Origin of the sequence: Pandoraea sp. LA3 (assembly GCF_022696215.1) — a bacterium.
In the GTDB taxonomy this organism is placed as follows: Bacteria; Pseudomonadota; Gammaproteobacteria; order Burkholderiales; family Burkholderiaceae; genus Pandoraea; species Pandoraea capi.
Genome location: NZ_PTPY01000020.1, coordinates 56,754 through 112,396, shown reverse-complemented (window position 1 = coordinate 112,396; position 55,643 = coordinate 56,754). Strand labels below are relative to the sequence as shown.

At 62.3% G+C, this 55,643-nt stretch carries 58 protein-coding genes and 1 pseudogene (2 of these 59 cut by a window edge); 44 read left to right on the top strand and 15 right to left on the bottom strand.

Features of this window, described 5'->3' with window-relative positions; all coding sequences use genetic code 11:
• The 12 genes and pseudogenes from C5N93_RS03955 to C5N93_RS03900 all read left to right on the top strand — a co-directional run.
• Positions 1-380: the final stretch of a phosphoadenosine phosphosulfate reductase family protein gene (locus tag C5N93_RS03955; protein ID WP_242558347.1), read on the top strand. Its footprint begins 463 nt before the window's first position; 380 of the gene's 843 nt are visible here — the last part of the coding sequence; its start codon lies beyond the left edge, outside the window; it ends in the stop codon at positions 378-380.
• 31 nt (positions 381-411) lie between these two features.
• Positions 412-892 (top strand): annotated as a pseudogene (locus tag C5N93_RS03950) (XF1762 family protein).
• Positions 893-1,156: 264 nt separating this feature from the next.
• On the top strand, positions 1,157-2,059 hold the full coding sequence (locus C5N93_RS03945; RefSeq protein ID WP_242558346.1) for a DUF3577 domain-containing protein: 903 nt from the start codon (positions 1,157-1,159) through the stop codon (positions 2,057-2,059).
• A gap of 57 nt (positions 2,060-2,116) precedes the next feature.
• A complete protein-coding gene (locus tag C5N93_RS03940; RefSeq protein WP_242558345.1) occupies positions 2,117-2,806 on the top strand; it encodes a DUF3275 family protein in 690 nt (229 codons plus the stop codon).
• 93 nt (positions 2,807-2,899) lie between these two features.
• Positions 2,900-3,223: a hypothetical protein gene (locus tag C5N93_RS03935; protein WP_020207160.1), complete on the top strand. Its 324-nt coding sequence runs from the start codon at positions 2,900-2,902 to the stop codon at positions 3,221-3,223.
• 101 nt (positions 3,224-3,324) lie between these two features.
• Complete coding sequence (locus C5N93_RS03930; protein ID WP_242558344.1) at positions 3,325-3,732, top strand: hypothetical protein; 408 nt, start codon at positions 3,325-3,327, stop codon at positions 3,730-3,732.
• Between the two features lie 16 nt (positions 3,733-3,748).
• A complete protein-coding gene (locus tag C5N93_RS03925; RefSeq protein WP_020207200.1) occupies positions 3,749-4,009 on the top strand; it encodes a hypothetical protein in 261 nt (86 codons plus the stop codon).
• A gap of 76 nt (positions 4,010-4,085) precedes the next feature.
• On the top strand, positions 4,086-4,733 hold the full coding sequence (locus C5N93_RS03920; protein WP_242558343.1) for a hypothetical protein: 648 nt from the start codon (positions 4,086-4,088) through the stop codon (positions 4,731-4,733).
• A gap of 40 nt (positions 4,734-4,773) precedes the next feature.
• Complete coding sequence (locus C5N93_RS03915) at positions 4,774-5,907, top strand: DUF6094 domain-containing protein (protein WP_301232051.1); 1,134 nt, start codon at positions 4,774-4,776, stop codon at positions 5,905-5,907.
• A gap of 103 nt (positions 5,908-6,010) precedes the next feature.
• Positions 6,011-6,322, top strand: a complete 312-nt coding sequence (locus C5N93_RS03910; RefSeq protein WP_020207194.1) for a hypothetical protein — start codon at positions 6,011-6,013, stop codon at positions 6,320-6,322.
• A gap of 104 nt (positions 6,323-6,426) precedes the next feature.
• Positions 6,427-8,706, top strand: a complete 2,280-nt coding sequence (locus C5N93_RS03905) for a helicase-related protein (protein ID WP_242558341.1) — start codon at positions 6,427-6,429, stop codon at positions 8,704-8,706.
• A 138-nt stretch (positions 8,707-8,844) separates the two neighbouring features.
• Positions 8,845-9,624: a competence protein CoiA family protein gene (locus C5N93_RS03900; protein WP_231401734.1), complete on the top strand. Its 780-nt coding sequence runs from the start codon at positions 8,845-8,847 to the stop codon at positions 9,622-9,624.
• A gap of 48 nt (positions 9,625-9,672) precedes the next feature.
• On the opposite strand, the gene C5N93_RS03895 is transcribed toward C5N93_RS03900, so the two are convergent.
• On the bottom strand, positions 9,673-11,487 hold the full coding sequence (locus C5N93_RS03895) for an ATP-dependent helicase (RefSeq protein WP_081651628.1): 1,815 nt from the start codon (positions 11,485-11,487) through the stop codon (positions 9,673-9,675).
• Positions 11,474-13,258: an AAA family ATPase gene (locus tag C5N93_RS03890; protein WP_029044443.1), complete on the bottom strand. Its 1,785-nt coding sequence runs from the start codon at positions 13,256-13,258 to the stop codon at positions 11,474-11,476. The genes C5N93_RS03895 and C5N93_RS03890 overlap by 14 nt, the downstream gene beginning before the upstream one ends.
• A gap of 222 nt (positions 13,259-13,480) precedes the next feature.
• Between C5N93_RS03890 and C5N93_RS03885 the strand changes: the two genes are divergently transcribed.
• From C5N93_RS03885 to C5N93_RS03855, 7 genes are read left to right on the top strand one after another with little or no spacing between them, the layout of a single operon-like run.
• Positions 13,481-14,080: a PilL N-terminal domain-containing protein gene (locus C5N93_RS03885; RefSeq protein WP_242558396.1), complete on the top strand. Its 600-nt coding sequence runs from the start codon at positions 13,481-13,483 to the stop codon at positions 14,078-14,080.
• The gene (locus C5N93_RS03880) at positions 14,077-14,730 is read left to right on the top strand and encodes a hypothetical protein (protein WP_242558340.1); all 654 of its coding nucleotides are present in this window, start codon (positions 14,077-14,079) and stop codon (positions 14,728-14,730) included. Before C5N93_RS03885 ends, C5N93_RS03880 begins: the two co-directional genes overlap by 4 nt.
• A gap of 14 nt (positions 14,731-14,744) precedes the next feature.
• A complete protein-coding gene (locus tag C5N93_RS03875) occupies positions 14,745-15,470 on the top strand; it encodes a TIGR03759 family integrating conjugative element protein (protein WP_242558339.1) in 726 nt (241 codons plus the stop codon).
• Positions 15,452-16,042 (top strand): transglycosylase SLT domain-containing protein, encoded by a 591-nt coding sequence (locus C5N93_RS03870; RefSeq protein WP_242558338.1) that lies wholly within the window; start codon positions 15,452-15,454, stop codon positions 16,040-16,042. Before C5N93_RS03875 ends, C5N93_RS03870 begins: the two co-directional genes overlap by 19 nt.
• Positions 16,039-16,587, top strand: a complete 549-nt coding sequence (locus C5N93_RS03865; RefSeq protein WP_242558337.1) for an integrating conjugative element protein — start codon at positions 16,039-16,041, stop codon at positions 16,585-16,587. The genes C5N93_RS03870 and C5N93_RS03865 overlap by 4 nt, the downstream gene beginning before the upstream one ends.
• 4 nt (positions 16,588-16,591) lie before the next feature.
• Positions 16,592-18,778, top strand: coding sequence for a type IV conjugative transfer system coupling protein TraD (gene traD, locus C5N93_RS03860; RefSeq protein ID WP_242558336.1), 2,187 nt, complete (start codon positions 16,592-16,594; stop codon positions 18,776-18,778).
• Positions 18,775-19,524, top strand: a complete 750-nt coding sequence (locus C5N93_RS03855) for a TIGR03747 family integrating conjugative element membrane protein (RefSeq protein WP_242558335.1) — start codon at positions 18,775-18,777, stop codon at positions 19,522-19,524. The genes traD and C5N93_RS03855 overlap by 4 nt, the downstream gene beginning before the upstream one ends.
• Here the strand turns inward: C5N93_RS03855 and C5N93_RS03850 are convergent, their stop codons facing one another.
• On the bottom strand, positions 19,525-20,895 hold the full coding sequence (locus tag C5N93_RS03850) for a hypothetical protein (protein ID WP_043367971.1): 1,371 nt from the start codon (positions 20,893-20,895) through the stop codon (positions 19,525-19,527).
• Between the two features lie 161 nt (positions 20,896-21,056).
• On the opposite strand from C5N93_RS03850, the gene C5N93_RS03845 reads away from it, so the two are divergent.
• From C5N93_RS03845 to C5N93_RS03770, 16 genes are all read left to right on the top strand, one after another.
• A complete protein-coding gene (locus C5N93_RS03845; RefSeq protein WP_020207137.1) occupies positions 21,057-21,443 on the top strand; it encodes an RAQPRD family integrative conjugative element protein in 387 nt (128 codons plus the stop codon).
• The gene (locus C5N93_RS03840; protein WP_003050225.1) at positions 21,440-21,673 is read left to right on the top strand and encodes a TIGR03758 family integrating conjugative element protein; all 234 of its coding nucleotides are present in this window, start codon (positions 21,440-21,442) and stop codon (positions 21,671-21,673) included. Before C5N93_RS03845 ends, C5N93_RS03840 begins: the two co-directional genes overlap by 4 nt.
• A gap of 16 nt (positions 21,674-21,689) precedes the next feature.
• Complete coding sequence (locus tag C5N93_RS03835) at positions 21,690-22,049, top strand: TIGR03745 family integrating conjugative element membrane protein (RefSeq protein ID WP_027015295.1); 360 nt, start codon at positions 21,690-21,692, stop codon at positions 22,047-22,049.
• A gap of 12 nt (positions 22,050-22,061) precedes the next feature.
• Positions 22,062-22,472 (top strand): TIGR03750 family conjugal transfer protein, encoded by a 411-nt coding sequence (locus tag C5N93_RS03830; protein WP_242558334.1) that lies wholly within the window; start codon positions 22,062-22,064, stop codon positions 22,470-22,472.
• The gene (locus tag C5N93_RS03825) at positions 22,469-23,161 is read left to right on the top strand and encodes a PFL_4703 family integrating conjugative element protein (RefSeq protein ID WP_242558333.1); all 693 of its coding nucleotides are present in this window, start codon (positions 22,469-22,471) and stop codon (positions 23,159-23,161) included. Before C5N93_RS03830 ends, C5N93_RS03825 begins: the two co-directional genes overlap by 4 nt.
• Entirely contained in the window at positions 23,158-24,087 is a 930-nt protein-coding gene (locus C5N93_RS03820; protein WP_242558332.1) for a TIGR03749 family integrating conjugative element protein, read from the top strand. The genes C5N93_RS03825 and C5N93_RS03820 overlap by 4 nt, the downstream gene beginning before the upstream one ends.
• The gene (locus tag C5N93_RS03815) at positions 24,077-25,495 is read left to right on the top strand and encodes a TIGR03752 family integrating conjugative element protein (protein WP_242558331.1); all 1,419 of its coding nucleotides are present in this window, start codon (positions 24,077-24,079) and stop codon (positions 25,493-25,495) included. The genes C5N93_RS03820 and C5N93_RS03815 overlap by 11 nt, the downstream gene beginning before the upstream one ends.
• Positions 25,476-25,916, top strand: a complete 441-nt coding sequence (locus C5N93_RS03810; RefSeq protein WP_029044450.1) for a TIGR03751 family conjugal transfer lipoprotein — start codon at positions 25,476-25,478, stop codon at positions 25,914-25,916. Before C5N93_RS03815 ends, C5N93_RS03810 begins: the two co-directional genes overlap by 20 nt.
• Positions 25,916-28,798 carry a conjugative transfer ATPase gene (locus tag C5N93_RS03805; protein WP_242558330.1) on the top strand — a complete coding sequence of 961 codons (2,883 nt, stop codon included), beginning with the start codon at positions 25,916-25,918 and terminating at the stop codon, positions 28,796-28,798. Before C5N93_RS03810 ends, C5N93_RS03805 begins: the two co-directional genes overlap by 1 nt.
• Before the next feature lie 13 nt (positions 28,799-28,811).
• The gene (locus C5N93_RS03800) at positions 28,812-29,576 is read left to right on the top strand and encodes a DsbA family protein (RefSeq protein ID WP_242558329.1); all 765 of its coding nucleotides are present in this window, start codon (positions 28,812-28,814) and stop codon (positions 29,574-29,576) included.
• A gap of 183 nt (positions 29,577-29,759) precedes the next feature.
• Positions 29,760-30,254: a DNA repair protein RadC gene (gene radC, locus C5N93_RS03795; protein ID WP_242558328.1), complete on the top strand. Its 495-nt coding sequence runs from the start codon at positions 29,760-29,762 to the stop codon at positions 30,252-30,254.
• Positions 30,255-30,413: 159 nt separating this feature from the next.
• Positions 30,414-30,860 carry a TIGR03757 family integrating conjugative element protein gene (locus tag C5N93_RS03790; protein WP_020207177.1) on the top strand — a complete coding sequence of 149 codons (447 nt, stop codon included), beginning with the start codon at positions 30,414-30,416 and terminating at the stop codon, positions 30,858-30,860.
• Positions 30,857-31,807, top strand: coding sequence for a TIGR03756 family integrating conjugative element protein (locus C5N93_RS03785; RefSeq protein WP_242558327.1), 951 nt, complete (start codon positions 30,857-30,859; stop codon positions 31,805-31,807). Before C5N93_RS03790 ends, C5N93_RS03785 begins: the two co-directional genes overlap by 4 nt.
• A 9-nt stretch (positions 31,808-31,816) precedes the next feature.
• Positions 31,817-33,214 (top strand): integrating conjugative element protein, encoded by a 1,398-nt coding sequence (locus C5N93_RS03780; RefSeq protein ID WP_242558326.1) that lies wholly within the window; start codon positions 31,817-31,819, stop codon positions 33,212-33,214.
• A complete protein-coding gene (locus tag C5N93_RS03775; RefSeq protein WP_029044457.1) occupies positions 33,211-33,567 on the top strand; it encodes a hypothetical protein in 357 nt (118 codons plus the stop codon). The genes C5N93_RS03780 and C5N93_RS03775 overlap by 4 nt, the downstream gene beginning before the upstream one ends.
• Before the next feature lie 15 nt (positions 33,568-33,582).
• Positions 33,583-35,103 carry a conjugal transfer protein TraG N-terminal domain-containing protein gene (locus C5N93_RS03770; RefSeq protein WP_242558325.1) on the top strand — a complete coding sequence of 507 codons (1,521 nt, stop codon included), beginning with the start codon at positions 33,583-33,585 and terminating at the stop codon, positions 35,101-35,103.
• A gap of 11 nt (positions 35,104-35,114) precedes the next feature.
• On the opposite strand, the gene C5N93_RS03765 is transcribed toward C5N93_RS03770, so the two are convergent.
• The 3 genes from C5N93_RS03765 to C5N93_RS03755 all read right to left on the bottom strand — a co-directional run bounded on the left by C5N93_RS03765 (position 35,115) and on the right by C5N93_RS03755 (position 36,836).
• Positions 35,115-35,480 carry a DUF3742 family protein gene (locus tag C5N93_RS03765; RefSeq protein WP_029044456.1) on the bottom strand — a complete coding sequence of 122 codons (366 nt, stop codon included), beginning with the start codon at positions 35,478-35,480 and terminating at the stop codon, positions 35,115-35,117.
• Between the two features lie 84 nt (positions 35,481-35,564).
• Positions 35,565-36,197, bottom strand: a complete 633-nt coding sequence (locus C5N93_RS03760) for an RES family NAD+ phosphorylase (protein ID WP_242558324.1) — start codon at positions 36,195-36,197, stop codon at positions 35,565-35,567.
• 12 nt (positions 36,198-36,209) lie between these two features.
• Entirely contained in the window at positions 36,210-36,836 is a 627-nt protein-coding gene (locus tag C5N93_RS03755; RefSeq protein ID WP_242558323.1) for an integrase, read from the bottom strand.
• Positions 36,837-37,151: 315 nt separating this feature from the next.
• On the opposite strand from C5N93_RS03755, the gene mobH reads away from it, so the two are divergent.
• Positions 37,152-38,960, top strand: coding sequence for a MobH family relaxase (gene mobH, locus C5N93_RS03750; RefSeq protein WP_242558322.1), 1,809 nt, complete (start codon positions 37,152-37,154; stop codon positions 38,958-38,960).
• 234 nt (positions 38,961-39,194) lie between these two features.
• Positions 39,195-40,118: an AraC family transcriptional regulator gene (locus tag C5N93_RS03745; RefSeq protein WP_242558321.1), complete on the top strand. Its 924-nt coding sequence runs from the start codon at positions 39,195-39,197 to the stop codon at positions 40,116-40,118.
• 119 nt (positions 40,119-40,237) lie between these two features.
• On the opposite strand, the gene C5N93_RS03740 is transcribed toward C5N93_RS03745, so the two are convergent.
• Positions 40,238-41,137 carry a LysR family transcriptional regulator gene (locus C5N93_RS03740; RefSeq protein WP_242558320.1) on the bottom strand — a complete coding sequence of 300 codons (900 nt, stop codon included), beginning with the start codon at positions 41,135-41,137 and terminating at the stop codon, positions 40,238-40,240.
• A gap of 134 nt (positions 41,138-41,271) precedes the next feature.
• Between C5N93_RS03740 and C5N93_RS03735 the strand changes: the two genes are divergently transcribed.
• The 5 genes from C5N93_RS03735 (at position 41,272) to C5N93_RS03715 (ending at position 44,986) form a co-directional block, all read left to right on the top strand.
• Positions 41,272-42,009 carry an SDR family oxidoreductase gene (locus C5N93_RS03735; protein ID WP_242558319.1) on the top strand — a complete coding sequence of 246 codons (738 nt, stop codon included), beginning with the start codon at positions 41,272-41,274 and terminating at the stop codon, positions 42,007-42,009.
• Positions 42,010-42,063: 54 nt separating this feature from the next.
• A complete protein-coding gene (locus tag C5N93_RS03730; RefSeq protein WP_242558318.1) occupies positions 42,064-42,960 on the top strand; it encodes an SDR family oxidoreductase in 897 nt (298 codons plus the stop codon).
• A gap of 97 nt (positions 42,961-43,057) precedes the next feature.
• Positions 43,058-43,549: a DUF1097 domain-containing protein gene (locus C5N93_RS03725; protein ID WP_242558317.1), complete on the top strand. Its 492-nt coding sequence runs from the start codon at positions 43,058-43,060 to the stop codon at positions 43,547-43,549.
• A 255-nt stretch (positions 43,550-43,804) separates the two neighbouring features.
• Positions 43,805-44,434 (top strand): LysE family translocator, encoded by a 630-nt coding sequence (locus C5N93_RS03720; RefSeq protein ID WP_242558316.1) that lies wholly within the window; start codon positions 43,805-43,807, stop codon positions 44,432-44,434.
• Between the two features lie 114 nt (positions 44,435-44,548).
• Positions 44,549-44,986 (top strand): hypothetical protein, encoded by a 438-nt coding sequence (locus C5N93_RS03715; protein WP_242558315.1) that lies wholly within the window; start codon positions 44,549-44,551, stop codon positions 44,984-44,986.
• Positions 44,987-45,066: 80 nt separating this feature from the next.
• On the opposite strand, the gene C5N93_RS03710 is transcribed toward C5N93_RS03715, so the two are convergent.
• The 5 genes from C5N93_RS03710 to C5N93_RS03690 form a co-directional block, all read right to left on the bottom strand.
• Positions 45,067-46,047, bottom strand: a complete 981-nt coding sequence (locus C5N93_RS03710; protein ID WP_242558314.1) for an aldo/keto reductase — start codon at positions 46,045-46,047, stop codon at positions 45,067-45,069.
• Positions 46,048-46,314: 267 nt separating this feature from the next.
• Positions 46,315-47,448 (bottom strand): NADH:flavin oxidoreductase/NADH oxidase, encoded by a 1,134-nt coding sequence (locus C5N93_RS03705; RefSeq protein ID WP_242558313.1) that lies wholly within the window; start codon positions 47,446-47,448, stop codon positions 46,315-46,317.
• 39 nt (positions 47,449-47,487) lie between these two features.
• Entirely contained in the window at positions 47,488-47,835 is a 348-nt protein-coding gene (locus tag C5N93_RS03700; protein ID WP_242558312.1) for a putative quinol monooxygenase, read from the bottom strand.
• A gap of 121 nt (positions 47,836-47,956) precedes the next feature.
• A complete protein-coding gene (locus C5N93_RS03695) occupies positions 47,957-48,421 on the bottom strand; it encodes a putative quinol monooxygenase (protein ID WP_242558311.1) in 465 nt (154 codons plus the stop codon).
• Positions 48,422-48,522: 101 nt separating this feature from the next.
• Entirely contained in the window at positions 48,523-49,314 is a 792-nt protein-coding gene (locus tag C5N93_RS03690) for a glucose 1-dehydrogenase (protein ID WP_242558310.1), read from the bottom strand.
• A 123-nt stretch (positions 49,315-49,437) separates the two neighbouring features.
• On the opposite strand from C5N93_RS03690, the gene C5N93_RS03685 reads away from it, so the two are divergent.
• Both C5N93_RS03685 and C5N93_RS03680 read left to right on the top strand, forming a co-directional pair.
• Positions 49,438-50,319, top strand: coding sequence for a LysR family transcriptional regulator (locus C5N93_RS03685; protein ID WP_242558309.1), 882 nt, complete (start codon positions 49,438-49,440; stop codon positions 50,317-50,319).
• A 114-nt stretch (positions 50,320-50,433) separates the two neighbouring features.
• On the top strand, positions 50,434-51,354 hold the full coding sequence (locus C5N93_RS03680) for a LysR family transcriptional regulator (protein ID WP_242558308.1): 921 nt from the start codon (positions 50,434-50,436) through the stop codon (positions 51,352-51,354).
• 163 nt (positions 51,355-51,517) lie between these two features.
• On the opposite strand, the gene C5N93_RS03675 is transcribed toward C5N93_RS03680, so the two are convergent.
• The 3 genes from C5N93_RS03675 to C5N93_RS03665 form a co-directional block, all read right to left on the bottom strand.
• Complete coding sequence (locus tag C5N93_RS03675; protein WP_242558307.1) at positions 51,518-52,495, bottom strand: nitronate monooxygenase; 978 nt, start codon at positions 52,493-52,495, stop codon at positions 51,518-51,520.
• Positions 52,496-53,135: 640 nt separating this feature from the next.
• Positions 53,136-54,635 carry an aldehyde dehydrogenase family protein gene (locus C5N93_RS03670; RefSeq protein WP_242558306.1) on the bottom strand — a complete coding sequence of 500 codons (1,500 nt, stop codon included), beginning with the start codon at positions 54,633-54,635 and terminating at the stop codon, positions 53,136-53,138.
• A 228-nt stretch (positions 54,636-54,863) separates the two neighbouring features.
• Positions 54,864-55,643 carry the 3' portion of an SDR family NAD(P)-dependent oxidoreductase gene (locus tag C5N93_RS03665; protein WP_242558305.1) on the bottom strand. 69 nt of this gene lie beyond the right edge of the window, so the window shows 780 of its 849 coding nt (coding positions 70-849); its start codon lies off the right edge, out of view — the gene reads right to left on this strand; the stop codon is at positions 54,864-54,866.

Here is a 55,643-nt window from a genome sequence, read left to right as displayed (position 1 = left end):
GCCACTCCACCGAATCGACCCACGAAACCATGTGCATGCCGCTGGCGGATGCCGGCGTCACCGTGCGCGACGTGGGCACCTTCTGGCAGGCGCAACCGTTCGACCTCGACCTGCTGACGGTGAATGGCCGCACGCTCGAAGGCAACTGCGATCTGTGTTTCCTGAAGCCGCGCGGGCAGCGCCTGGCCCTCATCAAGGCCCGGCCCGAAGCGGCTGTGTGGTGGATTCGCATGGAATCCCTGAACCTGGCGAGCAAGCCCAGCGGGGCTCGGTTTCGCGCCGATGGTCCCAGCTACGCCGACCTGGCGCGCTTCGCTGCCGACCAGGGCGACCTGTTCGATGCCGCCGAGGAACCGCTCGCCTGCTTCTGCGGCGATTGATGCTGTGCGCACGGCATTGGCCTCGCCACGGCTGCAACTGGTGCTCGTGTCGCTGCGCACCGCCAATGCCTTCGTGCAGGAGCACCATCGGCACCACCGTCCGGTTCAAGGGGCGAAGTTCGCCCTGGCGGTCACGCTGTCCGGCAGCGACGGCATCTGCGGCGTGGCCATCGTCGGTCGCCCGGTCGCGCGTCACCTGGACGACGGCTGGACCCTCGAAGTCACCAGGCTCTGCACCGATGGCGCACCGAACGCCTGCAGCAAGCTCTACGGAGCCGCCTGGAAGGCGGCCAAGGCCCTGGGCTACACGCGGCTGATCACCTAACCGTGCCCGAGGAAGGCGGTGCCAGCCTGCGCGCTGCCGGCTGGCGGCTGGTCGGTACGCGCGGCGGCGGCACCTGGAGCCGCCCCAGCCGTCCGCGCGCCGACACCCCGCCCACCTGCGCGGCCCCAAGTGCCTGTGGCGCGCGCCCGGCGGCGCGGACAAAGGGAAACGCCCGGATGCCGATTGATTGCTGCCGCGCGCGCGAGGCCCGGCCATGCTGGCCCCATGCCTGCTGACGTTGTCAGCGACATGCCAGGCAACCATAGGTCTTCGAGGTTGCGGCGCAGTTCCCACTGCGTGACCGACCCAGCTCGCACCGCATCCATCCGCGAGCGGCCACCAGTCTCTGGTGGCGGATGCTTTCGCCTTATCAACCCACCGCGGGGTTACGCACCTTTCCCCGCATGCGTGGGGCTGGTGTGTCTCCGCTTCTTCCCTATGGAGATTCACCATGAACACCACGTCCAACGAGAAATCGTATTTCGACCTCCACACCTCGGGCATCGGCTACATCCAGCGTGTCCGTGAAGTGCCTGTCCGGGGCGGCCGCCGTGCGCAGCCGTTCCTGGCATGCACCGTTGCCGCGCTGGTCGGCCCCGCCAGGGACCCCAGCTACCGCTACTTCGATGTCAAGGTCTCGGGTGCCGAGGCCAAGAACCTCGTCCAGCGCTACATTGGCGTTGACGATCCCAAACAGCGCCCGCTGGTGCGCTTCCGCCTCGGCGACCTCTGGGGCGATGCGTACATCCGCGACAAGGGCGAGCGCAAGGGCGAAGCCGCCGCGTCCCTCAAGGCGCGACTGCTCAAGGCCGAGCCGCTTGACCGGGCCGAACTGGCTTCAATCAGGCAGCACGAACTGATCACCCGCGGCATCGGCTACCTCAGCCGTCCGAAGGACGTCACCCCCAAGGATGGCGATCCGTTCCTGTCGTGCTGCATCGCGGCTCTGGCCGGGCCTGTCGGTGAACCGGACTATCGGTACTTCGACACCATCGTCGCCACCCCTGAAGCCGAGCACCTGGTTCGCCGGTGCGTTCAGGCCATCGAAGGGGACCGCAAGGTCCTGATCGCCTTTAAGTTGAACGACATGAAGATCGATCCGTACATCCGTACCAAGGGTGAGCGCACCGGGGAGCCGGGAGCGAGCCTGGAATCGACGCTGATCCACATCGGTCTGATCAAGATCGACGGCACCCAGGTCTATCCGACGAGCCAGGCGCAAGCCGAGGCGCCGCAGGCCGAGGACGCACCCGCGCCCGAAGCCGAGGACGCCGCCGACACCGCTGCCGACCAGCCTGTCGAGCCCGCAGGTGAAGTCGAAGAGCAGGAGCCGGCATTGGCTGCTTCGTTCTGATCCGGCATGGCCCCCCAGGGGGCCTTGCCTTTTTCCTATTCCTCAAGGAGAAGCATCATGGCAGTCACATCGGCACCCGAGAAATCGGCCTCGCCCATCATCGTCCCGGGCCAGCTCGCGCTGCGCACCATTCACGGCCGCAATGGAAAGTTCAACGTTGGCAAGCTCGAATGCCAACTCGGCAAGTTCACGATAAAAGACGCCGAGTTGGAGCAATACCCCGAGGGCAAGTACCAAGGGGAATTCGTCCTCCGCTACATCTTCCTCAAAGGTTATCCGATCAGCGACGGCAGCATGCGTTTCGAGATGCGCGCCAACCTGGACGGCATGACACTTTTCGGCATCGACAAGCTGAGCAAGGCCGAAGCACATAGCTTCGCCCCACAGGAAGTCGATCCTCTCGATGAAGAGTTGGGGACGCAGCCTGCGGCAACGCCGGCCAAGCCCGCCAAGGCATCCAGGTCAGCCAAACCTGCACCCGTGCAAACGTCCGCGGACCCGCTGGTCGATACCACGCCCTTCGGCGTGGACGCGCCGCCTGCTGCGGCTGCTGCCCCCGGCAGCACCGAGGATGGCGACGCCGCGCTGTTCGGCCTGTTGTGGCCGCTGGGCGAATCCGTGAAGCTGGATTCGACCATCGACCGCCGCGCCCTGCGCGCACAGATCGCCCGCCTGGGCGATCTGGGTTACGCGCTGGACTTCAAGACGCAGGAGTGGAGCCGCCAGGCCGAACTGCAACCTGCGTGATCGCAGACGCCGCATCCGCGGCGTGCTTCATCCGCCCGCCGGGGTTCCCTCCCCAAGCGGGGAGGCCCTGGCTTTTCTCTGGAGGTCTCCATCATGTCCACCATCGCCTGCGATACCCCCCGTTCCGCGCTGGATGAATCCGCGTGGCGGGCTCTTTGCAAGGCGGCTGCCGAACGCGCCCAGCGCGGTTGCGGCCTGTCTTACGACCACTACGTGACGCTCTTCAGCTCGGAGATCGACACGCAAGCCAATCGATTGCCGGATGACCAGCGCGTTCAGGCGCTGGAAATCGCGACCCGGGAATGGGACTACGCAACGCCTGCCGAGCGGCAGGAAACCCAGGACTGGCTCGCCGACAACGGCTGCTGTTCGCATGGGATCACGCTGGGTTGCTGCCCGGCCGGTTGCGGTTCCTAGTCCGCACTGAGTTCCACCGCCGCACATGCGGCATTCCATCACCCGCTGGGGGTTCTTCCCCACGGGGAGGCCTCCGGCTCTACTTCTTCAGGAGGCCTCTCATGGGCTGGTATTTCTCTCCCCAATCGCGGTCTGAACTGATCGCGGAACTGATCGCACCGCAAGAGACCGAGCGCGCCAGCGTCAAGGTCATCGCCCACGCGCTGCGCGGCAATGTCCTGTGGTCCGTCGCGGAAGTGACGGCCAAGGTCGAAGGCGTGCATCGTGATCTCGAACCGGGCCAATCCCTGCGCTACATCCGCTGCGATCTGCTGGAACGCAGCGGCAACCAGTGGGGCTACAAGCCGCTGGACGAGTCCATGCACCCGTACTACTACTCGTGCCCGCTGTCCTATCTGGACCTTGCACCGGAGCAGTCCGCCGAATGGCGTGCAGGCGTTCGCGCCTACCACGCACGGCGGCGCACACCCACGGCTGTCACGGCACCCGCCGCGACGCTGATGGTCTGAGCCAGGAGGAACCGACATGGACCCGATCCTGGCTGCGCTCCCCGCCTCGCTGCTGAAGCTCGTTGAAGGCAGTTTGTCCAACGACGAAGTTTCCTCCGACGAGGAAATGCTGGGGTACTTCATCGACAACGGCCTCACCGAGGAGCAGGCACGGCAGGCACTGACCTACCGCGACCAGTACCTCAACAACATCTACCTGGACGGCTTCACGCCGATCACCGCGGTGGACGAGGTACTTCACTTCAATCCGCACACCCGGCAGTTCGAGCCGGACTGAGCGATTTTCTTCCACCCCCTGGGGCAGTACTTGCCCCAGCGGGCGGTGCTGTTCCCGCTTATCCGAGGACACCACCATGCCCGCAAACACTTCTTCCACGCTGTACCGCATCGACGAATGCCCGGATGTGATGGCCGACGCCTGCGTCGGCGATGACCAGGGCAACCTGATCTTCTTGTCGATCTGGGCGCGGGACACCGCCGTCCAGCAGTTCCTCGCTCGCCTGACCCTCGGGCGCGACGAGCAGGGACTGGACCAGTTTCACGTCATCACCGACCAGGGCGGCAGCGTCCCGGTGTTCATCGGCAACGTCGATCGCCTGGAGAAGCGCATCACCCGCGCCTACCGGCGAACGCTGTTCGGTTCGCTGTCCAACGTGTGGCTGTTCGACCGGCGCTGCGTCAAGCCCGACAAGGCCAACGCCAGCGCGCTGGCATTGCTGCCACGCGACAGCGCCCACCGGCTCGACCGCCTGTGGACGCTGGTGCGGGACACGTGCCCGTTGCCGCTACTCGACCACTGGCGCGAGACCGTGCTGGAACTGCTGCAAACCCGCGAGATGCTGGCCCGCCTTCCGTTCGCTCTCGGGCCGCTGGAAGGCCATCGGCTCGCCATCGACGTGCCGGCGCTGACTCTGGCGCTGGGCTCCCTGATCCGCAGTGACGTACTCACCGCCTATCCCTATCCGGCCAAGATTTGGACGCCGAAAGCGGTAGCGGCTTGACCCACGCTCGGAGGCACGCCTCGGCGTGCTTCCGCCATTTATCCCCGCCAACCAGGAGACTTCCATGGCTCTCATGTTCCCGCGGCTTGCCCGCAATTTCGTGAAGAACGGGTACTTCCCGACCGACGAACCCACGCTCGAAAGAGCCCTCAACGCACTGATGCCCAGCGACGGGCCGATGTGCATCCTCGATCCCTGCGCCGGCGAAGGCGTGGCGATCGCCGAAGCCGCCCACGCCCTCGGGCGCGAGCAGGCCAAGGCGTTCGCCGTCGAGTTCGACGCGGAGCGGGCACGCCATGCCCGCGGCCTGGTCGATCATTGCCTGCACGCGGACCTGATGGACACGATGATCTCCAAGCAGTCCTTCGGGCTGCTCTGGCTGAATCCCCCGTATGGCGACCTGGCGAAGGACGTCAACGGCAACATCGGCTATCAGGGCCAAGGCCGCGCCCGCCTCGAAAAGCTGTTCTACCAGCGCAGCCTGTCGCTGTTGCAGTACGGCGGCGTGCTGGTCTTCATCGTGCCCGGCTACGTGCTCGACGCGGAGTTGGTCGGCTGGCTAACGCGCCACTACACCGATCTGCGCATCTACCGAGCGGTGGAAACGCAGTTCAAGCAGGTGGTGATCTTCGGCCGGCGGGTGCGCCAGCGAGAGCTGGCCCCCGATGGCCTCAAGGGCGTGCGCAATCTGCTGCTGCAGGTTGGGCAAGGCGATGCCGAAGCCGAGGAGCTGCCGTGTGAATGGCCGTTCCTGCCGTATGTCATCCCCGCCAGTCCGGCCGAGCCGGAGCACTTCTTCCGCGTGACGATGGAGCCTGAGCAGTTCGCCGACGAAGTTGGCCGGTTGCATGGCCTCTGGCCGTCGCTGGACACGCACCTGGGGGCCGCGCAGCAGTCGCTGCGTCCTCCGGCGCGGGCTTTGTCCCACTGGCATCTCGCCCTGGCTCTGGCCGCGGGCGCGATTTCCGGCGTTGTGCGCTCCAAGACCGGGCGCCTGCTCGTCGTCAAAGGTGACACCCACAAGGACAAGACGCTCCAGCGGGAATTCACCGAACGCGAAGACGGCTCGATCGCCGAGACCCGCATCCTCACCGACAAGTTCGTGCCTGTCATCCGCGCGTGGGACATGACGCCGGGCTCCGCCACGCGGGGCGAGGTGTTGACCATCCGCTGATCGTTTCTCCACCGCCGACGGTTCGCCGTCGATTTCTTCCACCCACCGGGGTCCAGTCGCCCCGACGGGGTGCCGTGGCCCCTCCATCCTCAAGGAGCCTTCCATGGCAGCCCAAGCACTTCCCATCAGCCAGACACCGAGCCGGCGCTTCGCTCTCGGCCAGGTGGTCATGACCATCGGCGTCGATGACCTGGTCCAACAGGGCCGGCTCAACCCGATTCCGTATCTGCACCGCCATCTCAACGGCGACTGGGGCGATCTCGACGACTACGACAGGCGGCAAAACGATGCCGCGCTGGAGTCCGGTGAGGACCGCCTCTTTTCCTCATACCAGGTCGCACCCAGCCTGCAGCTCTGGATCATTACCGAATGGGATCGCAGTGTGACCACGCTGCTGCTGCCCAGCGAGTACTGATCTTCCTCAACGCGACGGCCGCGCGCCGTCCTTTCCTCCCACCACGGGGCATGCCATCGCCCCGCTGGGGGTGGTGCATGCCCCATTTTCTTTGGAGCATCACCATGTCTCTCGATCTCGATACCACCACCAACGATGCAACGCCCGTACAGGGCGAACTGCTCGATGCGGAATCTTCCCCTCTGACCCTGAGCCTTCAGGATTTCGTCGGTGAGTTTGGCGACGAACTGCTCGACTCGCTCAACCGCGCCAACCCGCCGGTCTATACCGGCCAGCCGCAGGCGCATCGCCAACTCGTCGTCGCCAGCCTCAAGCGCAAGTTGTTCCAGGCCCAGGCGGAAGTCGTCCATGCCGCTGCCGAGCTGCTGGTCGATCGTGGCGAACGCGCCGCGATCGTCAATGGCGAAATGGGCTGCGGCAAGACGACCGTCGGCATCGCCACGGCCGCCGTCCTCAACGCCGAAGGCTACCGCCGCACCCTGGTTCTTTCTCCACCGCACCTGGTCTACAAGTGGCGGCGCGAGATCCAGGAGACGGTGGCAGGCGCCAAGGTCTGGGTGCTCAACGGCCCGGACACGCTGGTCAAGCTCATCAAGCTGCGCGAGCAGTTGGGTGTGCAGCCCACGGGCCAGGAGTTCTTTGTCCTGGGGCGCGTGCGGATGCGGATGGGATTCCACTGGAAGCCTGTCTTCACCACGCGGCGCACCCGCCATGGCGACGTGGCAGCGTGCCCTGACTGCGGCACGCTCATCACCGACCTCGACGGCGAGCCGGTCAACCCGGTCGCGCTCGAAGCCGAGGAGTACCGCAGGAAGTGCAGCCATTGCGCCGCGCCCCTGTGGACGCTGATCCGCCCGCGCAGCCTGTCCGGCAGCGACCAATCCTCGGCCGTGCTGAAAGCCTTGAAGCGCATCCCGACCATCGGGGAAGTCACCGCGCAGAAGCTGATGCAGAAGTTCGGCGACGGATTCCTGGCGTCGATGCTGGGCGACAACATCCACGAGTTCATCAACCTCATGGATGGCAACGGCGAGCTGGTGTTTTCCGACCGTCAAGCCACGCGCATGGAACGTGCGATGGCCAACATGGAGTTCGGCTTTGGCGAGGGCGGCTATCAACCGTCCGAGTTCATCAAGCGCTACCTGCCGCAAGGCACGTTCGACCTGCTCATCGCCGACGAGGCCCACGAGTACAAGAACGGCGGCAGCGCCCAGGGCCAGGCCATGGGCGTGCTGGCGGCGAAGGCTCGCAAGACCTTGCTGCTGACCGGCACGTTGATGGGCGGCTACGGCGACGATCTGTTCTACCTGCTGTTCCGAGCCCTTCCCGGGCGGATGCTCGAAGACGGCTATCGCCCGACCACGAGCGGCAGCATGACCTCGGCCGCGATGGCGTTCATGCGCGATCACGGTGTCCTGAAGGACATTTATTCCGAGAGCACCGGCACGGCGCACAAGACCGCGAAAGGCACGAAAGTCAGTGTCAGAACGGTCAAGGCTCCGGGCTTCGGCCCCAAGGGCGTGCTGCGCTGCATCCTGCCGTTCACGATCTTCCTCAAGCTTCGAGACATCGGTGGCAACGTCCTGCCGCCGTATGACGAGGAGTTCCGTGAAGTCGCGATGGACACGGCACAAGCCGCGGCCTACCGTGATCTGGCGGGTCGGCTGACCGCGGAGTTGAAACAGGCTCTGGCGCGACGCGATACGACGCTGCTGGGCGTGGTGCTCAACGTGCTGCTGGCCTGGCCGGATTGCTGCTTCCGGTCGGAGACCGTGGTGCACCCGCGCACGCGCAACACCTTGGCGTTTGTCCCGGCTCAGTTCAACGAGTTCGAGGTGACGCCGAAAGAGCGCGAGTTGATCGACATCTGCAAGGAGGAGAAGGCACAGGGCCGCAAGGTCCTGGCCTACACGGTCTATACCGGCACGCGCGACACCACGTCGCGCCTGAAGGTGCTGCTGGAGCAGGAAGGCTTCAAGGTGGCGGTGCTACGCGCAAGCGTGGATGCCAGCCGCCGCGAGGATTGGATCGCCGAGCAATTGGACCGTGGCATCGACGTGCTCATCACCAACCCCGAGTTGGTCAAGACGGGACTGGACTTGTTGGAGTTTCCGACGATCGTGTTCATGCAGTCGGGCTACAACGTGTACTCGCTTCAACAGGCGGCCCGCCGCTCGTGGCGCATTGGGCAGAAAGAGTCCGTGCGCGTGATCTACCTCGGCTACGCCAGTTCCTCGCAGATGACCTGCCTGGAGCTGATGGCCAAGAAGATCATGGTCTCGCAGTCCACTTCGGGCGATGTACCCGAATCGGGGCTCGATGTCCTGAACCAGGATGGTGATTCCGTCGAGGTCGCATTGGCCCGGCAATTGGTAACAGCCTGATCTGCTGTCTGCCGGCATTCTTTCGGGGGTGCCGGCATTCTTCTAGGAAATTGCTGCTCGGAGGATTCGATCACCGCCCCGGTTCCAGCGCGGGGAAGGCTAAACTGATTGGACAATACCGAGATTCAAGGAGGCGCTATGGCTATGGTGATCGAAGCAGCATATGCAGATGGTACTGGTGCAGCTAACGCACTGCATCTGTCTCAGGCGCAGTGGGAAGAGTTGCAACGGGCGTACTGCGTCGGTGATCTGCTGATGCCGTGCTGCAACGCTCCAGCGATTCCCAAGGTTAGTGCTAATGGGTACCCCTTCTTCGCGCATCTAGGAGGTGCGTGCAGTACTTCCGAAGAAAGCCAATGGCACCTGGCGGCCAAGATACTTGTGCGCAGCGTGCTTGAAGATCTTGGATGCCGTGCCTCGGTTGAAATGCCGGGTTCGGGTGACGCAGGTCGCTGGCAGGCTGATGTCTGGGGTGAGCGCAATGGGGTTAGGTTGGCTGTCGAGATCCAAAGATCGTATCAGTCGCTCCGTGACTACCGTAAACGCCAAGAGCGGTACCGCGAGGCGGGCATCAAGTCTCTTTGGTTGTTGCGGCAGGAGCGATATAGCACTCTCACCAAGAGCATGGGAAAGGAGCGTCTGCGCACCGAGTTTGGGGGAAAGTTCCCTTCGGCCGGCCACTTCGGCCCGTGCCTTTCTGACCTGCCGGTCGCGATGCTTGAGCTAGATCCGGCCCCAGCGGTTAACGGGGCCGGATTCTTCACCGCAACCGTTCCAAACTTACTTGAGGCAGTGCTCAGTGAGCGCTTTCTTTGCATCAACGGTCTATGGTGTATCGATAACCTAGACTCGATGAATAACGCCGCCAGACTCTCGCGCGAACGTTTCACAGCCAATCGCTTGGCTGCAAACATGTAGCTCGACTGTGACGTTGCTCGACCGGCACTCCAGTTCCCTGGTTCACACTCAAATGCCAGCGGCGCGCATTCGCGTCTCCAGTTCATCAAGGAATGGCGAGCGCCCAAGGCGCATGGGGCCATAGCGGCCATCAACGAAGCCCGAATACAGCATGTGGACCTCGTCGCGAGCACGTGTGAGCCCCACATAGAAGAGCCGGCGACTTTCGCGCAACTTCTCTGGAGTTTCATTGCGCCACGGCAGATTTCCGAGGTCGAGTCCAACCATGATGACGACGTCGTACTCACAGCCCTTGGCGGAATGCAGTGTCAGCAGATTCAGGTGATCGGGCGAACCGTCCCGACCGCCCAAACTCGTGATGTCTAGCGAAGCCAGTGCACCGCCTTCGGCGAGCGCTGCCGTCATGCGATCCAGTTGCTCCTTCTGATCAGCGAGCGCCAATTCAGCCGTCAGCAGATGATCCACTACACCGTTGCGCAGCGAAGCAACAAACTCTCGCGCAGGTTGCTGGTCAGCGCGCAGATCCCATAGCAAGGCGGTTAGCTCTTGCTCTTCGCGCTTGGCCTGTGAATCGTCCAAGCTCGCCCGATGAAATGCGCGATAGCGGTCGAGTAGTCCACGCAATTGTGGGCGTCCGACACGCCAGCCACCCGCGCACCACGCCGCACAATCTTCTACCCAACTTGTTAGGGCAACCTTGCGGTAAGGCGCTGCGGTATCCACACGGATGTAATCGAGACCGCCGGTTGCCACAGCTTCAGCCACGATATCGCCTGCGCGATAGTCTTTGTATAGGATCGCGATATCGCCCAGTGTTCGTCCCGGCTTGGAGGCTAAGGCCGCCGGAATGATCTGCGCGACGGCGTGCGCAGCCTGGTCCGCCATACCACCCGGGCGCAGAACAAATTCGATGGTCGTTTGTCGCGCAGGATCGCTCGCTTGATAGCCTCGGGCTTCTCCAAGCGCCATCTCTGACGCAGTCACGATCCCTGCACCAGAACGGTAATTTAATTGAAGCTGGACAGGCTCAATGTCTCTGCGAGCCGCCAATTCCATGAGCAACGCGCCATCAGCTCCCGTAAATCCATATATCGACTGATCCGCATCCCCGACAGCGAAAAGTCGGACACCACCGTCGAAGGCAAGGCGTTTGACGATGCGATGCAGTGCCACGCCTAAATCCTGGTACTCATCCACCGCGAGCACGGGGAATTTTGCCTGAACCAGAGGTAGTACCCAGTCGTGCTCGGCGATCAAACGTTGGCCGAAGACAACCATGTCATCGTAGTCAATCAGCCCCTCGTCGCGTAGAGCGGCCTCGTAGGCCTCGGCCCAGGCAGCGAGTTCCTCCTCGCTACGCCAAGCGACGCTATTTCGATTGAGCACGGAACGGCGATGCCGCCCGAGGTCAATAACTTTGTACGGATGGTTCTGGCCGAAAAGCGCATCTCCAGTTTGCTTCAACAACCGATCACTGACTCGTTGAGTGGCCACCGAAAGTGGGAAAGATATGGGCAGGCCGGCCAGGCGTCCATACGGCATCAAGAGATGACGCAGACAGAACCCATGTACCGTACCAATGAAAAGATTAGATGCCTGCTGAAGTCCCAAGCTTTCAATTCGGCGAGCGAGTTCGCGAGCGCACTCCTGGCTATAAGTGATGCACGCAACGCCACGAGGGGCCTCGACGTCTTCGGCCAGGATGCGGGCGAGCTTTAGGACGAGTGTCTTGGTCTTACCGCTCCCGGGACCAGCGAGTACCACACAATGTCCTTGAGAGTTGTAAGCTGCCAACTGCCCTGGATTTCCAGCCAACTCGGCAGCCTGCGCCAGGTAGGCTGTACCGACGTTACGCGACCGCATCGCGGATATGCTCCAGCGCAGAGCGAATGTAGGCCGGGCAAACGTCCTCAGACACCGACGGCGCAAGTGCCTGTGCAAATCTCCCCTTGCCAATCCGTTCAATCAACTTCAGCAGCCGGTCTTCATCGACCTGATCCGGATCATCCACCCACTCTTGCAATGCGTCCCGGGTGACTTGCCTCAGCGGCAACTCCTGCTCGATTACCGACTTCATCGCCTCGGTCATTCCGGCGGCAAATAGGTCGGATTCCAGCGTGCTCTCGTTGACGAAGTATCCAAACTCTGCGGCATATTTGAGCACATCATCTATATCCAGGTCATCGTAACCATATTCGTCATCGACCTCGTTTAAGAGATTAATTAATCGCCTGTGGGCTAGTGGGGGTTTGCCATTGGCCGGGTCGCGATCTGTCAAAATTACATGCGGAATATTTAGCCCTTTAGGGCCCAAAAGCTTCACATAAGGAGTGAAGTTCGTCCCCCCGACCGAGCACACAGTGATTCCAAGTATGTCGAAAGGAATCCCGAGGGCCTCGGCGAACGCGGGGATGATGAAGCGCTCGGCGTCCCCTTCAACCAGAATCACTCCCCGGGAAAAGAATATTTCTCCGCGAGTGACGTCGATGTAGCGCTGGAGGTCGTCTTCATCCCTCTGTGTGAAAGGTGCTTTCGCGGTCGAAACCGCGACGGTTTTCCCGTCCGTTGCGTTATGACGTAGGAGAACGATGGACCTAATCGGTGTAACGCTTGCGATATGCGGCGAGTGAGTAGTGAGAATTGTCGTCAGCGGAGGGGCTTCGTCCTCATCTTCCGCTCTTGTGCCGAGAAAGTAGCGATAGACAAGACGCTGGACATGCGGATGCAGGTGCGCTTCGGGCTCCTCAACGACGAAGAATGTGTGGTCGCGCTCCCCTTCGGAGACGAGACGGTCGAGTTCGAGGCTCTTCAAGGCCAGGAAGATCAGATTCGCCGTTCCTAGGCTGGCATCGCCGACACCGCGAACACCGTTGTCGATGAGCAGCCGAAGGCTACGCAGCAATGCATCCACTCGTGTAGGTGCAAGTCCGAGCGATACCGGGACAGCATGTTGCCCCCCGGCGATTGCGATCAGCCGTTCGCTGATCCGTTCTGCTGTCGCTACCACTTCCTCGTGTCCAGCCAGCTCTCGCTGTGCTTGGTCGACCTGATTCTGAATCTCCTCACGGGCGTCATCATCCAACGACGCGGCAAGATCCTCAATGAGCGGCCTCAGTGGCGAATTGCGCCAGTTCGCAAGGTCCTTCTCAGCGTCGCGCAGGGCTACCTGAACATCTATTGGCAACATCCGGCGAAGTGCGCCGCCGATACGCATGTCGGGATCGTCGCCACCGAAGATCACATACTCATAGTCCTTCAACGATTCCGGGGCGCGCCCCAGGCCCGCCTTAGGCTGGAAGCGGTAGGTGAGTCGGGCCACCATGGGTGGGCCAGGATCAATCACGCAATCGTTGAGGTGAGCCATCAGCCGGGGATCGTTTGTGAAGTCCGTTAGATCCACAGAGACCTCAATGGTCGCACCAACCTTGTCTTCGCCAAGTCCATCCCAGAAATGTTCAAGCCCCAGTTGTCGATCGCGTTCAGACAAGCCCGGATCAAGGATCAACTGCAGTCCGCGAATGAAATTGCTCTTGCCAACCTTGTTCTCTCCCACGATGACGATACTTTCCCCCGTCTCGACATCAACATCCGAGAAATTGGCGAAATTGATCAACCTGACCCGAGAAACCCTCATTTACGCCCCCGTCCACTGGTGTTTTAACAAATAGTAGCAGTCAAGCGGCCGGCCTCCATCCGCCGACCGCGACTGAGCCTTTCCGTTACGGCCCCCTCAAGGCCGCTCTTGTTCGACTAGACCGCTGCCGGCAAATCGGACGCAGCGTGGTTCGCATTGTTTGCTGCTGCCCCGGGCCTTAGCGGCGATGGTAAGGGCTCGATGTTTCAGGACGCCGAGCTTATGTGCCCCTCTCCACCTTGGTTTCACCATCCCGAACGCCGCCTGCTGGCAGGAGTCCTCGGCCTGCTCTGGTCGGTGCTGGCTGGCGGCTGCGCTACGACGACTGCGCCGCCCGCAACTAATGCCATCGAGGAAGTCTCGGCCGCGCCCGAACCCGAGGCGCCCGAGTACATCCCCGTCGTGCGCTACGGTCGCTACACGCTGGTCGAGCTGGCACCCAGAGCAGCGCAACGCGACCTGCTGTTGCAGACCATCGACGTGTCCATGCCCGAAGATGCCCGCGCCACCGTCGGCGATGGGCTGCGGCATGTGCTCAAGCGTAGCGGTTACGGCCTGTGCCAGACGGCGCACGCGGTAATCGAGCTGTACGCGCTGCCGCTGCCGGCGGCGCACCTGCACCTCGGCCCCATGACCTTGCGCGATGCGCTGCTTACACTGGCTGGCCCGGCCTGGGAACTGCACGCGGATGATCGCGCACGGCAGATTTGCTTCGAACGGCCCGCCGACAGCGCGGCCGTCGAAACCGCATCCGAGCCACCCGCCGCCAAGGCGGTGCAAACGTTCCCGCTGGAGCCTTCGGTTTCGGGAGGCCAGCCATGAGCGCCCCACAGTCTGCCCGGCGCCCGGCCGCCGTCGTGGTGGTGGTGCAGAGCCTTCTGTGGCTGTGGCTGATCGGCCTCAGCGTCTTCGTAGCCTTGGGCTACCAGACCATGAACGACCAGGCCGACCAGGAACGGCTCGATTCCCGCCTGGAACGCCTGGATGCGCAGGCCGCGGGCCTGGCCGAGGCCATCGAGGCCATCCAGCGGCGTCCGACCGCCGCAACGGCGGCGGACCTCAAAGACACCCGTCAAGTCCTGGAAGCACGCGCTGCCCAGGTTGAGACAGCGCTGAGCGGCTATGCCGCTGCCGACGACCTTCAGGCGCTGCGCGCCGAGGTCGAGCAGGTCAAGGCGCGCCAGACGACTGCGCCTGTTCCGCGCGCCGCAGCACCCCTCCAGCCGCGCGCATCGAGCAAGGCCGCCGCCAAGCCCGAACCGCCCCAGATGCCGTTCCGCGTCGTCGGCGCCGAATTGCGCGCTGGCCAGCGCAGCGTGTCCGTCGCGCCGAGCAGCGCGGATTTCACGCCCGATCAGCTTCAGGTACTGCTGCCAGGTGACGCGCTCGGCCCGTGGCGTTTGCAGGCGGTCGAGGGCAACACCGCCGTGTTCCAGGCCGGCGACCAGACCCGTCGCGTGGCGATTCCCTGACCGGAGCACACCACATGAAGCCGTCGATCATCCTTTCCGCGCTCCTGCTGGCATCCGCCCAATTGCCCGCCTGGGCGCAGCAGCTGGTCACCGCCCCGGCCCGCAATGCGCAGAACCAGGAGCGTCCGCTGGTCGCCCGAACCCCGGACGACCAGGTAGCAAGCGACTGGGGCCTCCAACCGCAGGAATGGGCGCGCTACCGCGAGTTGATGGACGGGCCGCTGGGCATCTATTCGCCCAACCTGGACCCTCTGTCCGCCCTGGGCATCGAGGCCCGCAACGACGAGGAACGGCGGCGCTATGCAGAACTGCAGGTGCAAGTCGAAGCGCGCCGCGTCGAGAAGCTGCTTGCATATCAACGTGCCTACGACGAAGCCTGGCAGCGCCTGAACCCCGGCATGCAACGGGTGAACCTGCCTGACGACAAACCCAGCGTCGGCACAGTGCGCGGCAGCGGCCGCACGGCGGTGTTCGTCAAGGACGGCTGCGCGGCCTGCGGACAGCTCGTGCAACGCCTGCAATCCTCAGGTACCGAGTTCGACCTGTACATGGTCGGCAGCCGCCAGGACGACGCGCGCATCCGCGACTGGGCCAAGCGCGCACAGATCGACCCCACACGGGTGCGCGGCGGCAGCATCACGCTCAACCACGACGGTGGCCGCTGGCTGTCGCTGGGCCTGCCCGGCGATTTGCCTGCCGTCGTGCGCGAAGTGAACGGCCAATGGCAACGCCAACCCTGACGGCGCCGTTGCGCGCACTGGTGCTCGCTGCCGGCCTCTGCGCCTGCGCCGCCCAGGCCCAGGAGGTTCCGCCACCGGCCTACCAGCTTGCCGCCCAGCGCGCGGGCATTCCCTCGACGGTGCTCTACGCCGTGGCCTTGCAGGAGAGCGGCATCCGGCGCAACGGACGCATCGTCCCTTGGCCGTGGTCCCTCAACGTCGCCGGCCAATCGCGCCGCTATGCGACCCGTGCCGACGCCTGCGCCGGTTTGCAGCAAGCGATGCGCTCCACGCCGCACACGCGCATCGATGCGGGCCTGGGCCAGATCAACCTCGGCTACCAACAGCAGCGCTACGCCAGCGCGTGCGACTTGCTCGACCCGTACCGCAATCTCGCCATCGCCGCCGAGATCCTGAGAGAGCAGCACACCACCGGCGAAAACTGGCTGGTGGCGATCGGCCGCTACCACCGTCCTGCGGGTGGCGAGCCTGCCGCCCGCTATCGGCGCAGCGTGTCCCGCCACCTCGCGCGCGTGCAGGGCACGCGCTCAACCGCCGCGGTCCTCGCCGCGCGCCAGGAGACCTCCCCATGACGAAATCCCATCTGGCCCATCTCGCGGCGAAAGGCCTGCTCGTGCTGCTGGCGGGTCTGCCGCTGGCCTCGCGTGCCGGCGAGCCGCTGATCGTGGTCGAAGACCGTGGCGGCACGTCGGCGCTGCCGTACTACGAAGCCCTGAGCCTCCAGCCGCGCGCCAACACTCCGGCCCGATCGCCCATCCCGGCGACTCAGATCCCGGCCACGCCGGCGGATGAGGCCGCGATGCTGCCGATGCGCAGCGCCAAGCTCACGCCCGGCACCGTCGCGCGGCGAGCGATCGAGGCCCCGGGCCTGCGTCCCTTCGTGGTTGTGGGCGACGACGAGGCTTCCCAGGCCTGGTTGCGCCGCCATGCAGCCTCATTGCGCGAGCGCGGCGCGGTCGGTCTGGTGGTCAACGTCGAGACCGTGCAGAGTCTGGTGCGGCTGCGCGCCCTGGTGCCCGGCGTACCGCTTGCGCCCGTGTCCGGCGATGATTTGGCCGAGCGCCTGGGTCTGCGGCACTACCCGGCGCTGATCACGGCCACCGGCATCGAGCAATGAAGCCATGTCGGGGAAACAGCCGGTCGAGGTTCTGCTTCGCCCAGCGGTGGAGCTATATACCGTCGCGGCGTGTGCAGGCGCCGCGTTTCTGTCCCTGGTGGCCCCGTGGTCGCTCGCGCTGAGCCCCGCCATGGGCGTCGGCAGCGCACTGGCGTTCGGCGCCTACGGCGCGATCCGCTACCGCGATGCCCGCGTCATCCTTCGCTACCGACGCAACATCCGCTGCCTGTCGCGATATGTGAAGACCAGCAAGGACGTGCCGGTCAGCCAGCAGCGTCTGTTTGTGGGGCGCGGCTTTTTGTGGGAGCAGAAACACACCCATAGGCTCATGCAGACGTACCGGCCAGAGTTTCGGCGCTACGTCGAGCCGACGCCAGCCTACCGACTGGCGCGGCGCCTGGAGGAACGGCTGGAGTTCGCGCCGTTCCCACTGTCACGGCTGTCGAAACTCACCGGCTGGGACGTGCCTTTCAACCCAGTGCGCCCGCTGCCACCTGTGGGCGGACTGCCTCGGCTGCACGGCATCGAACCCGAGGAGGTGGACGTCAGCCTGCCGCTGGGCGAGCGCGTCGGGCACTCATTGGTCTTGGGGACAACCCGCGTGGGAAAGACGCGGCTGGCCGAGTTATTCGTGACGCAGGACATCCGCCGGAAGAACGTCGCAGGCGAGCACGAGGTCGTGATCGTCATTGACCCCAAGGGCGACGCCGACCTCCTGAAGCGGATGTACGTCGAGGCGCAACGCGCAGGCCGCGAGGGAGAGTTCTATGTGTTCCATTTGGGGTGGCCGGACATTTCCGCCCGTTATAACGCCGTGGGGCGCTTTGGACGCATCAGCGAGGTGGCGACCCGCATTGCGGGGCAACTCTCCGGTGAAGGCAACTCGGCGGCTTTCAGGGAATTTGCCTGGCGCTTCGTCAACATCATCGCCCGCGCCTTGGTGGAACTGGGTCAGCGCCCGGACTACATGCTGATCCAACGGCACGTCATCAACATCGACGCGCTGTTCATTGAGTACGCCCAGCACTACTTCGCTAAGACGGAGCCCAAAGCCTGGGAGGTGATCGTCCAGATCGAGGCCAAGCTCAACGAGAAGAACATCCCGCGCAACATGATCGGGCGCGAGAAGCGCGTGGTGGCGCTGGAGCAGTACCTGTCCCAAGCCCGCAACTACGACCCTGTGCTGGACGGTTTGCGCTCTGCCGTGCGGTACGACAAAACGTACTTCGACAAGATCGTCGCCAGCCTTTTGCCTCTGCTGGAAAAGCTCACGAGCGGCAAGATCGCGCAGCTCCTGGCCCCGAACTATTCCGACCTGGCCGACCCGCGCCCGATCTTCGATTGGATGCAGGTCATTAGGAAGCGGGCCATCGTCTATGTTGGCCTGGACGCGCTGTCCGATGCCGAGGTCGCCGCAGCGGTCGGCAACTCGATGTTCAGCGATCTCGTATCGGTCGCAGGCCATATCTACAAGCACGGGATCGACGATGGCCTGCCGGGCGCTTCGGCCGGCGCGCGCGTGCCGATCAACGTCCATGCCGATGAGTTCAACGAGTTGATGGGCGACGAGTTCATTCCGCTGATCAACAAAGGTGGTGGCGCCGGGCTGCAAGTCACCGCGTACACGCAGACCCTCTCGGACATCGAGGCCCGTATCGGCAATCGCGCGAAGGCCGGTCAGGTGATCGGCAACTTCAACAACCTCTTCATGCTGCGCGTGCGCGAGACGGCCACCGCCGAACTGCTGACCCGGCAACTGCCGAAAGTCGAGGTCTATACCACCACCATCGTCTCCGGCGCGACCGACAGCTCGGACATCCGCGGCGCGACGGATTTCACCAGTAACACCCAGGACCGCATCAGCATGTCCAGCGTGCCGATGATTGAGCCATCCCACGTGGTCGCCCTGCCTAAGGGGCAGTGCTTCGCGCTGCTGCAGGGGGGCCAGCTTTGGAAGGTTCGCATGCCGTTGCCGGCACCGGACCCCGATGAGGTCATGCCGCAGGATCTGCAACAACTCGCGGGCTACATGCGCCAGAGCTACAGCGAGGCCACGCAGTGGTGGGAGTTCACCAGTTCCCCGGCGCTGCAGGACGGGGCCTTGCCCGACGACTTGCTGGATGATGCTGCTGCGGCCGAACCTGGCCTTGTGGCCACCGACGACAGCGCCGGCAACGAGGCCTCGCCATGAAGGATGCCGCCTCGACCGCGCAGCGGGAGCAGAGCCAGCGCCAAGGCCTGATCGTCGGCACCATCACCTTGCCGTTCCGGCTGCTCGGGGTGCTGATCGGCTCGCTGCTGTTCTCCATCATCGTGGAATGCGTCGGCATGCACCTGTTCTGGAAGGACCAGGGCTGGCGCCATTCCCAGCAGATGTTGCAGTACGAGCTGGGGCACCTGTCCAACCACTTCACGCGCAGCGTGGTCGTGCAGGAGCCGGGGCGCACGGCGCATGAGCTGGTGGATACCGGCTACGAATGGGTATTCGTGCGCTCGGGACTGCTGGAACGCATGAGCCAGACCGCCGAGCGCGCCCGTGCGCCCAGCCACGGCCAGACGCGCAACTTCCGCTATTACATCAGCCAGGTCTATGTCTGGACCGAGAGCTACCTGATCGCCGCGGCCTTCACGACGCTGACCTTCCTTGTGCGCCTGCTGGTCCTGGTGCTCACTTTGCCGCTGATCTGCACTGCGGCGTTCGTCGGCCTGATCGACGGCCTGGTGCGGCGCGACGTGCGCCGGTTCGGCGCAGGCCGCGAATCGGGCTTCATCTACCACCGCGCGAAAGCAAGCCTGATGCCGCTGGCCGTGCTGCCCTGGGTGACGTACCTGGCCTTGCCGATCTCGGTGCATCCGCTGTTGATCCTGCTGCCCAGCGCCGCCTTGCTGGGACTGGCCGTGAGCCTAACAGCGGGGAGCTTCAAAAAGTACCTGTAGCTACATTGTTCTGAACGCCTTGTCTTCGTCCGGACCACCATAACGCTGTAGCCGCACTGCGCACTCAATCAACACTATCCGTGCGAGGTAGGCGGCATACTGGCGCTCTTCGGCGAATGATTCCAGTCTGTCGTAGTGTGTGCCATGCAGTATCTGCGATCGACCGTGGTCATAGATGTCCTTGACCAACTGCTTCAGTGTGCGAGGGCGGTTTCCCCGGATAACCTGCGTGTCCCCTTTCGTGCCGGTCAGATGTACGACCATCTCACGGATACCGTCGTTCTTGCCGCCGCAGCACAGTACATCCAGGCAGGTTCCAAGCTTTGCTAGCGCTATGGCATCACTTGACTCACGATTGCCTTCGCCGAACCAGTCCAGCGCAGTAGCCCATCGATTGGCAAGCTTGGGATGCTCGTGATTCGATGGATCAAGCAGCCCTTCAAGGATCGCCGCGAATGCCGGAAGAATTGATGCCATGTCATCCAACGCTTGCCTTACTCGTTTGGGGGGTTGCGAGAGAATCCGCTTTCCAAGCGAGCTTCCAGGCAGCCACAGAAATCCTTTAGTTTCTACCAGACGATCGCTACCGGCAGGCGGTAGGCGCTCGTCTTGAAGCGCCTGTTGCAGGAAGCACTCGGAGGCTCCAAAGCCCAGAGAGATAGAGTCAAGCGCTGTCTTGCCAACCAATCTGGCCAGCTTGCGTGAGAATTCACGCTCATAGCCACGGACTGTTACCTTGACCAAGGCTGGACATCCGACTATCGCACTGTAAACGGCGTTGGCCAGCCCTTCGATGGAGGAGCCATCATTGGGTTTCTGCAAGGCATCCTTGAGAATTTCCTTCCAGCGGTGGTTCGCCTCTGGTTGGTTCAGATAGTGATCCTTTCCCTGCTGAGGGAAATCTACTGAATCTATCCAGTCCGACCTATTCAAGAATGTCACCGGGCCGAGGGAGAACGGAGACTTCCTCTCCATGCCCAGGGTCCAGGCCGGGAAATAGTGCGTGTGTTCGTTGGTGATGCTTGCGAGTCGTTCCTCGATAAGCAATTTCAGTTTGGGAAGCAGCCCGCCCTGATCGCATTCATCAAACCCTGAAAGCTCACCCGAGGCGTGCATATCGGCAACGGCTTGGCGGGTAATCTTCTGAAAGGCTTCGGGTTCGATCTTCACTGAGTTCAGAGTCCGATTCTGATGAAGGGTGCTGGAGAACTGCCCAAGCGCCTCTCTTGCCTTTCTGGTGAAGTACCGCTGCATACCGTTCTCGGCGGTGACGAAATCAGGAATGCCGGCCTCTTCGGACCATGGAGTGGCCCCCTTGTGCACGCGATCTAACTCATCCACCAGAGCTTTCAGTTCGGTCTTTAGCCCCATAAATTCCTCCTCGATCTACTTCTGACCGCAGGATAGCCCAGGCTGACACTAACAGCCTCGGCATCCATCAATCCGGTCATCCGCGGGTTCCTATTGTTTGCGGCCTAAAGCAGCCCTGATCTCCACGATCAAGCCATTGCTGATCACACAGGAATGGCGCGATGGTGGCTTCAACCTGGCTGCGCGCCGCGCATCGCGGCGTGCCCACTTTTCTCGTGATGGCCCTCCTGCTGGGCCAGTCCCCTACGGCATTGGCCGAGGCCCCGGCGCAGCGCCAGGAGTTGGTCGCCGCGCTGCGCCAGCTCGACGCGCTGGAGCGCACCGTCGCCGACGGCGCCGCGCATGCCCCCATCCAGCCGGGCGAACGCTACCACTTCGATTACCCGCGGCTGCTGGCTGACCTGGCGCGCGTGCGCGCTGGCATCCAGGCCCACCTCACACCGTCGCGTGCCCAGCCGCGCGACCTCTCTGAACTGTCCGGCGACTACCGCACCGAGCGGGCCGCCTCGCCATCGCAGCCGACGACGACTGCGGAGAGCAAGCCATGAACGGCGCCCAGGTTTCGGCATTTCAAGCGAACAGCGGCATCGCGCCTTCCGCGATGGCGACCGTCTTGGTCGGCGTCGTGTTCGCGGTCCTGCTCGTCTGGGGCGTCTGGGCCATCCGAACGGCCTACGTGGGGTGGTCCGAGAGCCGCCTCAACCAGCGCCAGTTCCTCGGCGTCTGCATCCGCTTCGTCGCGATGTACCTCGTCCTGAGTTTCTTCCTCCTCTCCTGACCTGAAAGGCCTGACCATGCAAAACCGCATCCTCACTTCCCGTTTTGTCCAGCGCGCCGCCGTGGCCCTGGGCGCCGCCGCGCTGCCCGCGCTGTCGTTCGCGCAGGGGCTGCCGCAACTGGAGAACCCGACCCGCGGCACGGGCAACGGCATCATGGAAACGATCAGGAACTACGGCTACGACATCATCATGCTCGTGGCCCTGCTGGTCGTGGCGTCGATGTTCATTGGCGTGTGCTACCACGCCTATGGCACCTACGCGGAAATCCACACGGGCCGCAAGACCTGGGGCCAGTTCGGCCTCACCGTTGCCATCGGCGCGGTGCTGCTCGTGATCGGCATCTGGCTGCTCACCGAAGCCACCGGCATCCTGTAAGGCGAGGCCGGTATGTCCGAGCAGCAGCACGTCCGTGCTGACGGGACGGTCACGTTCCTTCCGCACCGGCTCAACCGCCATCCCGTTGTTGTGCGCGGCCTCACCGCCGACGAGCTGTGGATTTGCTGCGGCCTGTCCGGCGTCGCCGGCCTGCTGGTCGGTGCACCGCTGTCCTGGGTGTTCCGCACGATCGCGCTCGCGCCCACCTTCGTTGTGCTGGGCGTGGCCTTCGGCGTGTTCATCGGGGGCGGCATCCTGCGTCGCCTCAAGCGGGGACGTCCCGACACTTGGCTGTATCGGCAACTCCAGTGGCGCATCGCCACGCGCTTCCCGGCGGTGGCGGGCTGGGTGCGCGGCCATGTGCTGATTTCACGCTCCGGCTTCTGGACCACCCGAAGGTCTGTTGCAAGGGGGGCACGATGAGCCGCTTCAAGAACGAGATCACCCATCTGCAGGCGCACATCAAGACGCTTCGCCTGGGTGCTGGCGCGCTGGTCATTGTCGCCCTGGTCATGGGCGGCGGCTGGTGGAGCGCTCCGCGCGACCTGACCATCCACGTCCCGCCTGATCTGCGCTCCGGCAGTACCCGGAAGTGGTGGGAAGTGCCGCCCGAATCGGTCTACGCGTTCACGTTCTACGTGTTTCAGACCCTCAACCGCTGGCCGACGAATGGCGAAGAGGACTACGCGCGCAACCTCCACACGCTCTCGCCGTACCTCACCCCGTCGTGCCAGGCCTACCTGCGGGCGGACTACGACTACCGCCGCTCCACGGGCGAGCTGCGCCAGCGCGTGCGCGGCATCTACGAAATCCCTGGCCGCGGCTATGGCGACGACCCCACGGCGCGCGTGCGCGTGGTGTCCGACCGCGACTGGGTGGTGACGCTGGACATCACCGCCGACGAGTACTACGGCGCCGAGCAGGTCAAGCGAGCCCTGGTGCGCTACCCCGTGAAGGTCACGCGGGTGGACGTCGATCCGGCGCGCAACCCGTTCGGCCTGGCGCTCGACTGCTACGACGGCACGCCCCAGCGCATCGGTACGCCGGAGCCGACGCGCCCGACGCCAAGCGGCCTATCTCCGCAAGCGCCCCAAGGAGGAAGCACCCCATGAAGCATCCTGTATTCAAGCTGCCGGGGCTGTTGGCCGTGGCCGCCGCAGTGGTCATGTCCTCCGCTGCCCAGGCGGTGGAAATCCTGCGCTGGGAACGCATGCCGCTGGCGGTGCCCTTGAAGGTCGGCCAGGAGCGCATCGTGTTCATCGACCGCAACGTCCGCGTGGGCGTACCTGCGGGCGTCGGCGAGCGCCTACGGGTGCAGAGCGCGGGCGGCGCGGTGTACCTGCGCGCCAGCGAGCCGATCGAGCCCACGCGGCTGCAATTGCAGGACGCCGACACGGGCGCGCTGATCCTGCTGGACATTGCGGCGGAGCCAGCCAAGGACGGGGAAGCCGAGCTGGAACCAGTGCGCATCGTCGAGGGCAACAGCACCCCGGCGCGCTATGGCGATCAGCCCGGCGATGACAACGAAGCTCCGGTGCGCGCCCAGGACCAGGCAGGCGCGCGGGCGGCGCGACGCGAGACCCCGGTGCCGGTTGTCCTGACGCGCTTCGCCGCGCAGAACCTCTACGCGCCGCTACGCACCGTGGAGCCGCTGGCGGGCGTCATGCGGGTGAACTTGCGCCGCGACCTGGACCTCGGCACGCTGGTGCCGACGCTGCCGGTGCGCGCGGTCGCGCTCGCCTCATGGCGTCTGGAAGACCAGTGGGTCACTGCCGTGCGCCTCACCAATAGCAGCGGCGGCTGGATCACCCTCGACCCGCGCGTGTTGCAGGGCGATTTCCTCACCGCCACCTTTCAGCACGAAGCCCTCGGCCCGCGCGGGACGCCAGAGGACACGACCGTCCTGTATTTGGTGACGCGGGGGCACGGCCTCGCGCAATCGCTGCTGCCGGCGATCAACCGCTTCGATCCTGCCGCGCATCTGCCGCAGCCGGAAGCCAGTTCCCAGGACCTCACGGAGGCCCGCCATGCGCAGTAACGGACTCCTGAAGTGGTTGATGATCCCTGTGGCCTTGCTGGTGCTGTTCATCGCCATTCGGCTGTTCTCCGGTGGAAGCACGTCGGCGCCGCCCGCCGCGGATAGTGGTGCCCAGCTCACGCCGGAAGAAATGAAGGCGCTGGGCATTGAAGGCGATACCCCACGCGACACCGTGGCAACGCTGGTAGCGCAGGTGAAGCAACTGCGCACCGAGCTTCAGACCGCGCTCTCCGACAACAAGTCCCAGCGCGAGGAAAACCAGCGCCTGCGCCAGCGCGAGAACTCGATCGATCAGCGCATCACGTCCGCACTCGAATCCGAGCGCGCCAACCTGCGCCGCGACCAGCAGCAGGCGGCCAGCGAGCGCCAGCAGACCGAGGGGCTGCTCGCCGACCTGCAGCGCCGGCTGGACAGCATCGGCGGGCGCGGCGGCGGCCACGCCGATCTGCCGGTGGGCCTCGGCCTGCGCGACGGCGACGACGCCGGCATGGAAGGCGGTGTGCGCTGGGTGGAACCGGATGACGCGAAGCAGACCGATGGACGGGGAAGCAGCCGCGGCACAAGCGGCAACCTGAGCTTCCCGACGAGCTTCGGCCCAGCGCAGCGCACGCTTGAAACCACGGCGGAGACCGTGGCAAACGTAGGTGCGCGTGCCGCCGGGGTCACGTCCGCCAAGCCCGTCTATACCGTGCCGACTAACTCCACACTCATGGGATCGGTGGCGATGACGGCGCTGATTGGCCGTGTGCCGATCGACGGAACCGTCAACGATCCATACCCCTTTAAAGTCCTCGTCGGCCCCGACAACCTCACCGCCAACGGCATCGATATTCCCGACGTGGCCGGTGCTGTATTCAGCGGCACGGCTTCAGGGGATTGGACGCTTTCATGCGTGCGCGGCCAGGTGCGCAGCATCACCTTCGTTTTCCACGACGGGACAGTTCGCACCATCCCGGAGGACCGCGACGGTAACCAGCAAAACGACCAGCAACGCGACGGCCTGGGCTGGATCAGCGACCCGTATGGCATTCCTTGCGTCAGTGGGGAGCGGCGCAGCAACGCACAGCAATACCTCGGCTCGCAAGCCCTGATTACTGCGGCCGGTGCCGGCGTCGCCTCGCTCATCGACAGCGACAGCGGCCAGATGTCTTACGTAGGCGCCGATGGCTCCATCGGCAGTGTCGGCATCTCAGGCAACGAGGCCGTGGGCCGCATCCTGGCCGGGGGCGTGCGCGACATGGCCGATTGGGTGAACAAGTTGTACGGCCAGGCATTCGCCGCCGTCTATGTCCAGCCCGGCGCGAAGGTTGCCGTCCACCTCGAAAAGCCGCTCGCCATCGACTTCGATCCCGAAGGCCGCAAGGTCGATCACCGCGCAGGAGAAAGCCATGCTCTCGAACTTGACTAAGGGCCTGGCGCTGGCCCTCGCCGTCGCGGTGCTCGGCGGCTGCGCCACCAGCAAGGAAAAGCTGCTGCCGCACGGCGACAGCACGATGATGGACATCTGGCAGCAGAGCGCCGGGGACGCCGGCGGTGGCAACGGCCAGGTGGCCCGCAGGCAGTTGCTCGATGCACGCCAGAGCCTGCGCCGGCCGCTGACCGAGGCGGACGTGCAGGCCGCGCCCGTCGAGCAGATGCGCTATACGCGCACGGCGCGCAACGAGGTCTATCGCCAGTTCCAGCGCCTGCCGAATCCCGACCTGGTGATGTACGTGTACCCGCACGTTGCAGGCACGGACCCGGTGCCCGTGCCGGGCTATACGACGGTTTTTCCCTTGTATCAGCGCGTGCAGTACGCCATGCCGGGCGAGCGCGTGGAGGACTACTGATGCGCTGGAAACTCCCCTGGCCCAAGTCGGCTGCGCCGAAGCTGGCCGCATCCGGCGCAGGCGATGACGAGTGGCCGGAGGGCTGGCAGCGCCACGTCGAGGCCTTGCGCCAGGCCGGCATCCCAGAACCCGGCAAGGCGGCCCATGGCCGCAGGCCGGCGACGGTGGCCGACGAGCAGGCGCTGTACGACGTCGCGCCGTCGTTCGCGGAATTCCTGCCCTGGGTGGAGTTCCTGCCCGAGTCGAAGTCCATGCTGCTGGAGGACGGGCAATCGGTGGCGGCCTTCTTCGAACTGGTTCCGCTGGGCACCGAGGGCCGGGAGCCCGGCTGGCTCGCACACGCCCGCGACGCCTTGGAGAACGCGCTCCAGGACAGCTTCGATGAACTGGACGAGAACCCTTGGGTGCTCCAGCTCTATGCCCAGGACGAACCCAGCTTCGACCAGTACATGCAGACCCTGCGCGACTACGTGCAGCCGCGCGCCCGCAATACGGCTTTCACCGAGTTCTACCTTCGCTTCTTCGGACACCACCTGCGCGCGGTCGCGAAGCCGGGCGGGCTCTTCGAGGACACGGTGGTCACGCGGCTGCGTTGGCGCGGCCAGACGCGGCGCGTGCGCATGGTCGTCTATCGCCGGGCCACCGGGCAGGCGAGCCGCCGCGGCCAGACGCCCGAGCAGATGCTGAACATCGTCTGCGATCGCCTGTGTGGTGGGCTGGCGAACGCCGGCATCCAGGCCCGGCGCATGGTCGCGGCCGACGTTCATGACTGGCTGCTGCGGTGGTTCAACCCGCGTCCCACGCTGCTCGGGCCTGGGGTCGAGGACCGCGAACGCTTCTATGCGCTGGCACGCTACCCCGACGAGACAGAAGACGGCGAGATCGAGCTGGCGAGTGGGCGGGATTTCAGCCAGCGGCTTTTCTTCAGCCAGCCACGCTCGGACGCAGAGCACGGAACCTGGCACTTCGACGGCATGCCGCACCGTGTGCTGGTCACTGACCGGCTGCGCATGCCGCCTGGTACAGGTCACCTGACTGGCGAAACTCGTAAAGGCGATGCGATCAACACGCTGTTCGATCAGATGCCCGAGGACACGACGATGTGTCTGACCATGGTGGCGACACCCCAGGACATCCTCGAATCGCATCTGAACCACCTGGCGAAGAAGGCAGTCGGCGAAACACTGGCATCGGAGCAGACTCTCAAGGATGTGCAGGAGGCCCGCTCGCTCATCGGCAGCGCTCACAAGCTCTACCGGGGAACGCTGGCCTTTTATTTGCGCGGCCGGGATGAAGCTGAGCTGGACCGGCGCGGCCTGGACCTGGCGAACGTGATGCTCAACGCTGGTTTGCAGCCCGTGCGCGAAGACGATGAAGTCGCGCCTTTGAACAGCTACCTGCGCTGGCTGCCATGCTGCTACAACCCGAGCCAGGATCGGCGGAACTGGTTCACCCAACTGATGTTTGCCCAGCACGTGGCGAATCTCTCTCCGGCCTGGGGCCGCAGCCAAGGTACGGGCCATCCCGGCAATACGTTCTTCAACCGAGGCGGCGGGCCGATCACCTTTGACCCGCTCAACCGCCTGGATCGACAGATGAACGCCCATCTGTTCCTGTTCGGCCCGACCGGCTCTGGCAAAAGCGCAACGCTCAACAACCTCTTGAATCAGGTCACGGCCATCTACCGGCCGCGCCTCTTCATCGTGGAAGCCGGCAACAGCTTCGGCCTGTTCAGCGATTTCGCCAAGCGTCTGGGCCTGACCGTGAACCGGGTCAAGCTGGCCCCAGGCTCAGGCATCAGCCTCGCACCCTTCGCTGACGCGCGCCGGCTGATCGAAACGCCGAGTGACGTGCAGACGCTCGATGCGGATGCGCTGGATGAAGACCAGCCGCCGGACGTCTCGGCCATGGAGGCGGACGAGCAGCGCGACGTGCTCGGTGAACTGGAAATCACTGCACGGCTGATGATCACTGGCGGCGAGGATAAAGAAGAGGCCCGGATGACTCGGGCCGATCGTTCGCTGATTCGACAGTGCATTCTCGACGCCGCCGAACACTGCGTGGCCGAGAAGCGCACCGTACTCACGCGCGACGTGCGCAACGCGCTGCGCACGCGCGGCCAGGACTCGACACTGCCGGAGATGCGGCGCGTGCGGCTGCTGGAGATGGCGGACGCGATGGACATGTTCTGCCAAGGCACGGACGGCGAGATGTTCGACCGCGACGGCACGCCGTGGCCCGAGGCCGACATCACCCTGGTGGATCTCGCGACCTATGCGCGCGAGGGCTACAACGCGCAGCTCTCCATCGCCTACATCAGCCTGATCAGCACGGTGAACAACATCGCCGAGCGCGATCAGTACCTGGGCCGCCCGATCATCAACGTGACCGACGAAGGACACATCATCACGAAGAACCCGCTGCTCGCGCCCTACGTCGTGAAAATCACAAAAATGTGGCGCAAGCTAGGAGCCTGGTTCTGGCTCGCTACGCAAAATATCGACGACCTGCCGCGTGCTGCGGAGCCCATGCTCAACATGATCGAGTGGTGGATCTGCCTGTCGATGCCGCCCGATGAGGTCGAGAAGATCGCACGCTTCCGCGAACTCTCGCCCGCGCAGAAGGCGCTGATGCTTTCGGCGCGCAAAGAGGCGGGGAAATTCACCGAGGGCGTCATCCTCTCCAAGAGCATGGAAGTGCTGTTCCGCGCCGTGCCGCCGAGCCTGTACCTCGCGCTCGCGCAAACCGAACCCGAAGAGAAGGCAGAGCGCTACCAGCTCATGCAGCAATACGGCTGCACCGAGTTGGAAGCAGCTTTCAAGGTCGCCGAGAAGATCGACCAGGCACGCGGCATCGAGTCGCCTGCCCTGGAACTGTCGTAAGCCGGAGAACACCATGGAGCAGAAGCGTCCTTCCATTCCGATACAAGTTCAGGCGTTCCGCCGTCGCCACGGGCGGCCCCGCTGGCTTTGGGCCTTAGCTGTTGCGCTGGTCGCGCTGCTGCTGATCTGGCTCGTGTCCCGGTCGCCCGGCGAACCCTCACCACAGTCGCCCACGCCGGTCAGCACGGCACTGATGTCCGGGCCGCCCTGGCAGATGGGCAATCCCGAAGGGCGTTTCACGCTGACGCTCTATGCCGATCTGGAATGTCCGTTCTGCCGGGAGTATTTCCCGCAGCTCAAGCGCTGGGTCGGCAGCAACGCCGACGTGGCCCTGCAATGGCACCACCAGCCGCTGGCCGCACATGAGCCGGCCGCGTCGGCCGAGGCGCGTCTGGTCGAGTGCGTCGCCGAAGCCGGCGGGCATGCTGCCTTCTGGCATGCCGTCGAGTGGGTCTATGCCCACACGCGCAGCGACGGCCAGGGATTGCCCGATGGCCTGCGCTACCCGGAATCGACGCCGGCCGTTGAGCAGTGCATGACAAGCGAGCGAGCCGATGCAGTCATCCGCGCCCAGGCCACGGAAGCCACGAAAGGCGGCGTGACGGCCACGCCGTCGCTGCGCCTGCTTGATCGCCAGACGGGCCAGTCCATCCTGCTGCAGGGGCCAATCGAAGGCGATGCCTTGCTGTCGGCCATGGACATGCTGGCGGCTGACGAACCTGCCGCCACACCTACCACCGAAATGCCTGCCGACGTTGTCGGCGACATGCCCAGGTAGCCCTGGTCTTCAAGGCTACGGCGCGGTTGCCCGCGCTGACCGATACCCGTTCGCTCCGCATCCTGGCCGCGAACAATCACCGCTGCGCGGTGGTGGATGCACCTCGTTCCCTTGTTCCTATCCCCAGGAGGGCTTGCCCTCCCAGGGCGTGCGCCCTCCGATCTCACCTTCCGGAGGTTCGCCATGTCTTTCGTCGTCAATGACTCCTGCGTGGAGTCGCTTTCCGCCGTCGCAGCCCAGCATGAGGACTGGATCATCAAGCAGGCTATCGCGTTGCTGGAGAGACGGATCTTCAAAGTCGGACCGTGCCTCAGCCAACCGGCCGCCGTGCGGGACTACCTGCGTCTAAAACTCGTCGCTGAGCCCAACGAAGTATTCGCAGTCGTGTTCCTGGACAGCATGCATCAAGTGTTGGCCTACGAGCCACTGTTCAGGGGCACGATCAATTCGACTGCAGTCTATCCGCGTGTCGTCGTACAGCGTGTATTGGAGCTGAAAGCCGCCGCAGTGGTCTTCGCGCACCAGCACCCTTCGGGTGCCACCGAACCGTCGAACGCCGATCGCGCGCTGACCCAGCGATTGCAGGCTGCGCTGGCGCTCATCGATGTTCGGGTACTGGACCACATCGTCGTCGGCCTGGGAAATCCGTACTCTTTCGCTGAGCACGGCTTGCTGTAGCGCATCGCTTCATTGATCACTGCGGGGGCTTCGGCCTCCGTTTTTCTTTGCGGCGAGACAAGCAGGTATGCGGGGTGTCCGCGATGCGCATTGTTTGTTGGGGCTGCATCAGGTTCGGCGTTTGACTATGGCCCTGATCAACTTCCCGGGGTACGCGACATGCCAGCATCTATTTCCAGGTTCTCGCCGGGATGGCGAACCCTCGGCCTGGCCGTTGCGCTGCCGGTCGCTCTGGTCGTTTTCAGCCCGGCCACCTTCGCCGCCGACGTGCTGGTCGTCACCGACAGCCGGCACCCCCTCAAGACCGTGGGCGGTGAGCGGCTGATCGAGTTGGACGAAGCGCATCGGATCGAAACGGAGCTTGCTGCCGAACTCCCCGCAGATCCCGAACAGGCTGCCGTCATCGTCAAGCGTCGGCTGAACGGTGGCGGTGGCGACCTCCAGCGCCGCATTGCGTCCGCATACCAGGGCGTCACCGACGCATGGAGCCTGGGCATCACCAGCATCCCGGCCGTCGTCGTGGACAAGCGCTACGTGGTCTATGGCGAGCCGGACGTGGCCCGCGCAGTCGCGCGCATCGAGCAGCACCGGAGGACGCAGCCGTGACCCATCGCCCATTTGACCTGCTGCGCCGTCTGCGTGTTGTCGTGGCCTCGGTGCTACTGGTCGGCGCCACGAGCAGCTACGCCCTGAATACCGCCACCATCGTGTCTTCCGTCATGTCGCCAGACTGCCTGGAATACCGGGTGGTTGGCATCTGCTATTGGCTGTTCTGCTCCTGGGGTGGCTGCACGGTGCGCACGTCCATCAAAGTCCGCCACTACATCCCCGATGCGGTCGTCTCCAGCTACAGCAACACCGGCGAAAACCCGTGGATCGAAGTCCGGGCGATGAGCACATCCAACCCGTCGGCGCAAGCCGGCGGCGATGGCACCACGAACGAAGACCACGAAAACAACCTCGCCAAGTTCAAGAACGCGGACGTCATCGGCCACCCGGGGGTCGAGGTGTTCAACCAGTTCGTGTCGTCCTCAGGCTACTTCTGTGAAGGTGCGGGCACGGCGTTCATGCCGTACTTGCTCAGCACCCTGGACACGCTGGCCTGGCGCTACAACGTGCCCGAGATGGCCTACCCGGAAGCGCTGATTCCCGGCATGCGCGAGGTCGGCGCACGCACCACGATGAACCTCTGGGGCAACGTGTATCCCCGCGGTGGGTTCTTGCACCAGACCGACGACCACAAGGCCGGCGCCGTGGTGGCCCAGCGCGCAGGCGATGTCGTCACGCGCCGCGGGCAGATCCATGTTTATCAACCGCTGCTCGCCAACTCCCGTGATGGCTACTGGCCGGCTGGCGCGCTCATGGAGGGCGATGCCTCGACGGGCAAGTGGCAGGAACTCACGCCTGTCCTGTCCTCGTCCTGCGCGGTGTTTCCCCGCGATGGCTCCCTGACGCAAGCTCAGCAAGGCGACTACGCCTGGGCGCTCTGGCGGCCGTATGCCTGCTGCGAGCGCCGGGGTCAGGTGTTTCTCGGCAGCGTCGATTTCCTTTGAGGTGGTGCCATGAAGTTCCGTCCTGCATTCAATCCGTTCGCCCCCCGGGTACGTCGCACGAATATCATCCTGGCGCTGGCCGGTGGGCTCGCGCTGACGAGCGGTGTGGCCTTGGGCCAACTGGGCTATCAGACCGGCGGCAGTGTCATCGGCGATGACGTTATGTACTCGATCGGCGGCGGAAACGCCGTGTCGATGGGACGTGCGGCTGGCATGCGCTCTCTCGGGGTCGGCGTGGGCTGGAACAGCAACTTGATCTGCGGTGACATGAGCATCCAGACCACGTTGAAAAATCAACTCAACGGCGTCACCAACGGCTTCCAGCAAATCATGTCATCGGTGATCCAAAGCGCCACCAGCGCGGTGGCATCGTTGCCGGCACTGATCATTCAGCGGGCCGATCCGGGCCTTTACAACCTGCTTACCAATGGCGTGTTGCAGGCACGGCTCGATTTCGACCGTTCCAAGCTGACATGCCGTGCCATGGCGGAGAAGATGGCCGAGACGGCGGGCGGGCAGCTCGGCTGGAGCCAGATGGCAGAAGGCTTGGCGTTGCGCGATGCGGTGTCGAGCACGGATGCGGTCTCAGCCATCGAGCAGGCGGAGACTCGCCGCGGCAATGACGGTGTGCCGTGGGTCGGGGGCAGTAACGCGGGGGGCTCCGGCCAGCCCGCGATCAAGGTCGTCGGCGATGTCACTCGTGCCGGCTACAACCTGGTCAACGGCCGCGGCGTGACCGATACGTCGTCCATCGCACCGACCAGTTGTAGCAGTCTCTCGTGCCAGACCTGGAACTCGCCGCAGGCCGCCGTCGATTGGGCCACACGCGTGCTCGGCGAGAAGGAACAGCGCACATGCGATGCATGCACCAAGACCGAAACGACGCCCGGCGTAGGGCTGACGCCGCTGATCCAGGAAGAATACGACGCCAAGCTGCAGGCGCTCCAGGATCTGGTGTCCAAGGCGAAGAACACGACTCCCGAGAACCTGCGCGAAGCTGGCAGTGCATCGCTGCCCATCACGCGCGGCGTGATCGAGGCGCTGCGTGACGAGCCGGACCAGCACCTGCTGTCGCAGCGCCTGGCGTCCGAGGTTGCGCTGGCGTCGGTGCTGGAGAAAGCGCTACTGCTGCAACGCACGCTGCTGACCGGCAAGAAAGAGCCCAACGTGGCGGCCAACCAGCTCGCCGTGGAAGCTGTGAACCACGAGAGCGACACGCTCGATCGCGAGATCCGCAACCTCAAGACCGAGCTGGAGCTGCGCCGGGAGCTGGCAAACAATTCGCCCATGGCGATCATCCAGCGCCACGGCACGCGCGCGGCGGGCTCGCGTGGGATCTACGAAGGCGATCCGGTGCCTGACCGCCTCGATCAATTGCAGAAGGGCAATCCGGGAGGCCGGCCATGAGCCCGATGCGTGCGGCTTGGCTGCGCCCGCGCTGGCTGTTCAGCCGGCGCGCAGCGAAGGCGCTGCTGTGGACGGTGGTACTCGCGGCCGTCGCCGTGGGCGCCAACATCGTTGGCATCTACCTCGTCGGAAGCGTCGCAGGCTGGGGGCGTTGGCTGGCGGCAACAGCGGGTTACTTCCTGATCTGGCGGCTGTGCCTGTACGGCGCGACGGCCTACGGCTGGGTCTGGATGCGTCGCCGACTGCTGGCGCGCGAGGACGACGCGCAAGCGCGGCGCCGCCTGGTGCGCAGCGAGATCGCCGGCGTCATTGCCATCGTGGCGCTTGAAGCCAGCCTGTTGATGCAGGGCTGAGGGGAGATCCGAGCCATGACGCTTTTCACGACCGACTACCTGGAGTACTACCTCACCCTCGTGTCCTGGATCGTCAACAACGGCATCTGGGCGGTACTGGTATCCAGCGGGGTATTCGCACTGCCCTTCGTGGCGATCATCGTGCAGGAATGGCTCAAGGCCCGTGCGGAGGGTGCTGACGAAGGCAATAAGGGCGTGCTCTCGGCCGCACGCATTGAGAACCGGGTGTTCGTCGCCATCGTGGTCGTGATGTTCGCCGGCATCCCCTTCATCGACGTGGACCTCAACACCATTCAGTACGACAGCTCGCGCTCGGCTCAATGCCAGGTCAGCGTGCCGCAGCCCACGGATACCGGCTGGTCCCAGTCCTTCAGCACCATCAACAACCAGAGTGCCAAGGTGCCGGTCTGGTGGGCCTTCATGCACGCGCTCTCGCGCGCCGTCACCAGTGCCTCGGTGGCAGCGATCCCGTGCGGAACAGACCTGCGACAGATGCGCATGGAGATCGACGCTACCCGCATCAACGACCCGGTGCTGGCTCAGGAAGTGGCCGATTTCACACACGACTGCTACGGGCCTGCACGCGCTAAATTGTTCATGGCGCGACCGGAGCTGGACGAAGCTCAAATGAACGACGTGACCTGGATCGGTTCGAGGTTTTTCACGAACACCGGCGGCTACTACGACAGCTACCGCTCCAGCACGGCGCGCGAGTCATGGCCCTATGACGACACTCGCGACGCAGGGCTTGCGCAGGTGGCCAGTGGCGGCGGCTACCCGACTTGCAGGCAGTGGTGGGCCGATGGCAGCAACGGCCTGCGAGCACGGCTGCTGAGCCAGGTGGCCCCCAGCCTATTGAATCGCTTGGCGGGCTGGGCCGGGTTCCTGAGCCGTACCGAGGTGGACGATTCGGTGGTCCGTACCATCGCCTCACCGCGACAGCAGAAGCTCAACCAGGGTTCGGTCTATACCGACTACGGCGGCCAGATCGACAAGACCCTGCCGAACATCGTGACGCGGGCCACGGGGGACGTAGGAATGGCGGTCGGGGCACTTGCCGCATTTCCCGCCATGGACGTGGTGCGCCAGGCGCTGCCCATGGTGCTTGCCTTGCTCAAGATGGCGCTGGTCATCTGCATCCCGCTCGTGCTGGTCGTCGGCACCTATGACCTGAAGACGGTCGTCACCGTCAGCGTCGTGCAGTTCGCGCTGTTCTTCACCGATTTCTGGTTCCAACTCGCACGCTGGATCGACAGCACCATTCTCGATGCGCTCTATGGGTGGGGCTTCGGCTGGAACCGGCCGCACACTAACTTCGATCCGCTGGTGGGGTTGAACAATGCCTTTGGCGACCTGCTCCTGATGTTCGTCATGGGCACGATGTTCTTGGTCTTGCCGGGTTTTTGGCTTGCGAGCCTTACTTGGGTTGGGATTCGGGCCGGACACGTCATCCAAGGGCTTTCGGATGGCAGCAAGAGTGCCGGCCAAGCAGGCGGTAAGGGCGCTGGGGCCCTCACCGGAGGTAAGCTGAAGTAACGCGGCGCCGGTCAGTCGTCGGTGTACAACTCGTGCGACGTATCGTTGTATAGGTTGGGATCGTAGCCCGGCGTCTTGCGCAGTTCGGTGAGGTCGGTGAAAGGCCACTCGTCTTCATCCGGGGTATTGGCAGCAGCCGCCCATCCCGCCACCACGACTCCCAACAACACGAGTGCGAACCAGAAGGCGACGTAGAGCAGCGCGCCCAGCACAGCCAGCTTGACCGCCCACAGCAGCACTGTGGCACCAACCAAAGGCACCCCTTTGGCCATCAACCAATTCGATACCCGCCGTTCGCCACGCGCATAGGCACGCCATCCACGGCCAAATGCGCGGCCGATACGTTCTGCGGTGCTGGTGCGAGTTGTGGTGTTCATGGTCGTCTCCTGCTACTGAGGGATGTCTATTCCAGGGTGCTCCACTTCATTCCGTTTCAGGCTTCAATGTGTTTTCTCGCTGCTTCAGGACGCTTCGTCATCCGGTTCCACCGGGCCCGGGTCGAGTTCCACGCCGATGCGGTAGGTGGCAACGAAACGCGGCCAATCCACATGGTCAACCAGATCGATGTCCTCGATGACGCTGACCTTCGCTCCCGCACGCTCGAACAGGGCGATGCTCTTGGCGGGATAGTTGTTGCGCGACGGATAGAGCACTCCGTCAAACAGAGGTTGGCCGTCGTCGCCGACCAGCGCATGCACCTGAGCGGACACCTGCTGCGTGTGCGTGTAGTCGCGGCTGGCCAACTGCTCCAGGTTCAGGCCAAAGTAGCCCGCCATGACGCCCGGTGCCGTGAGATCGGCCAGAAGCACGTCGGCCACCACCCCTACAGCGCGCACCATCCTGCCCTGGACTTCTTTCAATGCGATCGAGCGCTTCGCGTCATCAAGCCACTGATGCTTGTGAAACACTGACTCCATCAGCGCCGTGGGCAGGTCGCGCCCCAGATAGAGCACGCCGTAGACCCGCGCCGGGTCATCGTAGCGATTGGTGCTGCTGCGTCCATAGTACAGCGGGCTGCCCCGATAGGCGATGCGGCTCACATGCTGGAGCAGTTCACCGGCATCGATCAGGAACGGAGGCAGCTCGTGGCTCATGGCGGTCTCGCTTCAATGCACCTGAACGCCCAGCACGTTGAACACGGCCTCGGCCACGTCGTCGATCGTGCCATGCGTCACCGCATCCACCGGCGAGCGACCGCCCAGGCCTTCGAGCGGTTCGGACAGCGCGCGGTAGATCGTCCAGTGGTCGATGCCATCGACCTCCTGGAGCACGGTCTGCGTCAACTGCTGCTTCACCGGGTCGAGTTGCCAGTCGGGCAGTTTCTGGCCGCGCGGCCCCACGTTCAGCGCCAGCAGCCGACGGGCAACGATGTCCTTGTAAATCTGCGCGCGCGACTTATCCGCCAATTTAGCGAACTCGGGGATCGGCAGATTGTGCGGCTGGCCGAAGGCTTCCAGCAACACGGCGCGGCCACGCTGGATGTCAGTTTCGCCAGGTGCCCAGCGCGTCTCGGCGCGCAGCGCCGCCGTCTTGCGCTTCAAGGCCTGCTCCACCGTTTCGCCTTCGAGGCTAGCAGGCAGTTTTACCGCCTCCACGCGCTCGTGAATGAACGCCTGCAACTCGGCCGCGAAAGCCGGTGCATCCCGGATTTCAACGGTACCCGCGAAACGACGCACATCCTCCACGGTGACGCGCGGCAGACGGTTGGCAATGAATTCAATGGCGGTGGGCATGGTCATCTCCCAGGTAGGTTTGAGACAGGATTCACTCTAGTCTCATTTGTCTCGTTTGTCAACTTAGTCTCCCAGATGGGAGCCAACCTGCCAGGGGTAGCGTCCCCGCAGCATAGGCCGAGGCCAGCGCCGGGTCTCCCTCCAATCCATTCATGCGGGTTCCACATTGAAGCTGGAGCCACAACCTTGGCCCCGCTATACCGAAACGGTTAAAGGCCAAAGGCCGAAACGACAAGGGAATGGGGTGCAAGGGGAAAGGCCCTACCTCGAAAAGGCCAAAAGGCCTCCCGGTCGGCTCGCCACCAGGACACCCGCATGCTTTCTCTATTCCAGCGAAAACGGCCCCCGGTCGCTGCCCCTCCGTCGCCAGCGCCCCCCACCGACCTCCCGAAAGGGCGACTGCGGCCCGAGACGGCCGCCTCGCTACTGGCAACACCACGCCGGCAGAAGCTGCTGGAACACATCTGGCAGCGCACGTCGCTGTCGCGCAAGCAGTTCGCCACCCTCTATGGCGCACCGCTGGAGCGCTACGCCGAGCTGGTCCAGCAGTTTCCCGCATCGGAGGCCCATCACCACGCATACCCCGGTGGCATGCTGGACCACGGCCTGGAGATCGTTGCCTACGCCCTCAAGCTGCGTCAGTCGCACCTCCTGCCGGCCGGCAGCACCCCCGAGGACCAGGCGGCGCAATCTGAAGCCTGGACCGCCGCCGTGGCTTACGCGGCACTGCTGCACGACATCGGTAAGCTCGCTGTCGATCTGCACGTCGAACTGGCCGACGGCAGCACCTGGCACCCCTGGCACGGCCCCCTGCGCCAGCCGTACCGCTTCCGCTACCGCGAGGACCGCGAGTACCGGCTGCACAGTGCCGCAACAGGCCTGCTATATCGCCAACTGTTGGACGCCCAGCTTCTGGACTGGCTCAGTCGCTACCCCGCCCTGTGGGCGCCGCTGCTCTACGTATTGGCTGGGCAGTACGAGCATGCCGGCATGCTGGGCGAGCTTGTCGTACAGGCTGATCGTGCTTCGGTGGCGCAGGAACTGGGTGGCGACCCGGCCCGCGCCATGGCCGCACCCAAGCACGCACTGCAGCGCAAGCTGCTGGACGGGTTGCGCTACCTGCTCAAGGAAGAGTTGAAGCTGAACCAGCCGGAAGCCTCCGATGGCTGGCTCACCGAGGATTCCTTATGGCTGGTAAGCAAGACGGTCTCGGATAAGCTCCGTGCGCATCTACTGTCCCAAGGCATCGACGGCATCCCCGCGAACAACACCGCCGTGTTCAACGTGCTTCAGGATCACGGCATGCTGCAGACTACATCGGACGGCAAAGCGATCTGGCGCGCCACCGTGACCAGCGCCACCGGCTGGTCCCATTCGTTCACTCTGTTACGTCTCACCCCCGCCTTGATCTGGGACGCGACCGAGCGGCCTACGCCATTCAGCGGCACGATCCAGGTGGACACCGTTACTGCGACGGCGCCACAGATAGAGATAACAGGCGAGTTTGCATCAGGAGGTAGCGCTGAGATGCCAGCACCCGCCGCTCCGGCTCAATCCATAACGGCACCGACTGCTGACGGCGTCGATGTGCTGCTTGGGTTGCTAGGCCCTGACATGCAGCCCATTACGGAAAGGTTTGAATCTGCGCCAGTTGCATTAACTGGGGATGCGACGCAGCAAATTATTGTTCCGGAGCAGAAGGTCACTGTTCCGAACAAAGCCCAAGTGTCTGGCGAGCACTTCATGGATTGGCTCAAGAAAGCCATCTCAAGCCGCAAACTCATCATCAACGACGCACGTGCGCTGGTGCATACCGTGGACGGCACGGCCTTTCTAGTCAGTCCTGGCCTGTTTCAGCGGTATGCCCAGGAATATCCGCAGGTTGCCAGCCTGGCAGGGCTGGAGAACGCGGCCGACTGGCAGTGGGTTCAGAAACAGTTCGAACGGTTGCATCTGCATCGCAAGCAGGCGAGCGGCCTCAACATCTGGACGTGCGATGTGACCGGCCCGCGCAAGGCGCGCCGCTTGCACGGCTACCTCTTGAATGCCCCTTCGGGGCTGTTTGAGGAAATCCCGCCAGACAACCCATACCTGTCGGTACAGGTTCGTTCCTCGGCTATCTGACCCGCTTTCAGAGCTCCATCAGTGAAAGCTTCGAGGCGGCACGGAAGCATCTCCGCCCGAGGAGTAGCGAGTCGACCGCTGGTCCGCGCACACAAAATTCTCGATCCGAAGCCTTGAATGTAACTCCATGATCCTCCGAGAATTAAGTACTATTCTCCGAATTTGTAGACTTCTTGGAGCATGGATAGCCAGTATTGTGTAAATTGTGATGGCACATTCCTAGACTAAAATAGTATGGATCTACTAGATCATAAAACGCCGCTGACCTCCCGGGAGACCATCACCAGTGAGCTTGCCTCGATCGTGGAGCGCTTCTCGCCCATCGATGGCGAGCATCGCGTTGCGATCCCATCTCTGACGTTCTGGCGCTTCTCCGCACCGTCGAAGGAAGAGTCAGCCTTCAGCAAAGTGGCACTTATCTTCGCCGCGCAAGGAGCAAAGACTGTTACTGCGGGCGATATGAGTTACGACTACGACTCTGAACGGTGTTTGGTCACATCGATTGATATCCCGATCATCGGGCGAGTGACCAAAGCGAGCCGCGAAAAACCTTACCTGTGCTTCTCCTTTGAGATTGACATGGAAAAGGTCGCACATCTGGTTGCCACTCGTGAACTGCCGCCTCCCGATGAGACCCCGCTCGGGCTCGGCATCAGCGTAGGGGATCTATCGCTGGATTTGCTGGATGCCGCATACCGGCTGGCTAGGCTCCTTGACACGCCTAAGCACATCCCAGTACTGGCGCCATTGATCGAGCAGGAAATCATTTATCGGCTGCTGATGAGCAGTCAGGGGATGCGCCTGCGTCACGCTTTAGTGGCCGACAGTCGCGCTTTCAAAGTGGCCAAGGCTGTCGAGTGGATTAAGGCTCACTTCGATGTACCTATGAGGATCGACGATCTGGCAGAGCACGTAAACATGAGCGTTTCCTCATTGCATCAACATTTCAAAGAAGCGACGGCACTGAGTCCTCTGCAATATCAGAAACGGTTGCGACTCTTCGAAGCGCGCCGTCTTATGCTTAAGCGCGCAAGCGATGTGGGGGTCGTTGCTTCGATGGTGGGCTATGACAACCAGTCGCAGTTCCATCGTGAATATAAGAGGCTGTTCGGTGCGCCCCCTATGCAGGATGCGATGAGACTTCGAGCGGAGTCTTGAAACATGTCGCGCCAACGTGCCAATTAGTCTACGACTTCTCCATGGCGAACTCTCGCGGGCGCTGGACTGGTCGACTACATGTGAGGCGTCCACAGATAGCACCACGTAGAGACAAGCACTCAGCGGGATGCGCCACGTATCTTAAACTCATTGCTTGCCCAGTCGAGAAACACTCGTACCCGTGGCGACAATTGCCGGTTGCGCGGATAGACGAGCGACACAGGCGCCGACGGCGGTGGGCGTTCGCGCAGCACGGGGACGAGGCTACCGCGCTTGAGGTCTTCATCGATATGGAAGCGCGGCATCTGCGCTAGACCGAAACCAAGCCGTGTTCCGGCCAGATAGCTTTCCGGTCCTGTCACCGATAGTGTGGCCGGTAGCGTGATGCTCTCGTGCGCCTCGCCGCCGGTGAATTCGAGCGGCATCAAGTTGCCACTCGAAATCAGGCGAATGCCCACCATACGATGCCCGGAGAGGGAGGCGACATCGGTCGGCGTGCCGAACTTCTTCAGATAGCCGGGCGTGGCGCAGGTCACACGTTCCAGCATCGCCACCTGCCGCGCGACGAGATCGCTGTCCGGCAGCCTGCCGTAGCGCAGCGCGCAATCCATGCCTTCCTGCACCAGATCGATCCAGCGGTCGCTTTCGCTCATCGAGAGTTCGATGTCCGGATAGTGCTCGAAAAACGCTGGTAAGCCGGGCATGAGAAAGTGGCGGGCGAGAGTACCCTGTACTTCGACACGCAACTGCCCCTTGGGTTGCGCGCCAAGAAAGGCTCCTTCCGCGTCCTCCAAGTCGTCCAGGATGCGGACGCATCGCTGGTGAAAAGCCTCACCGTCAAGCGTTGGACGCACCACGCGTGTGGTCCTCTGTAGCAGCCGCGCACCCAGCCTAGCCTCCATCTCGGCGACTACTTTCGTTGCTGTCGAGCGAGGGATTTCCAAGTCGTTTGCCGCCAACGTGAAGCTGCGCCGCTCCACGATGCGCACAAAGAGCCTTAGTGCATCCAAACGATCCATGACATGTTCCCCAGATTGCCTATTGTTCGTCCTCAAGAAATAGTGATGTGCACTTTACACCGATTATCTCTAGCCAGGGAGATTGCATAGTTCTTCTAACGCCGCGATCCCCGCGGTCTGAAAGGAGAACTTCCATGACTACCCAAGAGAAAATTGCCCTAGTGACGGGCGCTTCGCGTGGCATCGGTGCGGCCATTGCCCGACGTCTGGCCGCGGATGGCTTCACCGTCGTTGTCAACTACGCCGGCAATGCGACCGAGGCCGAACAAGTGGTCGCCGATATCGAGAAGTCCGGCGGACGCGCGATCAGTGCCCAGGCCGATGTCAGCGATGCGGCCGCCGTGTCGCGCCTGTTCGACGGTGCCGAAGCGGCCTACGGCGGCATCGACGTTCTCGTCAATAACGCCGGCATCATGAAGCTCGCGCCGCTTGCCGATAGCGACGACGCGTTGTTCGATAGCCAAGTCGCCGTCAACCTGAAAGGCACCTTCAACACGTTGCGCCTCGCATCGCGCCGCCTGCGCGATGGCGGCCGGATCATCAACTTCTCCACCAGCGTAATCGGGTTGAGGCTGGAGAACTATGGCGTCTATGCCGCGACCAAGGCTGCAGTGGAGACGCTGACCGCCATCCTGTCGAAGGAGCTGCGCGGCCGTTCGATTACGGTCAACGCCGTGGCGCCTGGTCCGACCGCGACCGATCTGTTCCTTCACGGCAAGTCCCCTGAATTGATCGAGCGCATGTCGAAGATGAACCCGCTGGAACGCTTGGGTACGCCGGATGACATCGCACATGCGGTGGCCTTCCTGGCCAGTCCGGCCGGCGGCTGGATCAACGGCCAGGTTCTGCGCGCCAACGGCGGGATGGTCTGACCGCGGGCTCCCCCGCCGCCCGAATCCGCAGTCTTTCCCATCAGGAGAAGTTTCATGAGCAAGATCATCCTCATCACCGGCGCTTCCAGTGGCTTCGGCCGCCTGACTGCCGAGGCACTGGCCCGCGCCGGCCACACCGTCTACGCCTCGATGCGCAACACCGCCGGCCGCAACGCCGCAGTCGTCGAACAGATGGCCGCCTTCTCGCAGGACAACGGCGTGGACCTGCGCACGGTCGAACTGGACGTGCAATCACAGGACTCGGCTGATGCCGCCGTGGCGCGCATCATCGCCGAGGCCGGCCGCATCGACGTGCTGATGCACAACGCCGGACACATGGTGTTCGGTCCAGCCGAAGCCTTCACGCCCGAACAGTACGCGCAACTCTATGACGTCAACGTGCTGAGCACGCAGCGCGTCAACCGCGCCGTGCTGCCCCATCTGCGCCGCCAGCGCGAGGGGTTGCTGGTGTGGGTGTCCAGCAGCAGTTCGGCCGGCGGCACGCCGCCGTATCTGGCGCCATACTTCGGCGCCAAGGCGGCGATGGATGCGATTGCCGTGCAGTACGCGCGCGAACTGTCGCGTTGGGGCATCGAGACCTCGATCATCGTGCCCGGCGCCTTCACCAGCGGCACCAACCATTTCGCCCATACCGGCACGCCGGCCGATGCCGCGCGCGTGGCCGAGTACGAGGCCGGTCCATACGCAGGCTTCGGCGAACAGGTGCAGAAGGCCTTTGCCGAGATCGTGCCGGCGGATGCCGATGCGGGCCTGGTGGCCGAAGCAATCGTCAAGGTCGTCGATGCGCCGTTCGGCAAGCGTCCGTTCCGCGTGCACATCGATCCGACCCAGGACGGCGCAGACGTCGGCTTCACCGTGCTGGACCGCGTGCGTGCCGAGATGTTGCACCGGGTAGGACTCTCCGACCTGCTCAAGCCGCGGACCAATTGAACGATCCAACCCCGAATGAGTCGCCGATCGCTGTTTCCTTCCTTGGGTGCGCGACCGGTGACTTGCCCAATTAAACCCTAATATCTTGGAGCATCCCATGAGCCACGCTCGCCAATCTCCCACTTCTTTCATCGTCACAACTCTCGTTGCCGCTGTCACGGCCGCCGTCGCGGCAGCAAGTAGTGCGGCACTTTCGCTGCCCGTCTGGGCCATGTTCATCGGCTGGATTGCATTCTTCACGCGCGGTATGAATACGCGAAGCGCCTTTGAAAATCTCGCTTGCGTCGGACTGGGCCTGACGATTGGTGCGATTGCGGCATTCAGCCTGCCGCACGTGGGATCTATCCTTGGGCCACGCTTGGCACTGCCTGTCGTAGTGTTTGTCGTCGCACTGCTCGTGGTTGCCATGCGCGGCATGCCAATCCTAAACAATCTGCTGGGCTACTTCCTCGGCCTGGTCGCGTGGTTCGCCGCACACCTGGAACCGTCCGCCGAAAGCCTGGCGCATCTCCTGGGCGCTAGCACGATCGGCTCGGCGGCGGGATGGGTCTCGCACTACGTGCCAGCCAGAATCGTGAAGCCGTCCTAATGGCGGCGGCCACCGTGAAAATATTCGGTATACCTTCGGCAAGCGGTCGCTTCGCTTGCACATCGATCCTGCTTAGGACGGTGCGGACTCTGGCTTCGCGCTATTGGGCCTCGTCCGCTCATAGAACTGCATCGGATCGGACTGTCCGCCCAGTTCAAGCCGCGCGTCATTACGTAATAGGCCATAAACCACTCCACCTCAAAAGTGGGCGTGGCTGACGATCGGTATCGAAAACCCCTGCTTTGGAGCGCAGCTATGCCATCCGTCGACACGTTGTTGCCCTTTGCCGGCATCTCGCTACTGCTGGCGCTCACGCCGGGGCCAGACAATCTCTTCGTCCTCGTCCAATCCGCCCGCTACGGTGTGCGCTCCGGTCTTGCCACCGTATTGGGCCTATGTACCGGCCTGATGGCCCACACTGCTCTAGTGGCCGCGGGACTTGGCGCCGTTCTGACGGCCTCGCTCACGGCCTTCACCATTCTCAAGGCCCTCGGTGCAGCGTATCTGGCCTTCCTCGCGTGGCAAGCGTTTCGGGCACCAGTAGGCGTCACAGAGACATCGAAGCTGGAAACGCACTCCACAAGGCAATCGTATGCCAAGGGTGTCGCCATGAACCTGAGCAATCCTAAGGTGATCGTGTTTTTTCTGGCCTTTCTGCCGCAGTTCGTTACCCCCGAGCGGGGCCAAGTCGCGCTGCAAATTGCCGTGCTGGGGCTGGTTTTTGCGGTTGCAGCCCTCGTGGTCTTCGCTGGCATCGCTTGGACAGCCGGCGCAGTTGGTCAGACGTTCATCCGCTCGACTAGCCTGCAGCGCTGTTTGAACTGGTTCGCGGGAACAGTATTCCTAGCACTGGCAGTTAAGCTCGCCGTGACATCGCGTCGCTGAAGCCCCATAAGACGTTCAATCATGATGCGCCGCTCTCTCTCGATCTTGTTTTCCTTGCTCACGGTCGGGTGTGCGCTGTCCGTGGCACCGTGCCACACCACCCAGGTCGCCTCCATGATGAAGCCCTCCGTCACCTACTTGCACCTCTTGCGTCATACCCCGTTCTTCACGTCGCTCAACACATCGCAATTACGCTGGACAATCGATCATTCGCGCGAATGGGAGACCGCCCCAGGAACAGTCATCGCATCCGGACCAGGAGATTCTGCGATGACCGATGACTCGATCTGGATATTGCTCGACGGACGCTGGCAGTTGGAGGAGAACGGCCACTCGCACCCGGCCGGCCATGCCGATCCAGGAAAGTGGTTCAGTGCGAACGAAGCCAGCGGCACTTGGCGACTAGTCACGACTGAACACAGCTACGTTATGCGGATCACCCGCGAGGACATGGACATTATGTTGGCAAAGAACTTCACATTCGACTCGCATCTGCGCGATGGCAAGGCCTACTACAGGATGTTGTTCGGGCCGGTAGCACCCCACCCATAGATCCCAGCAGCCATAGGCCGCACAGCAGCCAGATGGCTGAATTCATGTCCTCAGCTAGCTGTCTCGTCCTCGCTCGCAAATTACCTGATCACCGTAATGCCGCTGACTTCATGAGGTGTATATGGAGCCTCCAAGTCCTTGATCTCTTCATCGGTCAGTTTCACCGACAGCGCGGCGACGGCATCCACTAGGTGTTGCGCGCGGGTGGCGCCGATGATCGGTCCCGTGACACCCGGTTTCTGGAGTAGCCAGGCGAGCGCGACCTGAGCTCGAGGAATTCCGCGCGCCTGCGCGATTGCTCCGACTCTCTCAACGATCTGAGCGTCGCTTTCGACGTAGAGTGATCGTCCGATCTTGTCGGTCTCCAGTCGACTGGTGGTCTCATCCCATGCCCGAGTGAGACGACCGCGCGCCAAGGGACTCCATGGGATTACCGCCAGCTCCTGATCGCGGCAGAACGGCAGCATTTCGCGCTCCTCCTCGCGGTACAACAGGTTCAGGTGATTCTGCATGCTGACGAAGGGCGTCCATCCATTGAGGCGAGAAGTGTAGACTGCCTTGGCAAATTGCCATGTCGCCATGGAAGACGCCCCAATGTATCGAGCTTTACCTGCTTTCACCACATCGTGCAGGGCCTCCAGCGTTTCTTCGATCGGTGTATCGAAATCCCAGCGATGGATCTGGTACAGATCCACGTAATCAGTGCCCAGCCGTCGCAGGCTGTTGTCGATTTCCGCGAAGATCGCCTTACGTGACAGTCCGGCACCGTTCGGGCCAGCGTGCATGCGCATGAACACCTTCGTTGCCAATACGATCTCGTCGCGCCGAGCGTAGTCCTTGATCGCTCGGCCAATGATTTCCTCCGACGTACCATCGGAGTAGGCATTCGCCGTATCCAGAAAATTTATGCCAGCCTCCAGCGCTTGTTTAATGATCTCCCGGCTGGCGGCTTCGTCCAGTGTCCAGGCGTGATCGCCGCGCGAAGCATCGCCAAAGCTCATGCAGCCGAGCACCAAGCGCGACACATCCATTCCCGTCCTGCCGAATTTCACGTACTCCATATCTGTATCCTTAAAGATGTGTGGCGCCTTAGATGACTAGTCAGGCCGCGCCTGGACGCCAGGGGTTGATCAAGCGCAGTTCCCGAAAGGAGCGCGCGAAAAGTGCTCAAAGACCTCACGCATCAGATCGGCCGAGTGGACATGATCCGTTCCTGGACGAATGCGGTGTCCGTCTAGGAACGTTTCATGCAATCGACGGGGACGGCAACGCAGCCACGATACTTCGCAAGGTAGTACTCGTCTCGGCCGTAGTGCGCATGCCGTTGTTCACGACCGCCCACTGAATGTCTGGATCTGTACCGACCGCCCCTGAAGCCACCAGGCAACCTGTGTGGGCCACGAGGCGAATGGGGCTTTGGGGTCAACAGTGCCAAGTTCGGCTTCGGCATGTAGAGCGAAGTTCGGATCGGCCAGCGCCTCTCGGCCGATCGCGACAAGATCTGCCTGGCCGCTTTCCACGATAGCTTCCGCTTGACGACCATTGATGATCAGACCGACCGCAGCGGTGCCGATGCCTGCTTCGCTGCGCACCTTCTGAGCGTAGGGAACCTGGTAGCCATAGCTCGACGGGTACTCGTAGCGCGGGGCGATACCTCCCGACGAGCAGTCGACGATGTCTACGCTGAGCGCTTTGAGACGACGGGCAAAGACTATCGTATCCTCGATAGACATGCCCTCACGTAGGCCATCGACGGCAGAGACCCGCACGAAGAGCGGCTTATCCTCCGGCCAGATCGCCCGCACTGCCTGTACGACCTCCAAGGGAAAACGCATTCTGCCTTCGAGATCGCCGCCGTACTCATCCTTTCGGTCGTTGGTCACAGGCGACAGAAAGCTGTTGAGCAGGTAGCCGTGCGCGCAATGCACCTCGATCACATCGAAGCCGGCTGCGTCGGCACGTCGCGCCGCGTCGACGAAAGCCTGTTTAACCTCGGCCAGTGTCGCGTTTGTCAAAGCCGTAGGCTTTAACCAGCCATCGGCATACGGCTTGTTGGAGGCAGAGACCACAGGCCACGGTTGCTCGCCGCGCTGGAAGTCGCTGTCATCGAGGGCGCCGTTGCCTTGCCAAGGCCGCTGGCTGGCCGCCTTCGGTCCGGCATGCGCGATCTGGATGCCTGCCACGGCGCCGTACATCTTGAGCGCCTCCGCAATGCGCCGCAGGCCGGGGATGTGATCGTCCGACCAGAGGCCGAGATCGCCATGGGTGATACGGCCCTCGGGAACGACCGCCGTCGCTTCGACCATGATCAGGCCAAAGCCGCCCATAGCGAATCGCCCGAGATTGATGAGGTGATGATCGTTAACATAGCCCCCCTGCGCCGAGTATTGGCACATCGGAGAAACGACCAAACGGTTGCGCAGTGTCACGTCGCGCAGCGCAACAGGTTCGAAGAGCTTCACTTTTCCGATCCTTTTTAATTGGGTTTTAAGTTGCGTCGGTTATCCGGCGATATTGGTGACCATTGCGCAACGGCGCAGATCCATTTCACCTTCCAGCACTTCGGGAAGTGCCGCGACGAATGCCTTCATGTAGGGCTGCTCGAAATGCAACGTCAGATCAGCTTCTGCCTTCCAGTTTTCGTAGAGCACCCAGACATCCGGATCGTCATTCGAGCGATGCAGGTCGTAATTGATGTTGCCAGCCTCGGCGCGCGAGGGTTCGACCAGGGTGCCGAGACGGCGTCCCAGTTCGTCACCGAGACCGGGCTTGGCTCGAATGAATGCGATGAGCGTGAGTTGTACGCCGTATGTCGGCACCGGTGTGGCGCGCGTGGATTGTGCGGTCATGATCTTCTTCCGAATCAGTAGAATTACGCTGCGTGCCTCCAAGTAGCGGCATCCTGCAGCCTTTAGTCAGGGCAGCGCGCGTGGGTGTATCCAGCTTCCCGGGTGCGCTCGTCTCCTGAGCTCAACGGCATTCGGCGACAGAGGTGGGGTCCGTCGTCGCGGGCGCTGGGCGCGGCGCCGGGGCGAGGTCGGCGACGAAGTGCAGGCCGCCCGCTCCTTCCGTGAGCGGACGCGCCAGGTTCCGCTCGAACATCGCAAAGAGTGCCTTGGTATAGGGACGCTCGAAGTGGCTATCCAAAGCCTCCTTGTTGCGCCAGATCTCGTAGAGAACATAGCTACGCTCGGCGCCGAGGACCTTGTGGACATTGAAAGTCACGTTGCCAGGTTCCAGGCGGGAGCAAGTGACTGAACGCTGGAAAACCTTCTCGAACTCGGCTTCGGCGCCCGGCTTCACGTCGAAGTTGACGACGAGAGCAACTTCGCCGGTAGGCCCTGCCTTGATATCAAGGGCCAACGCGCTTTGCGACGAAATGATTGCCGTTGCGGCGACGAAAGCGCCAAGGATGTACTTCTTGAAGTGATTCATCAGATTCTCCTAAAAGGTTTGAGTATTCAGCGGCTTATCCCGGCACGGGATGACGTTGTAATCGGGATGGACACGCCGGATGTCTGGCAGGTCGTCTTCGATCAGGCAATCGAATATCCGGCGTCGACCAGCAGGCCGTGGCCCGACACGAACGACGCATCATCGGAAGCAAGGAACGCCACCACGGTCGCTACCTCTTCCGGCAAGCCTGCCCGACCGGGAACGGTCGAGGCCGCGAAAGCGTCCTTCGCTTCAGTGCTCGGCCAGATGCGGTCCTGGAACGGCGTGTCGATGATTCCGGGATTAACGGCGTTGACGCGCACGCCTTGCTTGAACAATTCGATCGATGCGGTCTTGGTCAGCCCCAGTACTGCATGCTTGCTGGCGATGTAGAGACCAGCGTTGGCAAAGCCAATCACGCCGCCCATCGACGCGTTGTTGATGATGGTGCCGCCGCCTTGCGCCAGCATGGCCTTCGCCTCGTGCTTCATCGACCAGAAGACGCCACGGACGTTGGCATTGAAGATCGTGTCGTAGACCTCGTTCGACTGCTCCACGAACGGCGTGAACTCGCCTTCGGTACCAGCATTGTTGAAAGCGACGTCGATCCGGCCATAGGTCGAGATCGTCGTGGTGACTAGATCGATCACGTCCTGCTCGATGTTGATGTCGGCAACAGCGGCCGTCGCTTCACCGCCTTCGTTCCGGATCTCGGCCGCGAGCGCTTCGATTTCAGGACGACGTCGCGCACTGACGACCACTTTGGCGCCACGGCGAGCGAGCTCGATGGCAGTAGCTCGGCCGATACCGGAGCTTGCGCCGGTGATCAACGCGACCTTCCCGGAAAGCGTCCGGGGCGAGACTTTAATGCTCATTTTTTTCTCCAGATTCAAATGGTTAGACCGTAAAGAAGCGAGATATAGGGTTCCTGCTCATTTCTTTGACGGTATTCTGGAGCGTTTGATTGATATGATAAAGTAGCCAATATTTGTTACGATGATGAATGAGGCTCACCAATGGAGAACGCAGAACTCGCCGAGTTGGCCGTATTTGCGTCAGTCGCAAGGCACCTGAGCTTCCGCCAAGCAGCTACGGAACGAGGGACGTCCGCTTCGGCGGTAAGTCATTCGATACGCAGCCTTGAGGGCCGCGTGGGTGTGCGTCTTTTTCATCGCACCACGCGCAGCGTGTCTCTGACGGAAGCAGGCGAAGCGCTGCATGCCCGGTTGCAGCCAGCACTAGCTGACATGCGGAGCGCCTTGGATGGGTTGAACTCGTTCCGTGCCACACCGTTCGGCACTATCAGGTTAAATGTTCCAAACTCGATCGCGCCCTATGTGTTGGGTGACGCAATGGAACTCTTGGCCGCCAACTCTGGGCTGAAGTTGGAAATCGTTGCCACCGACGCATTAGTCGATATCGTGCAGGAAGGTTTTGATGCAGGTATTCGCTTCGGTGAGCGCCTGTCGCAGGACATGATCGCGGTGCGAATCAAGCCAAAGTTTCGATTTACCGTAGTCGGTTCACCAAGCTACTTCGAGAGGAAGCCACCTCCCATGGCACCTCACGATCTGCATGACCACGATTGCATTCGATATGCTTTTCCGAGCGGGACTACCTTTAATTGGGAGTTCGCCAAGGAGGGCGAGATAGTGAAGGTCGAGGTCGCTGGTCCCCTGACGGTCGATAGCCAGGAGTTGATGGCGGATGCGGCGGCAAGGGGGCTGGGCCTCGCATACATATGGGAGGATCGCGCCGCACCGTATCTGCACGATGGCCGACTGCGCCGCTGCCTCGAAGACTGGTGCACCATCGACGAAAGCGTGTTTCTCTATTTCCCCAGCCGCAAACATCAATCAGCGGGGCTTAGAGCGTTGGTTGAGATCATGAAGGCGTGAGGAAAAAACCGGAATGCAGGAGTCGATACCGCGAGATGGACCAGTTCAAGCAATCTAATGGAATCGGGTGCCGCAGATCACCTTGTTTTGCTCTAGAAAAAAAGCGAGAGACGGATGGAATTTATTCAATTAATGCGTGTGTTCTCGAAATTGGCAGAGCTCGGAAGTTTCACAAAGGTCTCCGATGCGATGGAAATTGGTCGCCCTCAAGTGACGGTGGCGATTCAAGAGCTTGAAAATAAGCTCGGCGTCCGACTTTTCCAGAGAACGACAAGAAAGGTCAGCCTCACCCAAGAAGGCGAGAGCTTTTACCAACGAGCCGAAGAGATTCTTCGGAGCGTATCAGAGATTTCGACGATGTTCGGTACTTCCGGCGCCCCGCCCACAGGCAGGGTACGCTTAAATATATCTGCCGCACTCGCACAGCAGAAGTTCATAGATTTATTAATGCAATTTCACAAAATTCACCCTGGTATTGAGCTCATTCTGGGGGTCACTGACCGTGCGGTCGATTTGATTTCAGAAGGGGTGGACTGTGCATTGAGAATCGGCGAACTACGAGACTCCAGCATGGTGGCGCGGAGGATCGGCAACGCGGTAATGGTGACTTGCGCGTCGCCAAGCTATCTTGCGGAGTTCGGAAACCCTAGCTCAATCGAGGATCTTCCGAGCCATCGAAGCGTAAGTTTCGTATCTGGCATGAGCAACCGCCCATTGCCATGGAACTTCAGTATTAACGGAGAAGATCGTACCTATACCGGCCGCGGAAGCATAAGCGCCAACGAGTCGAAAGCGTATATTCGGTGTGGTTTAGCGGGATTCGGCATTATCCAAGCCCCCGGCATAGCCGTCGATGAACATCTTGCCAGCGGTGCACTAGTTGCGATTCTTGAGGATATTAAACCGGCGCCCCGCCCTATATCGCTTATCTATCCGACACGCAGCCATTTAGCACCTCACATTCAAATTTTCTTCAACTGGTTAGTGGAGAGATTTGCGAGCATCGACGATACTTGGATAGAAAGTCAAACTTAGCCGCTCGATACCCTTAGACTTGTCTTAACTTCCCAAGCTCCTTTGCCCCGCCTCCTAGCGAGTGCGTTAGAAGACGGGGTGAAAATTGGTAGCGAAAGCTAATTTCGCAATTCCAGTAATGAGGAACGTCAGATCGGATAATTCACCCTAAGAGGCGAATGAGTTATACGGCCAGCTCATCCACCACTTCGGCAACAGTCTTGATGCGACGAATGTTTCCAATACCTGTTCCGAGCGAAATATAGCCGTCGTCAGTATTGCCTTCCAGCATACCAATTCGCAAACCACGCAGCCCGCCCATCAGCTTGCCAAGCTCTTCGTTGCTGGCGCCCGCTTTATCCAACTCTACTAATTTATGCGCCAGTTTTCCGGGCAGGGATCGGTAGTAATCAGGCATTGTGCGGAAGAGAAGCAAATCAAGCCCGTTGGAAGAGACAATCTTGTCCTTTACAGATTGAGGAACGCGGCTTTCCACGGTGCCAATAAACGCGGAACCCACGGAAACTCCACTGGCACCCAAGGCGTGCGCTGCCCGAGCCGTGCGCTTGTCGGAGATCCCACCGGCGGCCAAGACGGGTACATCTCTTGCCGCATCGACGATCAGTGGAACAATAGAGAAGGTGCCAAGGGCCGTGCCAGGCAGAGTACCTCCTTCGTCAAAACCAGTAGCGACAATAATATCAGCACCAGCATTCTCGGCGAGTCGAGTGTTTTCCGGCGTAGGGTTAAGGTCGCGGTAGATGATTTTGATCCCGGCCTCCTTTAATTCGTCAAACAATTTTGGAATTACCGCTCCTTCACCGTAGCCGGTATATAGGGTCGCTTTGACACCCTCTTCCTTCATCACTTTCAGGATATGCGGAGTCCAAATGTCGTTCCCCGGCGTCGGGATCAAGTTAACGCCAAACGGCTTATCTGTGAGCGATTTTGTTTTTCTGATTTCGTCGCGCATCTTTTCGGCGGTCTCATCCGGTGTCGATACTGCGGTCTCGGCAGTTAAGCCTGCATTGGGGCCGAGGACTCCCAGGCCACCAGCATTGCCAACAGCCGCGACTAGACGCGCGTCAGTCAACCATGAGAGAGGAGCCTGAATAACCGGCTTTTCGATTCCGAGAATTTTACAGATGCGATTGATATGCATGGCGACGCTCCAGTGTGGATTCAGTAAAAGCAAAAAAATTGGGCGCTTCGGATGATCGATGAGCCTTGAACGAGAGGCTACGCCAAGTGAAGACGGAAAAAATTAGCCCGTCGGATAAAACACTATTATTGATTTTCTTAACAAGCGACTTCTCGATATCCCAGACGATCTTTCTTCTATCGACTGAACATGCTTGGGGCGCAAGCGGCTCTGATCCGTCTTCAGTAAGTCATTTATGAAAAAATGAATCTAGATAGGAGAATCTCTGCCGAGAAGTGCCCAGCACGTTAGCACGCTCAAATATGGCAACCCGCGCGACCAACATCCCGCATACCTGCTCGGACGGGACAGCCTTCGTGCCGTATCAGTAAGTCTGGAAAGTGCGGGCGGGGGATGTGACCGCTGGCCCACAACGCGCTGGCGCTCACGCTGCGGTACGCGGTCTACAATCCGCATAAGCTGGCGTGGTTGGTCAAAAGCAGACGTGTGTCTGCGGAGACTGTACGAAAAAAAACCCGCCGCGAGGAACTGCGGCGGGTTCGATAACGACAGCACCCTGTGAATCTATCCATGGCTACCGCCATCTATACATTAGGTCTGCCAGGGGACTTCAGGAAGTCCCTATAGACCGAATCACTTGTCAGAACAGGTAAGTTCCCTTGTTGTGCTGGATCGTGACCCAGTGGTCTCTTGTTAGTTCATGGAGAATCCACTCACCACCGAAGCGCCCAAGACCGCTGTTCTTTTCGCCGCCAAAGGGGCCTGAGCGTGAATCGTCAACACTATGATCGTTGATGTGCGTCATTCCTGCTTCGACGCCCAGTGCGAACCGGACTCCTCGATCTTGGTCTTGAGTGAACACTGCGGACGATAATCCGAACTCCGTCTCGTTGGCGACGCGCAAAGCTTCCTCGTCGCCGGTAACTTTGATAATCGGCGCGATTGGGCCGAACATTTCACTTTGAGCAAAGGCGGAGTCGTTATTGACATCGACGAATACATGGGGTGGCAGCACCAGACCTTGAGCATCTCCTCCCAGTAGCTGCTTAGCGCCGGTATCTTGGGCGAGCTTCAGCATGGCAAGATGCGCGGTGAGCTGCTTTTGGCTAATCACCGGCCCAATCGCCACAGCCGGGTCGCGCGGGTCGCCATATTTGAGCGTCCTGACGTGCTCAACAAATCGCTCCACGAATTCATCATGCACCCTTGCGTCGACAATGATTCGATTCGAGCTCATGCATATCTGACCTTGATGCAAGAATCGCCCGACGACAGCGCTACGAACAGCATGCTCCAAGTCGGCATCATCAAGCACAACGAGCGGCGCGTTACCGCCTAGCTCAAGCGCAACGCGCTTTATCCGTGGCCCAGTCATAGCGAGAGACCCGACCCGCCTGCCAACCCGCGTCGAGCCAGTAAAAGAGATCATTCTGGGTACGGGATGCAAAGTAAAAGCATCTCCAATCTCTTCGGATGGACCAATGACGACGTTGAGCAGGCCACCGGGTAATCCTGCTTCCTCAAAGATCTTCGCCAGCAGCAAAGCCCCAGTGACAGGGGTATATTCGGCAGGCTTCACAACAACAGCGTTTCCCAGAGCTAACGCCGGCGCCACTGACCGCTGGGTTAGATAGAGAGGAAAGTTCCAAGGGCTGATCACTCCCACCACGCCGAGAGGCTGACGATACGCGCGACTCTCTTTGCCAGGCGCATCAATGGGCAACAGACGTCCCTCGGTCCTGTATGGGAAGGTCGCAGCTTCTTGGGTGATTCCAACAGAGACCTGCCACTCCATTTCAGCCTTGGTTCGGGTGCTGCCCGCCTCGCTGATAAGCCAATCCACGATTTCTTCGTGCCGGGAAATCATGATGTCCGCAGCGCGGGTCAGGACTCGGGCCCGCTCGTGCGGCGTTGCGGTACCCCATTGACGTTGGGCCTGCTCTGCTGCGCGATAGGCCTCGTCCAGATCGCTGGCGTTGGCGTTTGGGATTTCAACCAAGGTTTCGCCTGTATAAGGATCGGTATCCATCCGCACAGTGCCAAGCCTACCCGTTCGCCAATGGCCTGAGATGTACTGATCCGCAAACCCTTCATAACGCCGCGGTGCGGTCGCCGCAGCGGAAAATTCGACACGAGACATGATGTTTTTCTCCGGTTAAGGACCAGCCAATGGGTGCGGCAAGGTTGGGGATAGCACCTGGCACAACTCAAACCGACGGAAGGGCCTAGATAACAAGGCTGATGGCGCAACGCGCCATTGGAGATGGGTTGGCGCTAGAGATATCGCCGCATCTTCAACGGTCTTGGGGATGGGCATATTTCCCTTTGACTCGCCAATAGGCCTGCCCGCCCCTCGTATGCACCGCACTTAATCAGGGAAGTCAGTTGCGTCAGATACTTCGCGCCAGGCCGTTAGATCCTTTTCCACTGCTGCCAATTTCTGGAGTGCAAGATCGTTTGCAATCTTTCCCGCGAACAGATGCAGGGGAGGCTCATCCGCACCTGCGGCCTGGATGATCAAAGAAGCGAGCTTGTTCGGGTCGCCCGCTTGCTTTCCGGCCATTTCATCCAGATGCACGTCGAGCAATGTTTGCGCGGCGGTATATTCCCGGATGCTGTGCTGTGCGACTACCAGCGAACCGGACGACAGGAACTCGGTACGAACAGGCCCCGGATAGACCAAGGTTGCCTTGACACCGAATTCCGCGATTTCGGCCGCGAGAGCTTCCGTAAGTCCTGCAAGTGCGAATTTGGTAGCCGCGTAGATGCCCCACCCTGCATACCCGCCCTGAAAGCCGGCAATCGAACCGACATTGAAGACGTGTCCACTGCGCTGCTGGCGCATATGAGGTAGCACGTGGCGGAGGACATGTGCTGGTGCAAAGACGTTCACTTCAAAGTTGCGACGCAGTTCTTCGTCGGATATGCCCTCTATGGTGCCCTGTAGACCATAGCCTGCGTTGTTGACAATCACATCGATTCGCCCGAATTGGGCGATGGCTTGAGCTACACAGGCCTGCACGCTGCGCTCATCGACGAGATCGACCTGTACGGGCAAAAACGTATCGGACGCAGGCCCAATCAGATCGACGAGCGAAGCCAATGTACGCGACGTAGCGACCACGTTGGCGCCGCTTTTCAGAAGCTC

Excerpts from the sequence above, each read along its gene's own strand:
- C5N93_RS03945 (WP_242558346.1), top strand. The coding sequence starts at position 1,157 with ATGAACACCACGTCCAACGAGAAATCGTATTTCGACCTCCACACCTCG.
- C5N93_RS03940 (WP_242558345.1), top strand. The coding sequence starts at position 2,117 with ATGGCAGTCACATCGGCACCCGAGAAATCGGCCTCGCCCATCATCGTC.
- C5N93_RS03935 (WP_020207160.1), top strand. The coding sequence starts at position 2,900 with ATGTCCACCATCGCCTGCGATACCCCCCGTTCCGCGCTGGATGAATCC.
- C5N93_RS03930 (WP_242558344.1), top strand. The coding sequence starts at position 3,325 with ATGGGCTGGTATTTCTCTCCCCAATCGCGGTCTGAACTGATCGCGGAA.
- C5N93_RS03925 (WP_020207200.1), top strand. The coding sequence starts at position 3,749 with ATGGACCCGATCCTGGCTGCGCTCCCCGCCTCGCTGCTGAAGCTCGTT.
- C5N93_RS03920 (WP_242558343.1), top strand. The coding sequence starts at position 4,086 with ATGCCCGCAAACACTTCTTCCACGCTGTACCGCATCGACGAATGCCCG.
- C5N93_RS03910 (WP_020207194.1), top strand. The coding sequence starts at position 6,011 with ATGGCAGCCCAAGCACTTCCCATCAGCCAGACACCGAGCCGGCGCTTC.
- C5N93_RS03905 (WP_242558341.1), top strand. The coding sequence starts at position 6,427 with ATGTCTCTCGATCTCGATACCACCACCAACGATGCAACGCCCGTACAG.
- C5N93_RS03900 (WP_231401734.1), top strand. The coding sequence starts at position 8,845 with ATGGCTATGGTGATCGAAGCAGCATATGCAGATGGTACTGGTGCAGCT.
- C5N93_RS03895 (WP_081651628.1), bottom strand. The coding sequence starts at position 11,487 with ATGCGGTCGCGTAACGTCGGTACAGCCTACCTGGCGCAGGCTGCCGAG.
- C5N93_RS03890 (WP_029044443.1), bottom strand. The coding sequence starts at position 13,258 with ATGAGGGTTTCTCGGGTCAGGTTGATCAATTTCGCCAATTTCTCGGAT.
- C5N93_RS03885 (WP_242558396.1), top strand. The coding sequence starts at position 13,481 with ATGTGCCCCTCTCCACCTTGGTTTCACCATCCCGAACGCCGCCTGCTG.
- C5N93_RS03880 (WP_242558340.1), top strand. The coding sequence starts at position 14,077 with ATGAGCGCCCCACAGTCTGCCCGGCGCCCGGCCGCCGTCGTGGTGGTG.
- C5N93_RS03875 (WP_242558339.1), top strand. The coding sequence starts at position 14,745 with ATGAAGCCGTCGATCATCCTTTCCGCGCTCCTGCTGGCATCCGCCCAA.
- C5N93_RS03870 (WP_242558338.1), top strand. The coding sequence starts at position 15,452 with ATGGCAACGCCAACCCTGACGGCGCCGTTGCGCGCACTGGTGCTCGCT.
- C5N93_RS03865 (WP_242558337.1), top strand. The coding sequence starts at position 16,039 with ATGACGAAATCCCATCTGGCCCATCTCGCGGCGAAAGGCCTGCTCGTG.
- traD (WP_242558336.1), top strand. The coding sequence starts at position 16,592 with ATGTCGGGGAAACAGCCGGTCGAGGTTCTGCTTCGCCCAGCGGTGGAG.
- C5N93_RS03855 (WP_242558335.1), top strand. The coding sequence starts at position 18,775 with ATGAAGGATGCCGCCTCGACCGCGCAGCGGGAGCAGAGCCAGCGCCAA.
- C5N93_RS03850 (WP_043367971.1), bottom strand. The coding sequence starts at position 20,895 with ATGGGGCTAAAGACCGAACTGAAAGCTCTGGTGGATGAGTTAGATCGC.
- C5N93_RS03845 (WP_020207137.1), top strand. The coding sequence starts at position 21,057 with ATGGTGGCTTCAACCTGGCTGCGCGCCGCGCATCGCGGCGTGCCCACT.
- C5N93_RS03840 (WP_003050225.1), top strand. The coding sequence starts at position 21,440 with ATGAACGGCGCCCAGGTTTCGGCATTTCAAGCGAACAGCGGCATCGCG.
- C5N93_RS03835 (WP_027015295.1), top strand. The coding sequence starts at position 21,690 with ATGCAAAACCGCATCCTCACTTCCCGTTTTGTCCAGCGCGCCGCCGTG.
- C5N93_RS03830 (WP_242558334.1), top strand. The coding sequence starts at position 22,062 with ATGTCCGAGCAGCAGCACGTCCGTGCTGACGGGACGGTCACGTTCCTT.
- C5N93_RS03825 (WP_242558333.1), top strand. The coding sequence starts at position 22,469 with ATGAGCCGCTTCAAGAACGAGATCACCCATCTGCAGGCGCACATCAAG.
- C5N93_RS03820 (WP_242558332.1), top strand. The coding sequence starts at position 23,158 with ATGAAGCATCCTGTATTCAAGCTGCCGGGGCTGTTGGCCGTGGCCGCC.
- C5N93_RS03815 (WP_242558331.1), top strand. The coding sequence starts at position 24,077 with ATGCGCAGTAACGGACTCCTGAAGTGGTTGATGATCCCTGTGGCCTTG.
- C5N93_RS03810 (WP_029044450.1), top strand. The coding sequence starts at position 25,476 with ATGCTCTCGAACTTGACTAAGGGCCTGGCGCTGGCCCTCGCCGTCGCG.
- C5N93_RS03805 (WP_242558330.1), top strand. The coding sequence starts at position 25,916 with ATGCGCTGGAAACTCCCCTGGCCCAAGTCGGCTGCGCCGAAGCTGGCC.
- C5N93_RS03800 (WP_242558329.1), top strand. The coding sequence starts at position 28,812 with ATGGAGCAGAAGCGTCCTTCCATTCCGATACAAGTTCAGGCGTTCCGC.
- radC (WP_242558328.1), top strand. The coding sequence starts at position 29,760 with ATGTCTTTCGTCGTCAATGACTCCTGCGTGGAGTCGCTTTCCGCCGTC.
- C5N93_RS03790 (WP_020207177.1), top strand. The coding sequence starts at position 30,414 with ATGCCAGCATCTATTTCCAGGTTCTCGCCGGGATGGCGAACCCTCGGC.
- C5N93_RS03780 (WP_242558326.1), top strand. The coding sequence starts at position 31,817 with ATGAAGTTCCGTCCTGCATTCAATCCGTTCGCCCCCCGGGTACGTCGC.
- C5N93_RS03775 (WP_029044457.1), top strand. The coding sequence starts at position 33,211 with ATGAGCCCGATGCGTGCGGCTTGGCTGCGCCCGCGCTGGCTGTTCAGC.
- C5N93_RS03770 (WP_242558325.1), top strand. The coding sequence starts at position 33,583 with ATGACGCTTTTCACGACCGACTACCTGGAGTACTACCTCACCCTCGTG.
- C5N93_RS03765 (WP_029044456.1), bottom strand. The coding sequence starts at position 35,480 with ATGAACACCACAACTCGCACCAGCACCGCAGAACGTATCGGCCGCGCA.
- C5N93_RS03760 (WP_242558324.1), bottom strand. The coding sequence starts at position 36,197 with ATGAGCCACGAGCTGCCTCCGTTCCTGATCGATGCCGGTGAACTGCTC.
- C5N93_RS03755 (WP_242558323.1), bottom strand. The coding sequence starts at position 36,836 with ATGCCCACCGCCATTGAATTCATTGCCAACCGTCTGCCGCGCGTCACC.
- mobH (WP_242558322.1), top strand. The coding sequence starts at position 37,152 with ATGCTTTCTCTATTCCAGCGAAAACGGCCCCCGGTCGCTGCCCCTCCG.
- C5N93_RS03745 (WP_242558321.1), top strand. The coding sequence starts at position 39,195 with ATGGATCTACTAGATCATAAAACGCCGCTGACCTCCCGGGAGACCATC.
- C5N93_RS03740 (WP_242558320.1), bottom strand. The coding sequence starts at position 41,137 with ATGGATCGTTTGGATGCACTAAGGCTCTTTGTGCGCATCGTGGAGCGG.
- C5N93_RS03735 (WP_242558319.1), top strand. The coding sequence starts at position 41,272 with ATGACTACCCAAGAGAAAATTGCCCTAGTGACGGGCGCTTCGCGTGGC.
- C5N93_RS03730 (WP_242558318.1), top strand. The coding sequence starts at position 42,064 with ATGAGCAAGATCATCCTCATCACCGGCGCTTCCAGTGGCTTCGGCCGC.
- C5N93_RS03725 (WP_242558317.1), top strand. The coding sequence starts at position 43,058 with ATGAGCCACGCTCGCCAATCTCCCACTTCTTTCATCGTCACAACTCTC.
- C5N93_RS03720 (WP_242558316.1), top strand. The coding sequence starts at position 43,805 with ATGCCATCCGTCGACACGTTGTTGCCCTTTGCCGGCATCTCGCTACTG.
- C5N93_RS03715 (WP_242558315.1), top strand. The coding sequence starts at position 44,549 with ATGATGAAGCCCTCCGTCACCTACTTGCACCTCTTGCGTCATACCCCG.
- C5N93_RS03710 (WP_242558314.1), bottom strand. The coding sequence starts at position 46,047 with ATGGAGTACGTGAAATTCGGCAGGACGGGAATGGATGTGTCGCGCTTG.
- C5N93_RS03700 (WP_242558312.1), bottom strand. The coding sequence starts at position 47,835 with ATGACCGCACAATCCACGCGCGCCACACCGGTGCCGACATACGGCGTA.
- C5N93_RS03695 (WP_242558311.1), bottom strand. The coding sequence starts at position 48,421 with ATGAATCACTTCAAGAAGTACATCCTTGGCGCTTTCGTCGCCGCAACG.
- C5N93_RS03685 (WP_242558309.1), top strand. The coding sequence starts at position 49,438 with ATGGAGAACGCAGAACTCGCCGAGTTGGCCGTATTTGCGTCAGTCGCA.
- C5N93_RS03680 (WP_242558308.1), top strand. The coding sequence starts at position 50,434 with ATGGAATTTATTCAATTAATGCGTGTGTTCTCGAAATTGGCAGAGCTC.
- C5N93_RS03675 (WP_242558307.1), bottom strand. The coding sequence starts at position 52,495 with ATGCATATCAATCGCATCTGTAAAATTCTCGGAATCGAAAAGCCGGTT.
- C5N93_RS03670 (WP_242558306.1), bottom strand. The coding sequence starts at position 54,635 with ATGTCTCGTGTCGAATTTTCCGCTGCGGCGACCGCACCGCGGCGTTAT.